The organism is Vibrio sp. S17_S38 (genome assembly GCF_014694375.1).
GTDB lineage: Bacteria > Pseudomonadota > Gammaproteobacteria > Enterobacterales > Vibrionaceae > Vibrio.
Map to the genome: position 1 here is coordinate 1 of NZ_JAAUWW010000021.1, position 55,374 is coordinate 55,374.

At 39.4% G+C, this 55,374-nt stretch carries 57 protein-coding genes and 1 pseudogene; 21 read left to right on the forward strand and 37 right to left on the reverse strand.

Features of this window, described 5'->3' with window-relative positions; all coding sequences use genetic code 11:
- Positions 1-118: 118 nt before the first annotated feature.
- Positions 119-364, forward strand: a complete 246-nt coding sequence (locus HC725_RS14455) for a GNAT family N-acetyltransferase (protein WP_342365956.1) — start codon at positions 119-121, stop codon at positions 362-364.
- A gap of 65 nt (positions 365-429) precedes the next feature.
- Here the strand turns inward: HC725_RS14455 and HC725_RS14460 are convergent, their stop codons facing one another.
- Positions 430-1,236: a glycosyl hydrolase 2 galactose-binding domain-containing protein gene (locus HC725_RS14460; protein ID WP_190332578.1), complete on the reverse strand. Its 807-nt coding sequence runs from the start codon at positions 1,234-1,236 to the stop codon at positions 430-432.
- Positions 1,237-1,347: 111 nt separating this feature from the next.
- On the reverse strand, positions 1,348-1,782 hold the full coding sequence (gene rraB, locus HC725_RS14465) for a ribonuclease E inhibitor RraB (RefSeq protein WP_238928525.1): 435 nt from the start codon (positions 1,780-1,782) through the stop codon (positions 1,348-1,350).
- Between the two features lie 154 nt (positions 1,783-1,936).
- On the opposite strand from rraB, the gene argF reads away from it, so the two are divergent.
- The 6 genes from argF to HC725_RS14495 all read left to right on the forward strand — a co-directional run bounded on the left by argF (position 1,937) and on the right by HC725_RS14495 (position 7,414).
- Positions 1,937-2,941 carry an ornithine carbamoyltransferase gene (gene argF / locus HC725_RS14470; RefSeq protein WP_190332579.1) on the forward strand — a complete coding sequence of 335 codons (1,005 nt, stop codon included), beginning with the start codon at positions 1,937-1,939 and terminating at the stop codon, positions 2,939-2,941.
- Between the two features lie 293 nt (positions 2,942-3,234).
- The gene (pyrB, locus tag HC725_RS14475) at positions 3,235-4,164 is read left to right on the forward strand and encodes an aspartate carbamoyltransferase (RefSeq protein WP_190332580.1); all 930 of its coding nucleotides are present in this window, start codon (positions 3,235-3,237) and stop codon (positions 4,162-4,164) included.
- Positions 4,165-4,176: 12 nt separating this feature from the next.
- Positions 4,177-4,638 (forward strand): aspartate carbamoyltransferase regulatory subunit, encoded by a 462-nt coding sequence (pyrI, locus tag HC725_RS14480; RefSeq protein WP_190332581.1) that lies wholly within the window; start codon positions 4,177-4,179, stop codon positions 4,636-4,638.
- A 63-nt stretch (positions 4,639-4,701) separates the two neighbouring features.
- Positions 4,702-5,091, forward strand: coding sequence for a RidA family protein (locus HC725_RS14485; protein WP_190332582.1), 390 nt, complete (start codon positions 4,702-4,704; stop codon positions 5,089-5,091).
- A 152-nt stretch (positions 5,092-5,243) separates the two neighbouring features.
- Positions 5,244-5,726: a hypothetical protein gene (locus tag HC725_RS14490; protein WP_190332583.1), complete on the forward strand. Its 483-nt coding sequence runs from the start codon at positions 5,244-5,246 to the stop codon at positions 5,724-5,726.
- Positions 5,726-7,414 carry a GGDEF domain-containing protein gene (locus HC725_RS14495; RefSeq protein WP_190332584.1) on the forward strand — a complete coding sequence of 563 codons (1,689 nt, stop codon included), beginning with the start codon at positions 5,726-5,728 and terminating at the stop codon, positions 7,412-7,414. The genes HC725_RS14490 and HC725_RS14495 overlap by 1 nt, the downstream gene beginning before the upstream one ends.
- Positions 7,415-7,528: 114 nt before the next feature.
- On the opposite strand, the gene HC725_RS14500 is transcribed toward HC725_RS14495, so the two are convergent.
- The 3 genes from HC725_RS14500 to HC725_RS14510 form a co-directional block, all read right to left on the reverse strand.
- A complete protein-coding gene (locus HC725_RS14500; protein WP_190332585.1) occupies positions 7,529-9,058 on the reverse strand; it encodes a DHA2 family efflux MFS transporter permease subunit in 1,530 nt (509 codons plus the stop codon).
- Positions 9,059-9,069: 11 nt separating this feature from the next.
- The gene (locus HC725_RS14505) at positions 9,070-10,272 is read right to left on the reverse strand and encodes an efflux RND transporter periplasmic adaptor subunit (RefSeq protein WP_190332586.1); all 1,203 of its coding nucleotides are present in this window, start codon (positions 10,270-10,272) and stop codon (positions 9,070-9,072) included.
- Positions 10,273-10,345: 73 nt separating this feature from the next.
- Positions 10,346-10,783: a MarR family transcriptional regulator gene (locus tag HC725_RS14510; RefSeq protein WP_190332587.1), complete on the reverse strand. Its 438-nt coding sequence runs from the start codon at positions 10,781-10,783 to the stop codon at positions 10,346-10,348.
- Between the two features lie 203 nt (positions 10,784-10,986).
- On the opposite strand from HC725_RS14510, the gene corA reads away from it, so the two are divergent.
- The gene (gene corA / locus HC725_RS14515; protein ID WP_190332588.1) at positions 10,987-11,943 is read left to right on the forward strand and encodes a magnesium/cobalt transporter CorA; all 957 of its coding nucleotides are present in this window, start codon (positions 10,987-10,989) and stop codon (positions 11,941-11,943) included.
- A gap of 55 nt (positions 11,944-11,998) precedes the next feature.
- On the opposite strand, the gene HC725_RS14520 is transcribed toward corA, so the two are convergent.
- The 8 genes from HC725_RS14520 to mlaF all read right to left on the reverse strand — a co-directional run bounded on the left by HC725_RS14520 (position 11,999) and on the right by mlaF (position 17,715).
- Positions 11,999-12,724 (reverse strand): 1-acylglycerol-3-phosphate O-acyltransferase, encoded by a 726-nt coding sequence (locus HC725_RS14520; protein WP_190332589.1) that lies wholly within the window; start codon positions 12,722-12,724, stop codon positions 11,999-12,001.
- A gap of 168 nt (positions 12,725-12,892) precedes the next feature.
- The gene (murA, locus tag HC725_RS14525) at positions 12,893-14,161 is read right to left on the reverse strand and encodes a UDP-N-acetylglucosamine 1-carboxyvinyltransferase (RefSeq protein ID WP_190332590.1); all 1,269 of its coding nucleotides are present in this window, start codon (positions 14,159-14,161) and stop codon (positions 12,893-12,895) included.
- A 39-nt stretch (positions 14,162-14,200) separates the two neighbouring features.
- Positions 14,201-14,455 (reverse strand): BolA family iron metabolism protein IbaG, encoded by a 255-nt coding sequence (gene ibaG / locus HC725_RS14530; protein ID WP_190332591.1) that lies wholly within the window; start codon positions 14,453-14,455, stop codon positions 14,201-14,203.
- A 54-nt stretch (positions 14,456-14,509) separates the two neighbouring features.
- Complete coding sequence (locus HC725_RS14535; protein WP_190332592.1) at positions 14,510-14,815, reverse strand: STAS domain-containing protein; 306 nt, start codon at positions 14,813-14,815, stop codon at positions 14,510-14,512.
- A complete protein-coding gene (mlaC, locus tag HC725_RS14540) occupies positions 14,815-15,459 on the reverse strand; it encodes a phospholipid-binding protein MlaC (RefSeq protein ID WP_190332593.1) in 645 nt (214 codons plus the stop codon). Before mlaC ends, HC725_RS14535 begins: the two co-directional genes overlap by 1 nt.
- Before the next feature lie 89 nt (positions 15,460-15,548).
- Entirely contained in the window at positions 15,549-16,052 is a 504-nt protein-coding gene (mlaD, locus tag HC725_RS14545) for an outer membrane lipid asymmetry maintenance protein MlaD (protein ID WP_190332594.1), read from the reverse strand.
- 69 nt (positions 16,053-16,121) lie between these two features.
- Positions 16,122-16,889, reverse strand: a complete 768-nt coding sequence (gene mlaE / locus HC725_RS14550; RefSeq protein WP_446751375.1) for a lipid asymmetry maintenance ABC transporter permease subunit MlaE — start codon at positions 16,887-16,889, stop codon at positions 16,122-16,124.
- A 25-nt stretch (positions 16,890-16,914) separates the two neighbouring features.
- Positions 16,915-17,715 carry a phospholipid ABC transporter ATP-binding protein MlaF gene (mlaF, locus tag HC725_RS14555; protein WP_190332596.1) on the reverse strand — a complete coding sequence of 267 codons (801 nt, stop codon included), beginning with the start codon at positions 17,713-17,715 and terminating at the stop codon, positions 16,915-16,917.
- Positions 17,716-18,035: 320 nt separating this feature from the next.
- Between mlaF and HC725_RS14560 the strand changes: the two genes are divergently transcribed.
- From HC725_RS14560 to mgtE, 12 genes are all read left to right on the forward strand, one after another.
- Positions 18,036-19,001, forward strand: coding sequence for a calcium/sodium antiporter (locus HC725_RS14560; protein WP_190332597.1), 966 nt, complete (start codon positions 18,036-18,038; stop codon positions 18,999-19,001).
- Between the two features lie 183 nt (positions 19,002-19,184).
- Positions 19,185-20,156 (forward strand): KpsF/GutQ family sugar-phosphate isomerase, encoded by a 972-nt coding sequence (locus HC725_RS14565; protein WP_190332598.1) that lies wholly within the window; start codon positions 19,185-19,187, stop codon positions 20,154-20,156.
- Positions 20,156-20,713: a 3-deoxy-manno-octulosonate-8-phosphatase KdsC gene (gene kdsC / locus HC725_RS14570; protein WP_190332599.1), complete on the forward strand. Its 558-nt coding sequence runs from the start codon at positions 20,156-20,158 to the stop codon at positions 20,711-20,713. The genes HC725_RS14565 and kdsC overlap by 1 nt, the downstream gene beginning before the upstream one ends.
- Entirely contained in the window at positions 20,710-21,273 is a 564-nt protein-coding gene (gene lptC, locus HC725_RS14575; RefSeq protein ID WP_190332600.1) for an LPS export ABC transporter periplasmic protein LptC, read from the forward strand. The genes kdsC and lptC overlap by 4 nt, the downstream gene beginning before the upstream one ends.
- Complete coding sequence (gene lptA, locus HC725_RS14580; RefSeq protein WP_190332601.1) at positions 21,254-21,751, forward strand: lipopolysaccharide transport periplasmic protein LptA; 498 nt, start codon at positions 21,254-21,256, stop codon at positions 21,749-21,751. Before lptC ends, lptA begins: the two co-directional genes overlap by 20 nt.
- A 1-nt stretch (position 21,752) precedes the next feature.
- Positions 21,753-22,478: an LPS export ABC transporter ATP-binding protein gene (lptB, locus tag HC725_RS14585; RefSeq protein ID WP_190332602.1), complete on the forward strand. Its 726-nt coding sequence runs from the start codon at positions 21,753-21,755 to the stop codon at positions 22,476-22,478.
- A 221-nt stretch (positions 22,479-22,699) separates the two neighbouring features.
- Positions 22,700-24,154, forward strand: coding sequence for an RNA polymerase factor sigma-54 (locus tag HC725_RS14590; protein WP_190332603.1), 1,455 nt, complete (start codon positions 22,700-22,702; stop codon positions 24,152-24,154).
- 25 nt (positions 24,155-24,179) lie between these two features.
- Positions 24,180-24,467 (forward strand): ribosome hibernation promoting factor, encoded by a 288-nt coding sequence (hpf, locus tag HC725_RS14595; RefSeq protein ID WP_190332604.1) that lies wholly within the window; start codon positions 24,180-24,182, stop codon positions 24,465-24,467.
- Positions 24,468-24,469: 2 nt separating this feature from the next.
- Positions 24,470-24,916, forward strand: coding sequence for a PTS IIA-like nitrogen regulatory protein PtsN (ptsN, locus tag HC725_RS14600; protein WP_190332605.1), 447 nt, complete (start codon positions 24,470-24,472; stop codon positions 24,914-24,916).
- A 23-nt stretch (positions 24,917-24,939) separates the two neighbouring features.
- Entirely contained in the window at positions 24,940-25,812 is an 873-nt protein-coding gene (rapZ, locus tag HC725_RS14605; protein WP_190332630.1) for an RNase adapter RapZ, read from the forward strand.
- Positions 25,809-26,144: an HPr family phosphocarrier protein gene (locus HC725_RS14610; RefSeq protein ID WP_190332606.1), complete on the forward strand. Its 336-nt coding sequence runs from the start codon at positions 25,809-25,811 to the stop codon at positions 26,142-26,144. The genes rapZ and HC725_RS14610 overlap by 4 nt, the downstream gene beginning before the upstream one ends.
- Positions 26,145-26,295: 151 nt before the next feature.
- Positions 26,296-27,666, forward strand: a complete 1,371-nt coding sequence (gene mgtE, locus HC725_RS14615; protein ID WP_190332607.1) for a magnesium transporter — start codon at positions 26,296-26,298, stop codon at positions 27,664-27,666.
- Positions 27,667-27,791: 125 nt separating this feature from the next.
- Here the strand turns inward: mgtE and pmbA are convergent, their stop codons facing one another.
- Complete coding sequence (gene pmbA / locus HC725_RS14620) at positions 27,792-29,135, reverse strand: metalloprotease PmbA (RefSeq protein WP_190332608.1); 1,344 nt, start codon at positions 29,133-29,135, stop codon at positions 27,792-27,794.
- 116 nt (positions 29,136-29,251) lie between these two features.
- Between pmbA and yjgA the strand changes: the two genes are divergently transcribed.
- Entirely contained in the window at positions 29,252-29,800 is a 549-nt protein-coding gene (gene yjgA, locus HC725_RS14625; protein ID WP_190332609.1) for a ribosome biogenesis factor YjgA, read from the forward strand.
- A 118-nt stretch (positions 29,801-29,918) separates the two neighbouring features.
- Here the strand turns inward: yjgA and tldD are convergent, their stop codons facing one another.
- The 23 genes and pseudogenes from tldD to HC725_RS14735 form a co-directional block, all read right to left on the reverse strand.
- Positions 29,919-31,364 (reverse strand): metalloprotease TldD, encoded by a 1,446-nt coding sequence (tldD, locus tag HC725_RS14630; protein WP_190332610.1) that lies wholly within the window; start codon positions 31,362-31,364, stop codon positions 29,919-29,921.
- A 10-nt stretch (positions 31,365-31,374) separates the two neighbouring features.
- On the reverse strand, positions 31,375-32,196 hold the full coding sequence (locus tag HC725_RS14635) for a carbon-nitrogen hydrolase family protein (RefSeq protein ID WP_190332611.1): 822 nt from the start codon (positions 32,194-32,196) through the stop codon (positions 31,375-31,377).
- A 192-nt stretch (positions 32,197-32,388) separates the two neighbouring features.
- Entirely contained in the window at positions 32,389-36,282 is a 3,894-nt protein-coding gene (locus HC725_RS14640) for a YhdP family protein (RefSeq protein ID WP_190332612.1), read from the reverse strand.
- Positions 36,283-36,295: 13 nt separating this feature from the next.
- The gene (gene rng, locus HC725_RS14645) at positions 36,296-37,774 is read right to left on the reverse strand and encodes a ribonuclease G (RefSeq protein ID WP_190332613.1); all 1,479 of its coding nucleotides are present in this window, start codon (positions 37,772-37,774) and stop codon (positions 36,296-36,298) included.
- A gap of 16 nt (positions 37,775-37,790) precedes the next feature.
- Positions 37,791-38,369 (reverse strand): Maf family protein, encoded by a 579-nt coding sequence (locus HC725_RS14650; protein WP_190332614.1) that lies wholly within the window; start codon positions 38,367-38,369, stop codon positions 37,791-37,793.
- A 154-nt stretch (positions 38,370-38,523) separates the two neighbouring features.
- Positions 38,524-39,012: a rod shape-determining protein MreD gene (gene mreD, locus HC725_RS14655; RefSeq protein ID WP_190332615.1), complete on the reverse strand. Its 489-nt coding sequence runs from the start codon at positions 39,010-39,012 to the stop codon at positions 38,524-38,526.
- On the reverse strand, positions 39,002-39,883 hold the full coding sequence (gene mreC, locus HC725_RS14660) for a rod shape-determining protein MreC (RefSeq protein ID WP_190332616.1): 882 nt from the start codon (positions 39,881-39,883) through the stop codon (positions 39,002-39,004). The genes mreD and mreC overlap by 11 nt, the downstream gene beginning before the upstream one ends.
- 33 nt (positions 39,884-39,916) lie before the next feature.
- Positions 39,917-40,960 (reverse strand): rod shape-determining protein, encoded by a 1,044-nt coding sequence (locus HC725_RS14665; RefSeq protein ID WP_190332617.1) that lies wholly within the window; start codon positions 40,958-40,960, stop codon positions 39,917-39,919.
- A gap of 184 nt (positions 40,961-41,144) precedes the next feature.
- A complete protein-coding gene (locus HC725_RS14670) occupies positions 41,145-44,393 on the reverse strand; it encodes a DUF6701 domain-containing protein (protein ID WP_190332618.1) in 3,249 nt (1,082 codons plus the stop codon).
- Complete coding sequence (locus tag HC725_RS14675; protein ID WP_190332619.1) at positions 44,393-44,917, reverse strand: MSHA biogenesis protein MshP; 525 nt, start codon at positions 44,915-44,917, stop codon at positions 44,393-44,395. Before HC725_RS14675 ends, HC725_RS14670 begins: the two co-directional genes overlap by 1 nt.
- Positions 44,918-44,932: 15 nt before the next feature.
- A complete protein-coding gene (locus HC725_RS14680) occupies positions 44,933-45,709 on the reverse strand; it encodes a PulJ/GspJ family protein (protein ID WP_194687977.1) in 777 nt (258 codons plus the stop codon).
- Positions 45,709-46,350 (reverse strand): type IV pilus modification PilV family protein, encoded by a 642-nt coding sequence (locus HC725_RS14685; protein ID WP_190332620.1) that lies wholly within the window; start codon positions 46,348-46,350, stop codon positions 45,709-45,711. Before HC725_RS14685 ends, HC725_RS14680 begins: the two co-directional genes overlap by 1 nt.
- Positions 46,340-46,822: a pilus assembly FimT family protein gene (locus tag HC725_RS14690; RefSeq protein WP_190332621.1), complete on the reverse strand. Its 483-nt coding sequence runs from the start codon at positions 46,820-46,822 to the stop codon at positions 46,340-46,342. Before HC725_RS14690 ends, HC725_RS14685 begins: the two co-directional genes overlap by 11 nt.
- A gap of 31 nt (positions 46,823-46,853) precedes the next feature.
- Positions 46,854-47,114, reverse strand: coding sequence for a hypothetical protein (locus tag HC725_RS14695; RefSeq protein ID WP_190332622.1), 261 nt, complete (start codon positions 47,112-47,114; stop codon positions 46,854-46,856).
- 47 nt (positions 47,115-47,161) lie between these two features.
- Positions 47,162-47,884: pseudogene (locus tag HC725_RS14700) on the reverse strand (ExeA family protein); the annotation flags it as partial.
- 2 nt (positions 47,885-47,886) lie between these two features.
- A complete protein-coding gene (gene mshL, locus HC725_RS14705; RefSeq protein WP_190332623.1) occupies positions 47,887-49,530 on the reverse strand; it encodes a pilus (MSHA type) biogenesis protein MshL in 1,644 nt (547 codons plus the stop codon).
- Positions 49,531-49,545: 15 nt separating this feature from the next.
- Entirely contained in the window at positions 49,546-49,863 is a 318-nt protein-coding gene (locus HC725_RS14710) for an MSHA biogenesis protein MshK (protein WP_190332624.1), read from the reverse strand.
- Positions 49,856-50,233, reverse strand: a complete 378-nt coding sequence (pilO, locus tag HC725_RS16745) for a type 4a pilus biogenesis protein PilO (RefSeq protein WP_238928526.1) — start codon at positions 50,231-50,233, stop codon at positions 49,856-49,858. Before pilO ends, HC725_RS14710 begins: the two co-directional genes overlap by 8 nt.
- Positions 50,234-50,340: 107 nt before the next feature.
- Positions 50,341-50,490 carry a hypothetical protein gene (locus tag HC725_RS16750; protein ID WP_238928528.1) on the reverse strand — a complete coding sequence of 50 codons (150 nt, stop codon included), beginning with the start codon at positions 50,488-50,490 and terminating at the stop codon, positions 50,341-50,343.
- Positions 50,487-50,978 carry a hypothetical protein gene (locus tag HC725_RS14720; protein ID WP_190332625.1) on the reverse strand — a complete coding sequence of 164 codons (492 nt, stop codon included), beginning with the start codon at positions 50,976-50,978 and terminating at the stop codon, positions 50,487-50,489. The genes HC725_RS16750 and HC725_RS14720 overlap by 4 nt, the downstream gene beginning before the upstream one ends.
- Positions 50,979-50,996: 18 nt before the next feature.
- Positions 50,997-51,941, reverse strand: coding sequence for a hypothetical protein (locus HC725_RS14725; protein WP_190332626.1), 945 nt, complete (start codon positions 51,939-51,941; stop codon positions 50,997-50,999).
- A gap of 33 nt (positions 51,942-51,974) precedes the next feature.
- Positions 51,975-53,996, reverse strand: a complete 2,022-nt coding sequence (csrD, locus tag HC725_RS14730; RefSeq protein ID WP_190332627.1) for an RNase E specificity factor CsrD — start codon at positions 53,994-53,996, stop codon at positions 51,975-51,977.
- 386 nt (positions 53,997-54,382) lie between these two features.
- Complete coding sequence (locus HC725_RS14735) at positions 54,383-55,282, reverse strand: ATP-dependent DNA helicase (RefSeq protein ID WP_342365955.1); 900 nt, start codon at positions 55,280-55,282, stop codon at positions 54,383-54,385.
- Positions 55,283-55,374 lie beyond the last annotated feature (92 nt).

Consider the following 55,374-nt stretch of genomic DNA (forward strand, 5'->3'; position numbering starts at 1 on the left):
GTTAACATAATCACCATCCAGTTTTGTTAAAACTGAATGATACCAAGTGGATCAATTTTCAATTGGTGTTAGTGGATCATTTTTGCACTGGTGGTGACACTTAGCTGGGAAACCAGAAATATGCGAGTTGCAAAAAATGTACATATTGCCACAAGCACGTAAGCAAGGCTTTGCTCGAAAGCTAATCGAAATATGTTTTCAAGAAGCGAAAGTGCTGGGATTTGAACAATGCTATTTAGAATCTACCGCCGAACTTAAAGCAGCATTGGCCTTATATGAAAAGTTGGGCTTTGAGCATTTAGAAAGTGCATGGGGAAATACAGGGCATGGCGATTGTGAAGTGGTAATGGCTAAAGCTCTATAAAGATCAAATGGGTATGATACTAAGTTGTGCCTCACTTCCCTACGCTCATTTTAAATCTTTACAGGTTAAAGTGGATAATGACTGACACATTGCTGTTCCGATAACGCAATGTCGAACGGGAAATGATACCCATCTAAATGGACAAAAAGCTGAGTAGATCCTGATAGCACAGACCGACCATCATTTGATAACAATGCTTGCTTTGGCGCATCTATCTGGAAAATGGCTGTGACATGATCGCTGCGTATATCGAGCGGAACTGTATATGTCATACCGTTGTATTTGATATCTGCCGAGACCAAGCCGGATTTAAGTGTTTGATAATAAACATCAACCTTCAACTCACAGCCTCCATGATGCCAGATCTGCTCGGTCGTAACATGGTGTAAGCGTACACTGCGAATTAAACGTAAAAATGGCGTCCGTTTAATGCCGATTGCTTGATCGGTTAACTCGACTTGCTGATGATCCAAATGACAAACCGCATCTTGCTCATCAATCAACCAATCCTCTTCTTGTTGATCTAAGAACAGAATTTCAATCCGATTTCTACCAAGATTAAGATACTCTTTGATGTCTTTTTGGTAGCGATATTGGCTACCATCACAGTCATAAACTGCTACTCCACCAACTCGAACTTCTGCATAATGATTAATACCTTCAATCACTAAATCAATGGCAGCTAAACCCAACATTGATTCATCAACCTCAATATCATGCATCAAATGCCACTCTTGGGTAGCAATATCACTTTCAGATAAAGATCGAGGTAAAACTGATTTCAATGCCGATGGAAACTCAATATCCGCTTGCGGGATAGTTAAATCAGTTAACGGTGAAAGCTGCCAAAAGCCAGTAAGAGGTTGATGCATAATCGTCCATGTATCTCATAATAGCTGAGACTATTCAATTAATACTACATTAAAAATAGCATAAAAAAGCCAGCGACAAGGCTGGCTGATTGAGCATCTTATAAAGAAATGTTATTCGGCGTCGTAGTCGTCATTTTCTTCATCATAGATTGCATCTTCACCTTCGTAAAAAGTGCCCCATCCATCATAAATAATGTCATATTTTTCAGCTAAATCAACTAACTTTGCAACTTGCTCATCAATCAAAAGAGGATCTAAAGCCGACTGCATAATAGCATCACAGCACAATACTTTCTGTCCATCTTCGTCTTCAGTTTCTTCTGCTTCTAAAACCTCAAAGCCCATTTTAAAAGCTTCAATAACGGCTTCTTGTAACACTTCAAGATCTTCTGCAAACAGATGATGTTCGATATCGTATAAAGCATCCGGATCACTGCCATCTTCAATCAATGCTGCAATAATGTCGCGAGTTTCTTCTTTTTGAAATTCAATCAGCTCTTCAACTGATAAGTAATCATCTTGCATAGATTGATCATTGTTAGACATGACAGTGCTCCAATATGGGCTAAATTCAGAAAGCGTATTTTGCCATGAAACACCATTGGAAGGTATGTAAAAATACAATCAAATAAAAATTCACTTTAACAGCATTTTTATGTATAAATACTCTTTGCTTCATTTATTGAATAGGGACGTCATTATGGCTTTCAATCTTCGCAATCGTAATTTTCTTAAACTATTAGACTTCACTCCCAAAGAGATCCAATTTTTGTTGGATCTTTCTGCTGACTTAAAAAAAGCCAAATACGCAGGGAGTGAGCGAAAAACATTAGTCGGAAAAAATATTGCTTTGATCTTTGAAAAGTCATCAACTCGTACTCGCTGCGCATTTGAAGTGGCTGCTTTTGATCAAGGAGCACAAGTCTCTTACTTAGGTCCATCTGGCTCACAGATTGGTCATAAAGAATCAATGAAAGATACCGCACGCGTATTGGGACGTATGTATGACGGTATTGAGTATCGTGGTTATGGACAAGTCATTGTCGAAGAGTTAGGCCAACATGCTGGTGTTCCGGTTTGGAATGGCCTGACCGATGAATTCCACCCAACTCAAATTCTAGCTGACTTCTTAACTATGCAAGAATTTAGTCGTGGTAAACAATTACATGAATTATCTTTTGCTTACCTTGGAGATGCCCGCAATAACATGGGTAACTCACTGATGGTCGGTGCGGCAAAAATGGGGATGGATATTCGCCTTGTTGCTCCAAAGGCATTTTGGCCAGAAGAAGCACTCGTGGCTCAATGCCAAGCCGTTGCCAAACAAACCGGAGCCAAAATCACCTTAACCGAAGATGTTACAAGTGGCGTAAAAGACTGTGATTTCCTTTATACCGACGTGTGGGTATCAATGGGTGAAGCGGCGCAAGCATGGGATGAACGAGTCGCATTAATGAAGCCATATCAAATCAATACCGATGTAATCAACGCAACCGGTAACCCTTTAGTTAAATTTATGCACTGCTTACCCGCCTTTCATAACGATGAAACTACGGTTGGAAAAGAAGTTGCAGATAAATATGATATGAAAGGCTTAGAAGTCACCGAAGAAGTATTCGAATCTCGCCACTCAATTGTTTTTGATCAAGCAGAAAACCGTATGCATACGATTAAAGCAATTATGATCGCGACTTTAGGCAATTAATTCAGGCTTCGTTTAGCGCATAAAATGGTTCGTATTTGAGCAATATCAAGCCAATGTGTATTTAAGTAGCAAACGCTTGCGCTAAAAAAGATAGTGCGTATAATTTTCCTCAATCAATGAAAGGGAAGATAAAATGCCGCAGCAAGGTAAAATTACCGTGTTATGTTACGAGCTCACTAGCTTGTATGGCTTGATTATTCGATCTTTCCACTCATAAAAAACCTCCTTCTATCGGAGGTTTTTTTGTATCTGTATAATATGTATTTATGGTTGATATTCGTTAAGGAACCCACATGGCAAACTCGCTCTATCAAAAACACATCATTTCCATTCCTGAGCTTTCACGTGAGGAAATGGAGTTAATCATTCAAACGGCTGCGAAAATCAAAGCAGAACCTCAACCAGAATTGATTAAAGGAAAAGTGGTCGCGAGTTGTTTTTTTGAACCATCGACCCGAACGCGTCTCTCTTTTGAAACGGCGATTCAACGTATCGGCGGCAGTGTGATTGGTTTTGATAATGCGGGTAACACTTCACATGCTAACAAAGGTGAAACACTCGCCGATTCGATTCAGATTATTTCATCATATGTTGACGCCTTTGTGATGCGTCATCCACAAGAAGGCGCGGCACGTTTAGCCTCTGAGTTTTCAAATGGCACTCCTATCATCAATGCGGGTGATGGTTCAAACCAACATCCAACCCAAACCCTGCTCGATCTGTACACTATTTATGAAACTCAAGGAACGCTCGATGGTATTAATATCGCGTTCGTTGGTGACCTTAAATATGGTCGTACCGTGCATTCATTGACTCAAGCATTAGCTAAATTCAATAACGTCCGCTTCTACTTTATTGCGCCAGAAGCGTTAGCTATGCCAGATTATATTTGCGAAGAGTTGGACGATGCTGGTATTACGTATAGCTTACACAACGAAGTTGAAAGCGTAATGGACAAGCTAGATATTTTATATATGACGCGAGTGCAAAAAGAACGCTTTGATGAATCTGAATATGCACATATTAAATCCGCTTTTGTCTTAACCGCAGCTTCATTAAAAAATGCCAAAGATAATATGAAGGTACTGCATCCACTTCCTCGTGTTGATGAAATTACCGTGGATGTCGATAAAACCCCTCACGCTTATTACTTCCAACAAGCGGAAAATGGTGTGTATGCACGTACCGCTCTGTTAGCTCTTGTTCTTAATTCAGAATTATAAAAGGAGATCATCATGTCTAAACAAAACCAACTTCAAGTTGAAGCAATTAAAAACGGTACTGTGATTGATCATATTCCAGCCCATGTAGGCGTTAAAGTACTGCGTCTTTTTAATATGCATAATTCTAATGAACGAGTGACGATTGGCTTAAATCTCCCTTCATCAGCATTAGGGGCAAAAGATTTATTGAAGATTGAAAATACATTCATTAACGAAGAACAAGCTCAAAAACTGGCTTTGTACGCACCTAAAGCCACAGTTAATCAGATTGAAAATTACTCCGTTGTAAAGAAACTTGAACTCACATTGCCTAAGCAAGTGGTCGATGTATTTAGTTGCGCCAACAGTAATTGCATCACTCATAACGAACCGGTATCAAGCAGTTTTAGCGTGACAGAAAAAAATGATGTGATTCGTTTGAAATGTAAATATTGTGAAAAAAGCTTCTCACGCGACATCATGACAGAAAGGTAGTTTAATCGTACACACTGATTGGTTATGATGAATACCTAACTCAATATAAAAATGGATATGATAATGACAAAAGTTCTACATACAGACGCAGCCCCTGCGGCAATTGGTCCTTATGTTCAAGGCGTTGATCTTGGCAATATGGTCATGACTTCTGGTCAAATCCCAGTGAATCCTGTGACAGGTGAAGTACCAAGTGATATTAAAGCTCAGGCTCGCCAATCTCTTGATAACGTAAAAGCAGTCATTGAATCTTCCGGCTTAACCGTTACCGATATCGTAAAGATGACTGTATTCGTTAAAGATTTAAATGATTTTGTTGCAGTGAACGAAGTGTATGGTGCTTTCTTTGATGAGCATAAGGTCGCTAATTACCCTGCTCGCTCATGCGTTGAAGTGGCACGCCTACCAAAAGATGTTGGCATTGAAATTGAAGCCATTGCGGTTCGAAACTAATAACAAAAAACGCTTTTACTAGCCAGTGAATAAAAATGAAGCAGAGTTAATGCTAATACTCTGTTTCTTTTTTAACCCATCCATTAATAGTAACTATTGTCCGAGTAATGTTAGAATAAAAACATTACGATTAAACATACTTGGCAATATTTATGAATCCATCAATGAAAAGCTATTATTATCTGATAATAGGATTGATAACTATTCTTTTGTCTTTCTATTCTCAAGCGGAAGTATTACTCACTTTAGAGTCTAGTTCTGGGTATCGTAAAATACTAAGTCGTGAAGAACTAGAAGCGCTACCTCAAGAAAGCTTTACTACCTCAACACCTTGGACAAAGAACCCCCATACTTATCAAGGCCCCAGACTTAGCTTAGTAACAAGTAATTTCCCTCAGCCATTTCAATCGATTAAAGTTTATGGCATCAATGGTTATGCCTATGATATTAAAGAGAAAGAGTTAAAAAAATACCCTTTTATTTTGGCCATGAAACAAGATGGAAAAAGAATGGCTTTACGTAACAAAGGCCCTCTTTGGGTACTATTACCTTTTAATCAATATCCCAAAGTAGATTCTATAGATGAAATGTTGAATAAATTTGTTTGGCAAGTAAATAGAATTAAGGCCCAGTAATGATCCGATTACACTTATCTAAACAGCATATTATTAATATTATTTTCCTTGCCCTCCTTACGCTATTTACTGCTAGTTTTCTATGGAGTGTTTATTTACAAAAAGAAAATGAAGATAATATTGATACGTTTTATCGTTCAACTAATTGGTATTCAAATCGGATATTATATCAATCTGAAACCTTTCTATATCAAGCACGTTTATACCAACTTAATGGTGTAAAGCTATCCGAACTATCTCAAAGCTATGACTTACTTTGGAACCGATTAGAGATCTTTTTAGAATCTGACGAAACCGAAATGTTAAGGGCTAACCACCCAGACGTAGAGCAAGGTGTTGCCAATTTATTTAGTACCATTAAAACAATGGATCAAGATCTCATTAATCCAGAGCAACTACATCAGGCCGCATTCCAACAAAAAATACTACAAACAAAAGCTGACTTATTGGTTTTAAATTATGCGTTAAGCCAAGTATTAAGTGGAACCATTAGCAAAGGAATTAGGACCAATAACGATCTTATTCAATTTTGGCAACTCATGATGTTCATCATTAGCTTATTACTAGCCACTGCGTTATTGAGGACAACACAGCGATCTTCTAATCTTGCAAAACATGATCCTCTGACCAAACTAGGAAACCGTCGATCTCTAGATCAATATCTACAACAGAAGTTAAATAAAAACCACCCCATTTCTGTGGTGGCGATAGATTTAAAACGCTTTAAGCTTATTAATGATGAGATAGGTTATCATGTTGGTGACCGAGTGCTCATTTCATTTGCAGAAAAACTCTCTCAGTATAAAGACGCTGTCGCTTTTCGCTTAGGTGGGGATGAGTTTGTTTTAGTCAGCCCATATTCAGGCGATCCTGAAATGCTTAGATCATGGGGGCAAGAAATAAAACAACAATTAAGTTTTGATTTCCAATCCCGTGAATATAGCTTCCCTATCTCGATGCGTTTAGGTATTGCTTTTAGTGACGTACAAGATCAACTAAATGCAGACGAATTACTAGATCAAGCAATACAGGCCCTAGATGAAACAAAGCAGCTAACAGCCAGTGATTGTGTGTTATATCCAGAAACCATACCGCGTACCAAGGATAACCTGATGAGATTACAACAAATTACTCATTGGTTAGAAGATGACAACAAGCTTTCTCCACTAAATATTAATCTTGAACCTCTTTATCGTCAGCCAGACAATCAGCCAGAGGTCATGTTATTGAGTTTAACTTGGAGGCAAGATGAGTCCATTTGTTCACTCGATTGGTTAGCAGAACAACGACTCTACCTGCAAGTTCTGCCTAAAGTTTTAGAGCAAAGCTGCCAACAAACCTCATTGCCTATTTTACTTAAACTAAAAACCTCACATCAAATAGAACAGTTGCTACAAACAAAAGTATACGATTTACAGCAACAACAGAAAGTATTATTTGGCTTACCAAGTCTAATTGGTGTGACGAGTCATCAAATAAACTTGTTACAGCAGCATAAAATAAAAATAGCACTTGAACGGATAAACAGTGGCGAAGAACCAAACTATAAAGCATTAGAGCAAATATGTTATTGGTCCCCCAAAGGGCTACCCGATTCTAAGCAGAAAAAAGAGGCTTTATTTCAGCTAGCGAATGCTTTTAATCAAGTCACTTTATTACCTTTTCAGTTAGCCGGGCTATCAAAATAAAGGCGCGGATTTCATCTTTAATAAAAAAGGCACTAATTAGTGTATAAAATTACTCCATAAAGCTAATTAGCGCCTTTTTCTCCGACCATAAGATCAATAAATATCGCTTATCATTTAATGTCCTGCAGATGGTGCTGCGGGACCTGATTTTATAAATGGCCCTTTAGCAAACCACACGAACACAATCAGAATTAAGAACAGCCAACCTAGCATGTAAAAATAATCAATGGTTGAGTTCATAAATGATTGCGTGGTAATAATATGATCAACCGCTGCAAAATTAGCTTGAGTCTGCCCTCCCATATGATTTAAATATTCCACAGAGGCGGGTTCATAATTACTCACATGTTCCGTTAAGGTTGCATGATGAAAATCGGCTCGGCGATGCCATATCCAAGTCGTTAACGATGATGCAAAACTCCCACCGAGCACACGTAAGAATGTCGTTAAACCTGAGGCTTCTGCAATATCTTGTCCATGCATATTAGACAAGAAAATTGTCGTCAATGGCATAAACATAAATGCTATACCGATTCCCATATACAGCTGTACCAAAGCGATGGTTTCAAAATCAACAAAAGTATTAAAACCTGCACGCATAAAGCATGATGTACCGATAATCACGAAGGATATTGTGGCTAATACTCGCATATCGGCTTTATGAGCATACTTTCCAACAAAAGGGGTTAATAAGAACGGTAAGATCCCCATTGGAGCGGAGGCAAGTCCTGCCCAAATCGAGGTGTACCCCATATAAATTTGTAACCACTGTGGCAAAATAATATTTATGGCAAAGAATGCGGCATAACTTAGTACTAACGCTAAAGTCCCAAAGGTATAATTTCTATCTTTAAATAAATAAAGATTGACGATAGGGTGCTTTTCGGTCAATTCCCAAATAACAAATGAGATAAGCGCAATCACAGAGATAATGGTCATCACTACAATTTTAGTCGAAGCAAACCAATCCGCATCATTACCTAAATCAAGCACAACTTGAAGCAAACCGACTCCGACCACCAGCAAAGCGATCCCCATAAAATCAATTGGCATTTTAGTGGTGATATCAGCACGATCTTTTAGCTGTTGCCATACCACAGTGCAACAAAATATCCCAATGGGAATGTTAATAAAAAAGATCCAAGGCCATGAATAATTATCCGTGATCCAACCACCCGTAATAGGCCCTACTATAGGTGCAACTACCGTTACCATTGAAATTAAAGCTAATGCAGTTCCCCGCTTAACCGATGGAAATATAGCGAGCAATAACGTCTGGCACATAGGAAACATTGGACCGGCAAAGAAGCCTTGCAATGCACGAAACACAATCAGCTCTGGCATACTTGTCGCTAAGCCACATAATAGTGACGTTAAAGTAAACAGAGCAACTGATACTATAAATAAACGCAATTGCCCAATACGACGAGAAAACCACCCCGTCAACGGCAACGCAATCGCATTACATACGGCAAATGAAGTAATAACCCAAGTACTCTGTTCCGAACTAACACCAAGGTTACCTGCAATGGTTGGCAAGGCAACGTTAGCAATAGTACTATCAAGCACTTGCATAAACGTCGCAAGCGCTAACGCAATGACAGCCAATACTAAACTTGGCGGTGTATAGGTTTGATCATTCATAAGATCCCCTATTACTTAGCTAGTTGTTCTTGAGTCTCTGCCTCTGAAAAACCAATATTATCGTGTAAAATTTTGGTCACCAGTTTATCTACTTGTGATAGCGCATCTTTATACACATCAGTGCTATAGCGTGCTTCTTTCTTTGGTTCAACCGCGAGTAACTTACCATCAGTATCTTTAATACTAATAGTCGCAAGCATTGATAGGCCAATTCGTAGTGGATATTTATCTTGGTTTTCATCATCTAAACGGATTTTAACTGGCAAACGTTGAACGATCTTAATCCAGTTACCACTGGCATTTTGAGCTGGCAAAAGTGAAAATGCACTACCGGTACCAATCCCTAAACTTTCCACTTCACCTTTATATTTAACGTCATCCCCATACAAGTCAGCGGTTAAGACAACAGGCTGACCAATACGCATATCTTTCATCTGGCTTTCTTTAAAGTTCGCATCAACCCACACTTGATGAAGAGGAACAATCGCCATTAATGAGGTTCCTGGCTGAACTCTGCTTCCCAACTGAACGGAACGTTTTGCGACATAGCCACTGACTGGTGCCACAATTTGACTACGAATATTGGCCAAGTAACTTTGACGTAATTCAGCTATTGCCCCCTTAATACCAGGGTGCGTTTCAAGCACGGTATTATCCACCAACGCTAATGTCATTTTTAGTGCTTCTTGTGACGCTTCTAAATCACTGCGAGTAGATTCAACTGCATCTTTATAATGGTTCAAGTCTTCTTTCGAAATAGCACCTTTTTTGACTAAATTTTTACGACGATTGTAGTCATTAATAGCCTGACGATATTGCACCTTACTCGCTTCAACTTTGGCTTTAAAATTATCAACGGTAACGTACATACTGCGAACTTCACGTACTTTTGAGCCCAATTTAGCTTCTGCAGCTTGCAGTGCAATTTGAGTATCGTTCGAATCCAGCTCAACTAATACTTGGCCTTTTTTAACAAAATCACCTTCATCAGGCCCAACGGTTGTTACTGTGCCAGCAATTTCAGGAGAAAGTGTGACTAGATTTCCATTCACATAAGCATCATCCGTTTCTTCATAGAACTTCAAATAGCTTACATAGTAAAAATACCCACCGACTGCTAGTACGATCAAAATAATAAAAAAGATGACAAAAGAAGCCTTACGCTTACTTTTAGGTTTTTCTGCAACATTATTGTTTTTGTCTTGTGTGTCCATGATTCAACCATTAAAAAAGAAAGTAATAAAAAAGATGATTATTTAATGTAACCAATTGATTAAATATATAATTCTACGATGTCAGCATTCTCGTTAATAAACCCAGCAATTGATCAATCTCCTCAGAATTGAGGTCCCCAGTTAATTTAGGTCCAACATGAGTCGCAATAATTTCAAGGCATTGTTCAAGTATCTCAACACCAAGAGTGGTAAGACTTAACAATACTCCACGCTTATCATTTGGATTAGGTTGCTTTTCAATTAACGACTTTTTGACTAAACGTTCAACCATTCGGGTCATTGAGCCACAATCAATTGACAATGCTTTGCTAATTTCTACTGGGGAATAAATACCTTCAACTTCAATAACAGCCAACACTTTAAATTGAGCTGGTGTAATATCAATCGGCGATAAGTGCGCACTAAGAAGCCGATCTTTATGTTGATTAACTAAATGGATCATCCTGCCAATGGGTACTGCACCTACATAGGCACTATTCATATTATTCATACCTCATCAATATGCTTGCCTAGGCAATAAAATAGAACGAGATATTACTGCCTAGGCAAGTACATTGTCAATGGATATTTCAAAATGTAACAGTCGTATAAATAATCCAAGCTATTCATTATAGACTTAATTAAAATGCTTCCACGATAAAGCATGGTTGTATTCGCTATGCTGTAAAGCTATTTAGCTAGGAGTTCTACTCGATGCGATTCTTTCAAATAGATCATGGTTTCATTCGTGAAATCTCAACCGATAATAATACCGAGCACTTACCACTAATCGAGCAAGCTGATTGGATTGATGTGAGAGAGCCTAGTAATGAAGAACGGAAACTACTGTCTAAATCACTAGGAATTGAATTGCCAAATAGTGGTGATGTTGGAGAAATAGAAGCCTCTTCAAGATATTTTGTCGATAATGAAGGGATGCATATTCACTCATTATTTATTTCACCAACAGAAGGTCGGCATACGACAGTCAACATCGCTTTTATTTTGCAAGAAGATAGGCTTGTGACCATCAGAGAAGGAAGTATTGCTGATTTTAGATTATTGCGTTTACGTGCTCGTAAAGGTCAAGTGAGCTGTGAGAATGTACAATCATTATTCATTACCATTCTTGAGCAAAAAATTGAAAACCATGCCGATACTTTAGAAGACATCCACTTTCAGTTAGAAAAAGTGAGTCATACCGTACTCGAAGATCTAGAAGCTAACTTAGAAGAATGCATTAGTCGCTTAGCAAAGTTGGAAGATAGTAATGGTAAAATTCGATTATGTCTGATGGATACTCAGCGCATTATCTCATTTCTATTACGTAATCTAGAGTCGACACCAGAACAACTAGAAAGGTTACGAGAAATTGGGCGAGATATTGAGACTCTTATGTCCCATGCAACATTCTTATTTGAGAAAATCAATTTTTTAATGGATTCAACTCAAGGCTTCATTAACATCGAACAAAATAAAATCATTAAAATATTTTCAATAGCTGCTGTGGTATTTTTACCACCAACAGTAATTGCCAGTATTTATGGGATGAACTTTACCGTTATGCCAGAATTAGAGTGGGTGTATGGATATCCATTTGCACTATCTCTGATGGTGGCTTCTGGTTTTGCGCCTTATCTCTACTTCAAACGGAAAGGATGGTTAAAATAGTCATAAAAAAAGCCAATGTAACACCTTACATTGGCTCTTCATTGCTTTGACTCGTCTAGCTTTTATTTAACTCAAGCACTTCTGCATCAAGTTGAGCTAACTTATCTTTCATTTGATTACGGCATTCTTTCAGTAATAAGCGAACATTCTCTTTACTGTAGCCATCGGTATCAATTGGTGGCAGCATTTCGACAATGACATGACCATTGTTCCAACGATTTAATTTTACCTTATCCGTACTACTACAGATGATAGGAACAATAGGAACTTGTGCTGCAATTGCAGCATGAAAAGCGCCAGTTTTAAAAGGTAACAAACCTCGTCCACGAGAACGAGTCCCTTCTGGAAACATCCAAACCGATACTTTATTTTTCTTTATTTGCTCCGCTATCTGCCCAATCGTTCCGGCCGCCTTGGTTCGATTCGCTCGGTCAATTAAAATATTGCCCGTCAGCCAATAAAGCTGACCAAATAGAGGCAACCACACTAAGCTTTTTTTCCCCACCGTCACTGCATTTGGGGTTAACGCAGCTGAAATTGTAAATAAGTCCCAATTATTTTGATGATTACCTAGATAAATATGCTGGCCTCTTTCATTCGCATTTTCAGGCACTCTTAATTCTAATGTAATACCAAACACTTTCGACATACGAGCAAACATACGTCCAAAGGTATACACGTGGCGAGGGTTTCGTGGACTAAGTAAACAATACCCACAACCGAATATAAACATCAATACAGCAAAAATCGCCACAGCAATAATACGCAGTAAAGCAATCATTTGAGTTCTCCAATCACATTTATTTTAGGCATCTAAAATCAGATATAAAATAATAAAAAAGCTGAAATCTTAAGACTTCAGCTTCCTAATGTAGGGTATCTTACCCGAAAGACACTCTTTACCCAAAATAATTGGATATTGAGGGCTTTATATTATTTAGATTTAATATCACAGCGATTGTTCTTTAAAACGCTCAATATTAGCACCCAATTTGTTGAGCTTATTTTCAATACGATCATAACCACGATCAATATGATAAATACGATCAACGATAGTTTCGCCTTTCGCGATGCAACCTGCAATCACTAAGCTAGCTGATGCACGTAAATCAGTTGCCATTACTTGCGCGCCCGTTAGATGATCCGTATCGCCACAAATAACCGTATTTCCTTCTATCTCTGCTTTTGCTCCCATACGCATCAATTCGGGTACATGCATAAAGCGATTTTCAAAGATAGTTTCAGTGATCACACCGCCACCTTTCGCCATCATATTCAATAGCGTAAATTGGGCTTGCATATCAGTAGGAAAACCTGGATGCGGAGCAGTACGAATAGTGACAGCTTTCAATTCACGACCAGTCATATCTAAGCTGATCCAATCTTCACCAGATTCAACTTTTGCGCCAGCTTCTTCCAATTTAGCCAATACAGCTTCAAGTAATGATGCTTTAGTATTTAGGCACTTCACTTTACCGCCAGAAACAGCAGCAGCAACTAAAAAAGTTCCGGTTTCAATGCGGTCAGCTACAACGGTATGTTTACCACCGACCAAGCGCTCAACACCTTCAATGGTAATTGAACCTGAACCAGCACCAGTAATTTTGGCACCAAGTGCATTTAGAAATGCTGCGGTATCTTCAATTTCCGGTTCACGTGCAGCATTTTCAAGTACCGTTGTACCTTCAGCTAGCGTTGCAGCGCACATAACCGTAATGGTCGCACCAACAGACACTTTATCCATTACAACGTGAGCACCTTTTAAACGACCATCAACTTCGGCTTTTACATAACCATCTTCAAGTGTGATGGTTGCGCCTAATTGCTCTAAACCATGAATATGGAGATCAACAGGGCGAGCACCAATGGCACAGCCTCCAGGTAGAGAAACTTGACCTTTTCCAAAACGAGCGACTAACGGACCTAATGCCCAAATAGAAGCACGCATGGTTTTTACTAAATCATAAGGTGCGCAGTATTCGTTAATTGGGCCTGCGTTCACTAAGATGGTTTCATCTTCTCGTGATACTTCAGCTCCAAGACGCTTTAATAATTCCATACTGGTATCAATATCACGTAACGCTGGAACGTTACTGACCTCAACCGAGCCTTCAGATAAAATAGAAGCAAACAAAATAGGTAATGCTGCATTCTTTGCGCCAGAAATAGTCACTTCGCCTTGCAACGGGCCGGAGCCATGTACTCTAAACTTTTCCATTAAAAACCTTGATTTCTTTATCTATATGACAGCAACAGATTACAGCGACATTAATTTTTTATCGCGTGCCCATTCTTCTGGTGTATATGCTTTGATTGAGACAGCATGAATATCATTTCTTTGGATATATTCCATCAGCGGAGCGTAAATTAATTGCTGTTTCTTCACTCGGCTCATGCTTTCAAACGCTGAGTCAACCGCAACCACTTCATAATGGCTACCTTCACCTTTTACATGAATTTCTTGCAATGCTAAAGCATCATCTAAAATTTGTTTAACTTGATTAATATCCACTGTGTCCCCTACAGCACTACACCCTTATATTTTGGGTAGACGAGTACTCATAATTTATCGAATATGAAAAGAAAATAAGCCGTCTATATTACTCAACTCAAATAAAGTTTTCAGTTGTTCGGGCATAAAAGTCAGTATTATATGGCAATTTTGAAGTTTTGCATGCTGTATTAAATGAATAAGCATGACCATACCAGCCGAATCGACCCTTCCAATCTGTTTTAAGCATACTTCAAAAGTTGGATTTTTCACCTGCCAAGCTTGTAGCTGTGACCAAAGCGAGGGCACGGTATCTCGAGTAAGTATTCCAGTTATAGATGCAGAATCATCAGAATCAAATTGCCACTGTGGGTGTATCATTACTTTTTAGTCTCAAAGGTAATATCTTTTTGCGCTAACTCTGCAAGCTCTTTCGTGACCGACGGGATCCCATCTTGACGAATTTTAGTGTTCCATTCAGATTGTTTGCTAGACAGTAAACTTATCCCTTCAGCAACCATATCGTAAGCCTTCCATTCACCCGAATTCTTGTTTTTAAGTAACGTAAAATCGAGTTTAATGCTTGGACGTGATGGATCAATAATCTCAACTCTAACATTGATAATACGACGGTCGCTTTCAATCGACTGCTCTTTTTCAAACTGAATTTTTTGATTGCTATATTGAGTGAGTACTTGAGCATAAGAAGTAATTAGATACGCTCTAAATTCATTGATAAACGCTTCTACATCTTTCTTATCAGCACCACGTAAATTAGGCCCAAGTAACTTTAATGCGGCGTATTGATAATTAACATAAGGCATCATTTCTTCATCCACAATCGTTTTTAATTGATTGGGATTTTTACGAATATCAGCTTGCTCTGCTTTTAAGCGAGAAAATGTTTGATCCGCTACTTGATGCATCATCTGATACGGGTTGGTTGCATCGACCTCTTTAGCCTGCAGTCCTATACTCACTAGCAACAAAGTGATCAATGCTAATGTTTGCTTTATCCAATTCATATATATTCCTTTGGTCACTAATATGACCTAATCACTATTTTCTAAACCACTATTTATTTAAACGTACTGTTATTATTGATTTTCGATAATCAATTAGTATCATTCGTTTTTTCATCTTTTGAATCTGAACCCTTAACGCTATACAGCATTTGTCCGATCAAATCCTCTAACACTAATGCCGATTTAGTATCCTCAATAAAATCTCCGTTATCGAGCATCGCAACGTCATCCATTACAAATCCAGGCACTAGGCTAATATATTGCTCTCCAATCAAACCCGATGTTAGAATTTTAGCGCTCGAGGTTTCAGGGTATTGGCCAAATTTACGTCCAATGGTCATGGTAACAACTGGGATATATTTCTTGGTATCTAAGCTGATATCGCTTACTTGACCTATGACTACTCCACCGACTTTGACTGGAGATCGTACTTTCAAGTTACCTATGTTATCAAAGTCAGCTTTCAATATGTAGCTGTCGGTTGGACCGATACTCGTCACGTTGGCCACTTTAAACATCACGATTAAAATAGCTAAAATTCCAGCTAATACGAAACACCCAACCCACAATTCAATACTACGATTTTTTTGCATCGTTACTTTCCAAAGTTAAATTCTACATATCGCTATAATCAGGCTTCGCTAATCATTAATTTACTAGCATTAATTTCCGAACATCAATGCAGTAAGAATAAAGTCTAGCCCTAATACCGCTAAAGATGAATGTACGACCGTTCTGGTCGTAGCTCGGCTGATCCCTTCCGAGGTAGGCACGCAATCATATCCATTAAATAAAGCTATCCAAATAATAGTGATGGCAAAGACAAAACACTTAATTAGGCTATTGCCAACATCATGCCCTAAATTCACAGCAGATTGCATTGCAGACCAGTAACTGCCCGAATCAATCCCTTTCCATTCAACACCGACTAATTGACCGCCCCAAATACCAACCGCCATAAAAATCATCGCTAATAATGGCATCGAGATAACACCCGCCCAGAATCTCGGTGCGATCACTCGTCTTAAAGGATCTATTGCCATCATTTCAAGGCTGGATAATTGCTCTGTCGCTTTCATCAATCCAATTTCAGCCGTTAATGCAGAACCCGCACGGCCAGCAAAAAGCAGCGCAGTCACTACAGGCCCTAATTCACGTAATAACGATAACGCCACCATTTGGCCTAAATTACCTTCAGCGCCGTAATCCACTAAAATAACATAGCCTTGTAAACTCAAGACCATTCCGATAAACAGGCCAGATACAATGATGATAGCCAAAGACTGAACGCCAACGGCATAGAGTTGCTTAATCAATAATGGAAAGTTTTTTCTTGGTTGCGGCCGCCCAATTAAAGCGCCAAATAACATCAGTGATGCTCGCCCCCAAGATTCACAAGATTGCAGAGTGCTTGCACCCAAATTAGCGATCCAGTCAAATCGATGATTGTGTGGCTTATTCACAGTCGAACAGATCCTTTTCTAGTAATTGTGCAGGGAAATGAAACGGTACTGGGCCATCTTCTTTCCCTATTAAAAACTGTTGCACTCGATCGTCATCCATATTTTCAAGCTCTTTTGGCGTACCTTGCGCGATAACTTTACCGTTCGCTAGAAGATAAACATGATCGGCAATACTCATCACTTCAGGGACATCATGCGAGACAACGACAGAGGTAATACCTAATGCATGATTCAAACGTTTGATTAACTTGACCAAAACCCCCATCGTAATCGGATCTTGTCCGACAAAAGGTTCATCATACATAATGAGTTCAGGATCCAAAGCTATTGCTCTCGCTAATGCGGCTCGCCTTGCCATTCCACCAGACAGTTCACTCGGCATTAAATCCGCCGCACCACGTAACCCCACGGCTTCTAACTTGAGCAAAACCAAGCTGCGAATCAATTCACCTGAAAGTTCGGTGTGCTCTTGTAACGGAAAAGCCACATTATCGAACACCGTCATATCGGTAAATAATGCACCCGATTGAAATAACATACTCATTTTTTTACGTACACGATAAAGCTCAGAACGTGATAACTGAGGAATATTATCACCATCAAAATCAATATCCCCATGATCCGGCAAAACTTGCCCTGCGATCAATCTTAATAATGTGGTTTTACCAATGCCAGAAGGCCCCATTATCGCAGTGATTTTTCCTTTTGGGATCGACAAGCTAATATCATCAAAAATCACTCGCTGCTGGCGACGAAACGTTAACGATTTTATCGATATCAAATCACCTTCCATAAGGATCCTTTATATGTAATAACAAACAAAAAATATCGATGTATCATAGCCGATTAGTGATTGAGTTCAAAGTAATCTGAACACAGGTCTGTATGCCCACATTCCTAATCAAATAGATCCAATATTATATTTAAGGGTTAATGCTATTATTTACGACAAATTATTAATAAATATGTACAAACTCTTCCATTTTCTAACCCAAACCGTCAAAATCCGTACCTCTTGTCTAAATCACTAGATACCATCTTAAAGTATACGTTTACTAGATGGCTGGTATTTTTAGGCTATTGATATTCATTACTTAATAAGCAGGAACACTCATGTTAATCGCGGTTGGATTACTTATTGTTGGTTTAGCATTACTTGTCTGGAGTGCTGATAAATTGGTCTATGGATCAGCGGCGGTTGCTAAAAATATGGGCATATCCCCATTAGTTATCGGCATGACCATTCTTGCAATGGGATCTTCAGCGCCAGAAATGATGGTCTCAGCAACCGCGGCTTTAGATGGAAAAACGGATACTGCAATCGGTAATGTCATTGGTTCAAACATCGCGAACATTGCCTTAATTCTCGGTATTGCCGCCCTAATTAAACCGCTATCTATAGGTTCTACAATTTTACGCCGTGAATTGCCATTGATGATGATCGTTACGGTTATTGCAGGATTTTTACTTTGGGATAATTATTTTGGGTTTTCTGAAGGTATCATCCTAATGGTACTTTTTGTTGGCTTCATCTTAATGATGCTAAAGATCAGTAAAGAAGAAAAAAATAATAACGACGTTCTGCTTGAGCAACAAGAATCTGAAATCCCGGATGGTGTCGATAACAAAAAAGCTATTTTCTGGGTAATTGTTGGTTTAATTCTTTTATTAATATCGTCTAAATTAGTGGTTGATAATGCCGTTATCATCGCCAAGTTTTTTGGTATGAGTGATCTTATTATTGGTTTAACCATCATTGCCATCGGAACAAGTTTACCTGAACTTGCTGCATCGATTGCGGGAGTCATGAAAGGTGAAGATGACATGGCGGTTGGTAATGTTATCGGTTCCAACATTTTTAATATTCTTGCTGTGATGGGATTACCTGGGCTAATTAACCCATCCATGATTAGCGAACATATTATGGGGCGTGATTTTTGGGTCATGCTCGGAATATCCGCTCTATTGGTACTGATGGCTCTTGGAAAATCACGCCGCATCAGCAGAATTGAAGGTGGCATATTATTTGTGTGCTTTTTAGCTTATCAGGGCTATCTGTTTTACAATGTAAGTGCATAACTCAGACTCGATTTATCCAACATACTTGAAGTATCACCCTCAAGTAACAAAGCCTGAAACAACAAGGCTTAAAATGACAAAAAACACAAACATCAGCCGTTATTTTTATCTTATTATAAAAACGGCTGATTTCATTTTATTTCAGGCTTGTTCCTGCTATTGGTTATTCTAGGATCATTATTTATGTCGACATCATTTGATTACTGCGCTGCTGCTAACGAAGTTCTTGCGATTGAAATAGCGGGATTAACTCAATTAACACAATACTTCGACCACAACTTTACCCAAGCTTGTGAGCTTATTTTAAATAATAGCGGCAAAGTCGTGGTTATGGGGATGGGGAAATCGGGTCACATTGGTAAAAAACTCGCAGCAACACTTGCCAGTACAGGGACTTCCGCATTTTTTGTTCATCCGGGCGAAGCTAGCCATGGTGACTTGGGTATGATCAGCTCAAATGACATCGTACTCGCCATATCAAACTCAGGTGAGTCATCAGAAATCCTTTCACTTTATCCTGTTCTACTGCGCCGAAATATCGCCATCATAAGTATGACAGGAAAACCTGAATCAAACATGGCAAAACTGGCCGATCTTCATTTACAAATAACAGTACCAGAAGAGGCTTGCCCACTCGATTTAGCACCAACCTCAAGTACAACCGCCACTTTAGTTATGGGAGATGCACTTGCGATCGCTCTAATGAAAGCTCGTGGTTTTACTTCTGAAGATTTTGCACTATCGCATCCAGGCGGAGCGTTAGGTCGTAAATTACTATTGAAATTGTCGGATATTATGCATGCAGGCGATACGTTACCGACCGTGCCTAAAGACGCACTTATTCGAGATGCATTACTTGAAGTCTCTCAAAAAGGCTTAGGTATGACCGCGATAGTAGAATCCGATATGACCTTACTTGGCATATTTACCGATGGCGATTTACGTCGTCTACTTGACCAGCGTATTGATATTCATACCACCACTATTGATCAGGTAATGAATGCAAAGCCAACCGTCGCTAATCCTAATTTATTAGCAGTAGAAGGCTTAAACATTATGCAAGAGAAAAGCATTAATGGATTAATGCTATGCCAAAATGGTAAATTAGTCGGAGCATTAAACATGCACGACCTATTAAAAGCCGGAGTAATGTAATGAATTCAACAACCTTAACCCCATATGGACAAGCTCCTGATGAAATAATGGCTATTGCTAAACAAATCAAATTGCTGATTTGTGACGTCGATGGTGTCTTTTCTGATGGCTTAGTTTATATGGGAAATCAAGGTGAAGAATTCAAAACATTCCATACACGCGATGGTTACGGCGTAAAGTCATTAATGCAAACTGGCATCCATATCGCGATTATTACGGGTAGACAATCTCAAATTGTTGAAAACCGCATGCAAGCACTTGGCATTAAGCTGATTTATCAAGGGCAAGATAACAAATTGCTAGCTTATCAAGATATTATGGAGAAGCTTGACGTTACACCAAGTCAGGTAGGTTATATTGGTGATGACCTCATTGATTGGCCCGTGATGGAAAAAGTTGCACTAAAAGTCTGCGTAGCTGATGGACATCCTTTATTACTACAACGAGCCAATTATGTAACCCATATTCGAGGTGGACATGGTGCGGTACGTGAAGTCTGCGACCTTATCTTACAAGCAAGAAATGAGCTAGAAACCTACCAAGGACAAAGTATATGAGTTTTGCTCGGCTGATGTATTTTTTACTGTTTTTAATCGCTTGTGGTTCTGGCTATTATTTGTATGAAAAATCCACGGACAAGTCCCATCAAATTGTATTAGATAAAGAGCATCCAATGTTTACCGGCATTGATTTAAACTCGGTAAAATACACCATTGAAGGGCTCCGAGATTATAATATTTATGCAGTTTCGCTTGAAAACTACGCTCAAACAGGCGATACCGTATTTGATAAGCCCGTCCTAACCATTTATCAGCAAGGTAATATCGTAGAATGGGTGGTAAACTCAGACACTGCTGTATTAGACAAAGATCATCTACTCACGTTGACGGGGAATGTTGTAGCGACAAACCATCTGCCCGATCCTAGTTTTAATACTTTAAATACCGATAAGATGCTGATTCATCTAAAAAGCAAAGATTTTTCTACCGATAAAAAAGTCATTATGGTAGGCCCACAATTTACCAATAGTGGCAATGCATTAGAAGGTAACTTCAGTACCAATGTTGCCACACTATTTAATCAAGTACAGGGTAAGTATGAAACTCTCACACCTTAGTCTATTTATATGCTTATTAGCACCAACGGCCTCTTGGGCGCTCACTAGTGACCAGAAACAACCGATTTATATCAATTCTGATAGTCAGCATCTTGATATGAAAACCAATAAGGTTACTTTTACTGGTAATGTTAAATTGACCCAAGGCAGTATTCATTTAACGGCTGATAAACTGATTGTCATCCGTAATGCTAAAACTCAACAACTACAAGAAATGCAAGGCTACGGTAAACCGGCCCATTTTTCGCAAAAAAGCGATGAAGGTAAATTATTAAAAGGGCAAGCCAACACCTTAGTTTATAACGTTCATACTGATAAATTAATCATGACGACTAATGCTGAATTGCATCAAGATGATAGCGTAATTAAAGGTAAGATTATTACTTATCAAATTGGCACTCAAAACCTAGAAGCCAACAGTGGTGACGGGCAACGAGTCTCGACGGTTTTGCAACCAGAACAATTGGATAAAAAATAATATGGCAATACTAAAAGCAGAAAAACTAGCTAAAACCTATGGCAGCCGAAAAGTGGTCAGCGATGTGGGTTTAGAAGTGGAATCTGGCCAAATAGTTGGCTTATTAGGCCCAAATGGTGCGGGTAAAACAACGTCCTTTTATATGATTGTTGGCTTGGTGTCTCGTGACGAAGGCATGATCAGCATTGATGGTGAAGACATTAGCATTTTACCTATGCATCAACGATCTCGTATGGGGATTGGCTATCTGCCACAAGAGGCATCTATTTTTCGCAAATTATCGGTAGAAGATAATATATTTGCAGTCCTGCAAACTCGTGATGAATTAACCCGAGAAGAAAAACAAGATAGACTTGAAGAATTGTTAAATGAATTTAGCATTCAACATATTCGTAAAAGTGCGGGAATGGCACTATCTGGTGGTGAACGTCGTCGAGTAGAAATTGCCCGAGCTCTTGCCGCTAATCCTAAATTTATTTTATTAGATGAACCATTCGCAGGCGTTGACCCTATTTCGGTTATTGATATAAAAAAAATCATTCAGCACTTACGTGACCGTGGTTTAGGTGTACTCATAACTGATCATAATGTACGAGAAACGTTAGACGTTTGTGAGCATGCTTACATCGTTAGCCAGGGTCACCTAATTGCGAATGGTACACCAGAAGAAGTGCTCAATAATGAGCAGGTGAAAAAAGTATATTTGGGTGAAGATTTCCGTTTATAACCTAAATGAACATACTGAAATAACAACCTATGTATCAAATTGAACAGGCTAAGGAATAGCATCAGTTGATTCATAGATAGATCAAGAAAATTGCTCAATAGAGACAAATTAGTCTAACAAAAAAGAAGCCAAGCAAACTCATCGATTCACGTATTGCTTAACACTGAACACCACTTAAAAATACAGAATAGGGATATTCTTATTAAGGCGCTGGATATTGTATGAAGTCTTCATTACAGCTTAAATTTGGTCAAAGTCTCACCATGACACCACAATTGCAACAGGCGATCCGTCTCTTACAATTGTCAACACTCGATCTCCAACAAGAAATTCAAGAAGCCTTAGACTCAAATCCACTACTTGAAGTAGAAGAAGCGGTTGAAGAGCGAAATGATGAAGATAATGATCCATCCTCGGAAAGTGAATACACCTCAACGCAAGATAAAGAACTCACAGACAGTTCAGAGCATATAGAGCAATCTAATATTAGTGACGATCTTGCTATTGATGCAAGCTGGGAAGATGTTTACAGCTCCAATACCGGCAGCACTGGTATAAGCGTCGAATCTGAACTGCCAATCTATCAAGGTGAAACCACTCAAACATTACAAGATTACCTCGCTTGGCAGCTTGAACTCACTCCATTCTCAGATACTGACAGAACCATTGCTCACGCGATTCTTGATGGATTAGATGAGTATGGCTATCTCACCGAATCACTTGACGATATCCAACAAAGTTTAGGCAACATTGAGATTGAAATCGATGAAATAATAGCGGTTTTAAAACGCATTCAGCAATTTGATCCTCTTGGTGTCGCATCGCGTAATTTGCAAGAATGTTTATTGTTACAACTCAAAATTTACCCAGAAGAGACTCCATGGTTAAATGAAGCACGAATGATTCTTGAGCAGCATATTGATCTGTTAGGTAATCGTGATTACAAACTAATCAGTCGAAAGACAAAGCTAAAAGAAGAAGAATTAGCGCAAATATTACAGTTAATTCAACAACTCGATCCTCGTCCTGGCAATAGTATTACTACGGATGATACAGAATATGTGATTCCCGATGTTTCAGTATTTAAAGAAAAAGGGAAATGGTCCGTTTCGATCAATCCAGACAGTGTTCCGCGCTTAAAGGTTAATCAGCAATACGCAGCAATGGGAAAAGGCAATAGTGCGGATAGCCAATATATTCGCTCCCATGTTCAAGAAGCAAAGTGGTTAATCAAAAGCTTAGAAAGCAGAAATGAGACTTTACTCAAAGTGGCAAGATGTATAGTTGAGCATCAGCAGAACTTCTTTGAATATGGTGAAGAAGCCATGAAACCAATGGTTCTGAATGATATTGCTCTCGACGTAGATATGCATGAATCTACAATTTCTCGAGTTACAACACAAAAATATATGCATACTCCAAGAGGTATCTTCGAATTAAAGTACTTCTTTTCAAGTCATGTGAGTACCGATGTAGGTGGTGAATGTTCATCAACGGCAATTCGAGCATTAATCAAAAAATTAGTTGCCGAAGAAGACAGCAAAAAACCGCTAAGTGATAATAAAATTGCTACACTTTTAGTAGCACAAGGTATTCAAGTTGCACGTAGAACCGTCGCTAAATACCGAGAGTCATTAAACATTGCACCTTCTAGTCAACGAAAGCGCCTGCTGTAATTCGGCACATGAAAAGGAAAAGTCTATGCAAATAAATATTACGGGGCACCATGTAGAACTTACCGATGCTTTGAATGAATATGTGAACACTAAATTCCAAAAGCTAGAACGATTCTTTGAACATATCAACAGTACCCACGTTGTATTGCGGGTTGAAAAGTTACAACAAATAGCGGAAGCGACCTTACACGTCAATAATGGAGAAATCCACGCATCCTCGCAAAACGAAAATATGTATGCTTCAATAGACGATCTAATTGATAAACTGACTCGTCAGTTGAGTAAACACAAAGAGAAACTAAGTAGCCATTAACTATGCAATTAAATGAAGTACTTTCTCTGGACTGCACCAAAAGCGCAGTCCAGTGTACCAGCAAAAAACGCGCCTTAGAGATCATCAGTGAGCTTGCAGCTATGCACAGTGGTTTAGATTCAACCCAGCTGTTTGAATGTATGCTCAATCGTGAAAAAGTAGGCACTACCGGTATTGGGAATGGTATTGCAATTCCTCACGGACGCATCCTAGACAGTGATAAAGCGATTGCCATTTTACTCCAATGTGAACAACCAATTGACTTTAGTTCGATAGATAACCGTCCCGTTGATATTCTTTTTGCTTTATTAGTACCAGATGCTCAATGTAAAACACACTTGAAAACATTGGCATTAATGGCTGAAAAGCTTAACGATAAAGCTACATTGAAGCAGCTCCGAAGTGCTACATCTGATCAAGACTTGTATGACATTATGACTCAAGGCTAACCATGACAACCCCATTAAATAATATGCGTATTATCATTGTCAGTGGTCAATCTGGTGCAGGGAAAAGTGTTGCCCTACGAGTATTAGAAGACTTAGGGTACTACTGTGTCGATAACTTACCGGTCAATTTACTTGATGACTTTGTCGCATCAGTCCAGTCGACTCAAAAAAACGGTAGCCAACAAAATGTTGCCGTCAGTATTGATATTCGCAACCTGCCACAAGATCCCACTCTCGTATCAACAACCTTACAGCAGCTTAAGCAAACTCATGATGTAAATGTACTATTTCTTGATGCAGATGAAAGCACGTTGCTTAAGCGATACAGTGAAACAAGACGAATCCATCCTTTATCAATGATGGGTGAAAAACGATCTTTAGAGCAAGCGATTGAATTAGAAAAAAACCTACTACTTAATTTAAAAGAAGAAGCTGACCTTGTATTAGACAGCAGCAACCTTTCTCTACATGAGCTCAGCGAAACGGTGAGAATTCGAGTACAAGGCCGAGAATCTAAAGATCTGGTCATGGTATTTGAGTCTTTTGGCTTTAAGTATGGTTTACCCAATGATGCCGATTATGTCTTTGATGTACGATTCTTACCTAATCCACATTGGATACCAGAGTTACGGCCTTTAACAGGGCTTGATCAACCTATTATTGATTTCCTCGACACTCAATCTGCAGTGATAGAACTCCATAACAGTATCGAACAATTTATTAGCCAGTGGCTGCCTTTATTAGAGAAAAACAATCGCAGCTATTTAACCGTTGCTATTGGCTGTACAGGTGGGAAACATCGCTCAGTCTATATAACTCAAAAACTAGCCGAGCACTTCAAAGCACTGGGTCATCAAGTTCAAATTCGCCATGCATCACTTGAGAAGAATAAATGAATCAGCCCAATGAAAGTAATAGTACCGAAAACTCGTCCGTTATAAATCAAGATAAAAAAGAACATTGCAGCCAAACCGTATTAATTCAAAATCGATTAGGTTTACATGCTCGCGCGGCAATCAAGCTTGTCGAATTAGCGCAAAGTTTTGATGCACAAGTAACAATCAGCAATGGCGACAAAGAAGTGATTGCCGATGGTGTTATGGGCTTATTATTGCTCGAATCGTCTCAAGGCCAACATGTCACCATTCAAGCGAAAGGTACACAAGCATCGCAAGCGCTTACTGCTGTATGTGCATTAATTGAACAAAAATTCGACGAAGAAGAATAATCACCTCTAATAATACCTATTTGTTATTAATTTTTTAGCCTAACGGCAGGAAAGAAATGACAATTTATCCATAATTACGCTAAGATTCAGCGCACAAGTAACCGACTATCTGGTTACTCATCCCCCACTATTTTTCGTTCTGGAGGCGAGTATGGCTGAACAATTAGAGTTTGAACTCACCCATCAAACCCTCCAAGAAGTCAGTGAAGCGATCGAAGAAGGTCGTTTTGTCCATGTCCGCCGTCAACTTCAGGACATGGAACCAGAAGATATAGCTCATCTTCTTGAAGCTTCCCCACATAAAAGCCGTGACGTGTTATGGCAACTTACCGATCCTGAAGATTATGGTGAGATCCTAGACGAACTATCGGAAGACATCAAAGACAACATCGTATCCAAAATGGCGCCAGAAAAGCTGGCTGAAGCCACAGAAGGCATGGATACCGATGATGTCGCTTACGTTCTACGTAGTTTACCCGATGATGTCTCTCGCGAAGTCCTTGACCAAATGGACATTGCGGATCGTCAACGTGTGGAAACCGCATTATCCTATTCAGAGGATTCTGCTGGTGCTCTAATGAACACCGATGTTATTACGATTCGTAGTGACGTCGATGTCGATGTGGTTCTACGCTATTTGCGCATGAAAGGCGATTTGCCAGAAAATACCGATGCTTTGTACGTCATTGATAGTGATAATAAACTTACTGGCCATTTATCATTAACCAGCCTTATTACCGCCCAAACCGATACATCCATTGTCGCTTTAATGGAAGATGCCGATGAAGCTATTTCCGTTGAAACCAGCGCCACTGATATTGCGAGCTTATTTGAACGTCGTAATTGGGTTTCGGCACCAGTAGTCAATGCTGAAGGTCACCTTGTTGGTCGTATCACCATCGATGATGTGGTTGATATTATTCGTGAAGACGCCGAACACTCAATGATGAGTATGGCAGGTCTTGATGATGATGAAGATACCTTTGCCCCTGTTGTTAAATCGGTACGTCGTCGTAGCGTTTGGTTAGGAGCGAATGTTTTAGCTGCTTTAGCTGCCGCTTCTGTATCCAACATGTTTGAAGGCACACTCGCTCAAATGGCTTCCGTTGCGGTATTAATGACTATCGTACCGTCAATGGGTGGTGTCGCGGGCAATCAAACTGTTGCTCTGGTTATTCGCGGCTTAGCACTTGGGCACATTGGTAGCACTAACCAACGGTCCTTATTATTCAAAGAAGCTTCCATAGGCTTACTCAACGGTATCCTTTGGGCGTTAATTATTGGTGCTATTGTTGTTTTCTGGAAAGGAAGCTTAGTCTTAGGCTTAATCATGTCAGCGGCAATGCTAGCCAATTTATTGGCCGCAGGTATTGCAGGGGTGAGTATTCCGATTTTACTGAAAAGAATGAATATCGATCCAGCTCTCGCAGGAGGAATGGCACTAACAACCGTAACGGATATGGTTGGTTTATCGGCATTCTTAGGGTTAGCCAGCTTGATGATTAAGCTAAACTTGATATAAAAAAGAACCAAGACTCTGGCTCCTAAAACTGAATAGATTAAAGCAAAAGCACTCTCGCTTTTGCTTTATCGCTTTTCGGAGCCAGAGTGCAATGCCTCCTCGCGACTCGAATCCGTGTTATGCCTTTACTCTCCCGCCACTTTCATCGATTCAATTAAAATAGAACCCGTTTGAATTTGTGAGCGCGTTTCAATATCCCGACCAACTGCCACAATATTAGTAAACATATCTTTTAAGTTACCAGCTATTGTGATCTCAGAAACTGGGAATTGGATCTCACCATTTTCTACCCAAAACCCCGCAGCACCACGAGAGTAATCACCCGTCACTGTATTAACGCCCTGTCCCATCAACTCAGTCACGACAAGACCAGTGCCTAACATTTTTAACATACCAACGAAATCTGGACCATTAGTTTTCACAAACCAGTTATGGATACCACCAGCGTGACCAGTAGGGGTCATATTCATTTTACGCGCCGCATAACTGGTTAATAGATAGGTTGATAATACCCCATCAGTAATGATCTGTTTGTCTTGAGTAAACACACCCTCATTATCAAATGCACTTGAAGCCAAACCACGAAGTACATGTGGTTTCTCTTCAACGTTGAACCAATCAGGTAAAATTTTCTCACCGAGCTTATCAAGTAAAAATGACGATTTACGATATAAGTTGCCACCACTGATTGCCATCACCAAGTGGCCTAATAAACCAGTCGCGACATCCGCTTGGAACAAGACTGGGAATTGACCGGTTTTAACGCGCTTAGCATCTAATCGACTAACAGTTTTTTGCGCAGCTTCTAAGCCAACTTGTTCTGGTGTCCATAATTCATCTTTATGACGTGCCATGGTGTAGCTATAATCGCGCTCCATCTCACCATTTTTACCAGCCCCAATCACGCTACAACTTAAACTATGTCGACTCGATGCATGACTAGCGATTAATCCGTGGCTATTACCATAAACTCGAATACCATAATGACTATCGTAACTCGCACCATCGCTTTGCTTAATCTTGTCACTATAAGCCAACGCGGCTTGTTCAGCACGGATCGCAAGCTCTGAAGCATAATCTGGATTTGGTTCATCTGGGTGAAATAAATCCAAATCAGGAATATGTTTCACCATTAACTCTTTTGGCGCAGGTCCTGCGTAAGGGTCTTTTGAGGTATAACGCGCAATGTCTAATGCGGCCTCTACTGCTTTTTGAATTGCAGCATCACTTAAATCTGACGTCGAAGCACTTCCCTTACATTGACCTCGGTACACTGTAATACCCAATGCTCCATCACTATTGAATTCGACATTTTCTACTTCGCAGTCATGACTAGAAACACTGATTCCCGTAGTTTTAGTAATTGCGACTTCTGCCGCATCTGCACTCACTTTTGCCATCTCTAAAGCTTTTGATACGGCAATTTCTAATTCAATTTTTTGTTGAGCAATCTGCTGCTTTGCGTCCATAACCACTCTTATTCATCTTTTTTGAAAATAATTACGCATAGAATAACAAGCTTTTCACTTTATCCCCAAAATTCTTGCTAAAATACCCAGTAAGTTCACCAAATAAGTAGAAAATTATGGCTCGTAAGAATCAAAAAGCGCCTTGGGAAGAAGAAGAGGAAATCATCTGGGTCAGTAAAACCGAGATGAAAGAAGATATGAGTGCCTTGCAAGCACTGGGTGAAGAGTTGGTTGGGCTGAAATCATCGTCGTTGGACAAATTTCCAATCAGCGATGATCTACGTCAAGCTATCGATAATGCCCAACGTTTTAAGAACGAAGCAAAACGTCGCCAGTTACAATACATTGGCAAGCTAATGCGTCAAATTGATCCAGCTCCAATTCAAGCGGAGCTAGATAGATTACGCAATAAACATTCTCAAGCCACCGCTGAGTTACATAAACTTGAGCAAACGCGCGATCGTATTGTCACCGATGTGGATTCCGCGATTGAAAACGTCATGGACTTATATCCAGATGCAGATCGTCAACGTTTACGCCAACTCGCTCGCCAAGCTCAAAAAGAAAAGGCCAGTAATAAGCCGCCAAAAGCTTCACGTGAGATCTTCCAGATATTGAAAGAACTTAAAGAAGCAGCTGAATCGGATGAATCAGAAGAAAGTTAAACCAAGGTACTAGATAACCTGAACTCTGGATAATTTAAGCTAAACAAGCGATCCTAGGATCGCTTGTTTTATTTATAGAGTTATCATTGTTAACCATAGACAAAGGGAAACTGTTCGCTTACTGCGTTCCGCCTACCGTAATAGCATTCAGCTTCAGTGTAGGTTGACCAACCCCCACAGGAAGGCTTTGCCCTGCCTTACCACACACACCTACACCTTTATCTATCGCCAAATCATTACCAACCATAGACACTTGTTGCATGGCTTCAATACCTGAACCCACTAAAGTAGCCCCTTTTACTGGGCGAGTAATTTTACCATCTTCAATTAAATAAGCTTCTGATGCAGAAAATACAAACTTGCCAGAAGTGATATCTACCTGCCCACCACCAAAGTTTGGCGCATATAAGCCCTTCTTAATGGTTGATATAATTTCTTCTGGTGTGTGCTCGCCTGGCAACATATATGTATTGGTCATACGTGGCATAGGTAAATGCGCATAAGATTCACGACGACCATTGCCCGTTGGCGCAACGCCCATCAAGCCAGCATTGTGCTTATCTTGCATGTATCCTTTTAGTATGCCATTTTCAATTAGAGTATTGTATTGCCCCGGCACACCTTCATCATCAATATTGAGCGAACCGCGTAAATCTTTTAGTGTGCCATCATCAACGATAGTACACAGATCAGATGTTACCTTTTGACCCAATTTTCCAGAAAATACTGACGACTCCTTGCGGTTAAAGTCGCCTTCTAAACCATGTCCAACCGCTTCATGCAATAATACGCCCGGCCACCCTGCACCCAATACGATTGGCATGGTGCCAGCTGGTGCTTCATCGGCATCTAGATTGACTAATGCTTGACGAATAGCTTCATCAGCAAAATGCAATGCGACGGTTTTATCCCCATCTTGCTGTAAGAAAGCTTGATAACCATAGCGACCACCGCCCCCCGCACTGCCACGTTCACGTTTATCTCCACGTTGAACTAATACACTGACAGATAAGCGTACTAGTGGACGCACATCTCCAGCATAAGTGCCATCCGTTGCTGCGACTAATATTTGGTCATATTCGCCACTGATACTGACAGATACTTCTTGAACTAATGGCTCTTTACTACGAATGTAGGCATCAATCTCTTTTAGCAAATTAATTTTGTTCTGTTTATCTAAACTTTCTAATGGATTGACCGCTTGGTAGGTTTGAGGAGTAGCAGATTTAGTAAACGCTTTCACCTTGGCATTTTGACCTTGTTGAGCAATACCTCGAGCCGCAATCGCACTTTGAGTTAATCCATTAAGATCAATTTGATCTGAATAAGCAAAACCAGTTTTTTCACCCGCAATAGCACGAATGCCCACGCCACGGTCAATATTAAATGAGCCGTCTTTAATAATACTATCTTCTAGTATCAAAGATTCATGCCAGCTCGATTGAAAGTACACATCTGCATAATCAATCTGGCGAGTGGCAATGCTTTCTAACGTCTTTTGAATATCACTTTCTGTTAGGCCTGTGGGTGCAAGTAATGCTTGTTCTACCGTATTTAGTGTCATAAGTGCTCTATTATTTAGTAATCAGATGACCGTCGAATCGAGTATGCTGCATAACTGGCATTCGAGATCGAATATCTTCATTTAATTTAGTATCAATGTTAGCGATTAAGTGCCCAGCTGTCTCGGATAAACTTGCTACAATATTTCCCCACGGATCAACCACCATGGAATGTCCCCACGTTTCTCGTCCGCAAGGATGAACACCAGTTTGCCCAGCAGCTACGATCCAACATTGTGTTTCAATGGCTCTGGCACGTAATAGTACCTCCCAATGAGCTTGCCCTGTCGGTTTCGTGAATGCCGCTGGCACAACGATTACCTGAGCACCTTGTTGCCTTAATTGTGAAAATAATGCAGGAAAGCGTAGATCATAACAGATAGATAAACCAAGATTAGCAAACGGAGTTTGGGCAACGACAACTCGATTACCAGCAGAAAAAGTCTCTGATTCTCGATAATGCTGATGGGCATCGGAGACATCCACATCAAACAAATGCAATTTATCGTAATCCGCGTATAAGCTTCCACACGATGAAAACACCAAACAAGTCGCTTTAACTTGGTTTCCGTCTTTAATAGGGAATGAGCCTACCACTAACCACATTTGGTATTGCTTCGCCAGTTGAGCTAATTGAGCCTGAATCGGACCACCATTCAATGGTTCGGCAACCTTGGAATAGTCCTCTTTGTTACCAAACACCAATGCATTTTCAGGTACCACTGTCCAAGCCACTTGTTGTTGGTATAACTGCTTGATTTCAGTTTCGATCGTTTTTAAATTAACATCCGGATCCGATCCTGATGTCATTTGAATGATTCCGACTTTTGCCATCTTCTATCCTTATATCGCCGACTTGAAGCGACCACTTGATGTTTACAAAAAGCGTTTGGCTAAGATTGATCCATCAATTGCTTTGTCACGTTTTAAATAGCTGTTACGTTAAACAGCTTCTCACGTAAAATATCTTCCCACATTAATTAAATAGCTTGGCACGTTAAACATTTGATAACGTGCCATCTCTCATTATTTCTTATCTTCATTGAGCTTATATTCCCCTTTACTACGAGAGATCTCTTTCACGTTCGGTGCATCTAAAGGGCCTTTCACTTCATATTGAACTTTAGTAAATACATCGACAACCGGAGATAACACCTTAGTCAGGGCAAAGACTGCCAAAGCCGCTTGTGGTGTTACCGCAAACGCAGCCACAATTGGAATACTGGAGGTTAAATCTGGATAAAAGGTAACTTCAGCATCAACTAAACGAGTATTAAGGTCTGCGGTTCCACGCAATTTCATATCACCTGCCGAGCCATCCATTTCTAGATCATTGGTAACAAACACACCTTTATTCATTTTTCCTGTGCCTTTAATGGAATCGAACGTCATCCCATCGTCAAATACACCAGTAAAGTCGAGCTTCATTTTACGAATAATAGAATCAAGGCTGAACAGCCCCAATAAGCGTGCAGCGCCATTTACATCCGTGATAACACCATCTCTAAACTCACTAGACAAATTACCTTGTAAAGTATCTGTTTTCATCGACCACGGCGCACCATCCCAACTGGTATCACTCTCAATTTTAAATGATGCTTTTTGCACGCCAGAGCTAATACCAAAGCGAGCCATCACTTCCGAATTATTTTTTCCGGTTAAATTAAGTTTGAAATCAGAATGACTTTTATCACCCGCTAATAACCACCAGCCACTAGCTTGCAAGTGATTAGAACCTGTTTTTAAATCCAGCTTTCGCCACACTAGCTTATCTTTATCATGATACAACTGCATATCAACGGTGCCGACCTTATAGCCTTGTAGCCACAGATCGTTAATTTTAAGGTTAAGGTTTGGCATAGATTCATGAAATTTACGATCAAAAGAACTAATCAAGGGTTCATCTTTCTTCAAATCACTGATGAGTGTCTTTTTCTCTGATTCTTCCCATTGTGGGACAAAAATATGAGCGCTGCTTAGATCAACAGTGAGCTCTTTTTTATTGCGGAAGTTTGCAGTTCCAACCGCCTCACTACTTTGAACCTTCATCTGCCAATTATTGGTAGTATGTACCGCTGAAAAGTTAATTTTATGCCAATCAAGCCCAGCAAGTTTTAAGGTTTTAGTATTAACATTCACATTTTCAGGCATAGGTAATACAGGGAAACTGAACTCTTTGGACGATTCAGCACCTTCCGGTTTAGCGACTGGTTTATCAGGGGATTGAAGTTCAACCTGATGATCACCATCCATCAAAAAGTCCATCCAACTGTCTGCATCAAATTTGGCTTGATTGATTGAGAAATAATAGCCACCAATAGGGCTAACTTTAAATTCCCCACTACCAATAATCAGGTTACTTGCCTCAATGACGGCCGTCGGTTTACTAATATCAATATCGGCTTGGTACTTAACTGTTGGCAGAGTTAATCTTGCGGACACACGTTCTTGATTACCCGCGGCTTGTAAGCGCACCTTACCTTTTAATCCTAGCCCTTTACCAAGAGGGGCGGGATAACTACTAGAAATGTATTCAATATCTGCTTGGCTATCAATTTGATATGTAAAGCCAACATCATTGAGATTCAAGTTTAGATTTAAATTCCATGGCGCGGAGCCTTTCAATGGTTTCAACCAAGGAGAAGGAATAGCTTTTTGTAAGCGAGTTAAACTCGTTTCTCCTAACACATCGACATCAACACCATAGCCTGCGCCTTTATTTTGCCCACTAAAATCCAATGAGATAGGCTGGTCGAGCAAGTTAGCTTTAATGCCTTTCGATTTCACAACATCATTATCAAAATTGATTCTTCCAGTTGCATTGCTCAATTCAATTGGAGGACTTTGTACGGCAATGGGGTTATTAGCTAAATCTGCATAACCCCAAGCTCTTGCTTTATCTCCATTAAAAGGAATATTGAGCTTAAAAGTCGAATTTACAGGACCATCAACTTGAACCGCAGACAAAGCTGCACCGACTGAGTCAACTAAAGGTGTCGCCATCATATAATCACGGACATCTTTACCATCTGCTTTTGCTTTCGCCGTGATTTCTATATGTCCATCTGGAGCTAAGCTTGGTATTTTGCCACTAATATGTTGTGCTTGAACCCCCATCAACTTCGCTGAATCAGATTCCAAATACATGGCATCGTTTTCAAACAATAGATCAAGTTGCATATCTGTTATGGTTGGCCAAGCCGTATCAAAACTAAATTTCGCATCTTTTAAGCCAACTTTAACTTGAAATACACCATCATGATTATGATATGGGAATGAACTTAACGGGCCGTACCAAATTAGCTTCGCTGTTTTTGCCGTACCGCCTTGAATCGCAGTTGATAGGTAATTAGTCAGGTCATGTCCAAGAGCAAGCGTGGGTAAATAACGCCAAGTTTCCCCAGCATTGACGACATCGACTTCAGCATAAAAAGAAAGAAAAGCAGATTTATCTTTAGGGAATTCTAAGCTAAATGCTCCCAATGCATGTAAATCAGGGGTCGTCACTTCAACTTTATCAGCCCATAATTTCCAACCATCATCGTCGCCTTGCCACACCAAATTCACTTTGCTGTCTTGAATACGTAAAGGTGCTTGAAAAACCTCACCATAAGGAAGTTCATCATTTTTTAAGCTGGTTTTAATCGAGGCTATATTTTTATTGCCACTGATTTTGGCTGATAATTTATGAACAGCAGGAAGCAACTCCCACTGTTTCATGCTTCCATCAGTCAATATGGCTGAATACGTTAAATCTTGTTGCTTGCGAGGAACATCAACACGGATGTCACTCAATATTCCGGAGGGTTGCAACTTACTCACTAATTTATTAGCTTCTTTTTGAGAAGACAACAAGCTAATGAAAGGGGTAACTTTATCCAGTTCTAATTGAGAAACATTAAGCGCTAATGTTTCTGGTTGCCAATCAAATGAAAATTGTGGCGTAATCCATGGCTTCCCATCAGTTTGCATCTCAAATTGCTGGCCTTGTACCAGCCAACCTTTATCAATAGGTTTTAACTTAACCACACCACGGTTGATGAGTAACTCATGCTTATCTTCTTTTTCGCCCCACAACAAACGAGACGATTGTAGTTCCATCAAAGCATCTGTTGGTTTACCTTGCTTTAAGGTCAACCAAGTATTAACACTGACTCGCCCCGAATGAATAGTAGTCGAACTTTTCAGATAATCGGTCATCCATGGCGTAATACGAATATTTTGCGCCGATAAGAAAAAATTCCCATCCAGATAACGTAAATTGCCTTGCTCTGTAAAATTGGCGATCACTGAAACTTTATTCAAGTTAACCCCAGCAATGCTTAACACCCCTTCAGCTTTATGATAGGCACCTTGGTTCTGCCATCGAAGTCTATCAATATCTAATTGGCGCACTTCTCCATTTAATGCCAAATAGGTAACAGACGAATCTAATACTGAAAAAGAACCCAGTTGTTTTAAAAACAAGGTTTGAAGATGATTAAATAACTCAGGCCTATCTTCTTTTAAGTTGGTATCTTTATTATCTTTATTTGGAATCAAAGGCCAGCGACTAACATCCGCTTGCAGACCTTGAATCGTCACGCGGTCGAGTTTTGGCTGCCAATGAATGAGTGAGGAAAACAAATCTAGCTCTAAGTCAGTACGACCTATAGTGACAATCGGCACTTGCTCGTCAGGCAGAACCACTTGAACATTTTTAAGAGCTAAAGAGGGCGTGATATTTGTCCAATACCCTTTAATATTACCCACATTAACTTGAACACCAGTTGCGTTAAAAATCTCAGATTCAATGTTTCCGCGATATTGATTGAGATTGGGTAAAAAAAGACGCAAAACGGTGACAAGAATAGCCACAAGAACTGCACCAGTTAAAATTAACCATAATAAAGAACGCCAAAGGCGTGTGGCAAAAGTCACCGCTTACTCCACATTACATCATGACAACATCAAATTGCTCTTGCACATACAAAGGCTCAATTTGAATTTTGACTTGTTTACCAATAAAAACTTCTAGCTCTGCTAATGCATGAGACTCATCACCTTGCAACGTTTCGGCTACGGCAGGTGACGCATACACTACAAAATTATCTGCATCATAAGCACGATTGACACGAGTGATTTCGCGTAATATTTCAAAACATACCGTTTCGACTGTTTTGACCGTTCCACGCCCTTTACATGTTGGACAGCCACCACATAAAACGTGTTCAATACTTTCTCTTGTTCTTTTTCGAGTCATCTCAATTAAACCTAGCTGAGTAAAACCATTAATGTTGGTTTTTACCCGATCGTTAGCCAATGCTAGCTCTAAAGATTGAATGACTCGGCGGCGGTGTTCTTCTTCCATCATATCTATAAAATCAATGATGATGATACCGCCTAAATTGCGTAATCTGAGTTGACGAGCAATGGCTTGAGTCGCTTCTACGTTGGTGTTAAAAATAGTCTCTTCTAAATTACGACGCCCGACAAAAGCCCCTGTATTAATATCAACGGTCGTCATGGCTTCTGTCTGATCGATGATCAAATACCCACCCGATTTAAGCTCAACTTTTCGGTCTAACGATCGTTGGATCTCATTTTCAGCATCAAACATATCAAAAATAGGTTTGGCTCCAGAATACAGCTCTAAGCGCTCTGTAAGCTCTGGTACAAATTCAGAAGTAAACTCTTTCAAGGTTTCAAAGGCTAAACGTGAATCCACTTGCACACGGGAAATTTCGGTTCCAACAAAGTCACGTAAAATTCGTGGTGCAAGGCCAAGTTCGCCATACAACATTGTTTTCGTTTTATATTTGCCACGTCGTTCAGAAATTTTAGTCCACAAACGTTTCAAAAAAGCGGCATCTTGAGCCAACTCACCACTATCAGCAGCTTCTGCAGCAGTACGAATAATAAAGCCACCATTATCATCACAATAAGGTAATACTATTTTCTTTAGACGATCACGCTCGGCTTCATCATCGATACGTTGCGAGACACCAACATGAGCAGCACCTGGCATAAAGACAAGATAGCGCGATGGAAGCGTAATATCGGTCGTTAAACGTGCTCCTTTCGTTCCTAGTGGATCTTTGACGACTTGGACAACAATATCTTGCCCTTGACGTACCAACTCTGAAATATCACGAACTTGAAATTGTTTTTTTTCATTTTCTGAAACACATTCAGTATGAGGAACAATATCGGAAGCATGTAAAAATGCCGCCTTATCTAAACCTATATCGATAAAAGCGGCTTGCATTCCTGGTAATACACGGCTGACTTTGCCTTTATAAATATTACCGACAATACCGCGACGAGCTTCACGCTCAATATGAACTTCTTGTAAAATTCCAGCTTCGATCATGGCGACACGAGTTTCACTTGGAGTGACATTAATTAATAGCTCTGCACTTGTTGCACTCATAGGAGCCTCATAATTCTTATAAAAAATCGGTTAACAACAAATCCGTTTCCATTAATGGCAATCCCATCACTGCATGGTAACTGCCTTCAATACGGGAGACAAAACGGCCACCAACCCCCTGAATACCGTAGCTACCCGCTTTATCGCAAGGCTCACCACTCTGCCAGTAAGCTTCTATTTCTGATTCAGATAAAACCTTGAACCAAACATCAGTAACCACAGTTGTTGTTTTAAATTCGGTATGATCGGCAACAGTCACAGAGGTCATCACTTGATGTTTTCCTCCTGAAAGTTGCAGCAACATATTCTTACTATCATTGTAGTCAACGGGCTTTTCTAATACTCGTGTCCCTATCACAACGATGGTATCTGCACCTAATACAGGTAAAGATAAATGAGGAAATGTTGATTTAGCTAGTACTAACCCAGCTTGTGCTTTCTCACGAGATAAACGCTCCACATAATCTTGTGGTAATTCACCTTTATTTTGCTGCTCTTCAATATTGGGAATAATAATATCAAACTGATAACCCAGCTGGGTCAGTAACTCTTTACGACGAGGAGAGCCAGAGGCAAGAAAAAATGAAGAAGACATAAAAAGCCTCAGTAGAAAAAATGAAAAGCAAGAACCTAGATGCACAGATGACAGTACTGAGTTACGAAAGCCGAAAAACTAGAGACAAAAATATTCTAACCTTTGTTTCGCTTTTCGATCCTCGAGAGACGCATATCTAAATCTCGAATCGCTATTAACGCATGTGCCAATGGCGACGAAAGCGCCTTAACAGCAAGAATATCCACGGCCATAGAATACAGTTGATTATTCCACCCCATAGATAATGAGGATTAAACTCTATATCTTTTATTAAAAACTCACCAAAAAATTCAATAAACTTAGCCAAAACGGTCAATAAACCTATGATCACGGCTTGCTGCCATAAAGCCATATTTCTAAGTATTTGGAAGTTGAGAGCCACAATATAAGCAATAATAGACATCACTAAACCATGTATGCCCAACGTTGAACCTATTACCAAATCCCATATCAAGCCAACAACTAAAGCCGAACCAACATTAACACGGTGAGGTAATGCTAGAATCCAATAACACGTAATTAAAATGATCCAATTAGGGCGTAGTACTTCCAAAGGTCCAGGCCAAGGAACCGCTTGTAAAATCAGAGCAATAAAAAGTGTTGCCCAAATAATAACCTTGCTACGAAAAATATTATTGCGCATCACCGGCCACCTGCTCTAGTTGTAAAATCGCTTGTGCTTGCTTTTGGCGACCTTGATCTGGCCACACTAAAAGTAAATAACGCAGCCGATCAAATTCAACGACAGGTTTAGCCGTAATTTGAGCAAAAGGACGACGATTATCATTTTTCACACTGGTTACATAACCAACAGGATAACCTTCAGGATAACGACCACCAAGACCAGAAGACACCAATAGATCGCCAGTTTGAATGTCAGTACTGGTTGGAACATGCTCCAATTGAATAGAATCTATATCTCCACTTCCGCTTGCAATAATCCGAATATCATTTCTCAGAACTTGAACTGGAATAGAGCTATTACTATCTGTCAGCAATAATACACGACTGTTATGTGCGGAAACATTAACGACTTGGCCTACAATGCCCTTTTCATTAATAACAGGTTGCCCTTCATAAACACCATCACTTCTGCCTTTATTCACAACAACTTGATGAGTATAAGGAGAAGAGTCAACCGCCATAACTTCGGTAACGATTTTCTTTTCATCACGAATATAAGGAGAGCCCAATAGCTGACGTAGTCGATTATTTTCTTCTTGGTATTGCTTTAATAATAATAAATCACCTTTTAAGCCTAAGACTTCGTTTTTCAAAGCGTTATTATTATTAACCAAGGTTTTAAGGCTATTAAAACGTTCATACATTCCATCAAACATGCTACGAGGTAAATTGGCAGCATATTGCAAAGGTGAGACGGTACTATTGAGTAAATACCGAACATTTGAGAATGTATCTAAACGACTATCAGCCAGCATTAAGCCGGCTGATATCACGAGAGCGAAAAACAATCGCAACTGTAAGGAAGGACCACGACCAAAAATCAATTTCATACAAACTAACCGTTATCTCGAACAGTAAGAAAATTATTCGTCACTGAACAGATCACCGCCATGCATATCAATCATTTCTAGTGCTTTACCACCACCAAGAGCAACACAGGTTAATGGCTCATCGGCAACGACTACTGGAATTCCAGTTTCTTCCGTTAATAAACGATCGATATCTTTAAGTAATGCGCCACCACCAGTTAACACAATACCATTTTCAGAAATATCTGAAGCTAGCTCAGGTGGACATTGCTCTAGGGCAACCATCACAGCAGAAACGATGCCAGAAAGAGGCTCTTGTAATGCTTCTAAAATCTCATTGGAATTTAATGTAAAGCTACGTGGAACACCTTCAGCAAGGTTACGACCACGAACTTCCATTTCAAGCACTTCATCACCAGGATAACCTGAGCCAATTTCATGCTTAATTTTTTCTGCGGTTGCTTCACCAATTAAGCTGCCGTAGTTACGACGAACATAGTTAATAATGGCTTCATCAAAGCGATCACCACCAATACGAACAGACGATGAATACACCACACCATTCAAAGAAATAACTGCAACTTCAGTTGTACCACCACCAATATCAACGACCATAGAACCCGTTGGCTCTGAAACGCGAAGACCAGCACCAATTGCTGCTGCCATTGGTTCATCGATAAGGTAAACCTCACGAGCACCGGCTCCTAATGCAGACTCACGAATAGCACGACGCTCAACTTGGGTCGAGCCACAAGGAACACAGACTAAGACGCGCGGGCTTGGTTTTAATACACTGTTATCATGCACTTGCTTAATGAAGTGCTGCAACATTTTTTCAGTCACATAAAAGTCAGCAATTACACCATCTTTCATTGGACGAATAGCTGAAATATTACCCGGTGTACGACCTAACATTAGTTTGGCTTCATGACCAACAGCTGCAACGGTTTTTGTCGTGCCATTGCGATCTTGACGAATCGCAACCACTGAAGGTTCATCAAGAACAATGCCTTGACCTTTAACATAAATGAGAGTGTTAGCAGTACCTAGATCAATAGAAAGATCATTTGAAAACATACCACGAAGTTTCTTAAACATATTCTTCGTTATCCTAAGAGCAATAGACAGAAATAAAATTGTGCTAAATGTACCAATGCCTAGCACTGTCGGCAAGCAATAACCACCAACCACCTAAGAATAGTGTGTATTCTTACAGAAAGTTAACTCAAGCAAGAGTTTATTTTTATATTACTTCGTTAATCTTTGCTAATCAGTACTAAAATCAATTAGCAGTCAAGTTCGGCTCACCGCGATAAATGATACGATCATTTCCTCGATAAGCCCCAAAAATCACCACGGTTGATGGATCTTCATCCCCTAAGTTTCGCCAGTTAAATTGGAGCCAAGGTTGGCCAATATCATGGGGATTACTCCAACCTGTCATCGTTACATTGAAATCAGGGTCATCTTCTGGTCTAGCACTATTACCATAACCACCAGAGTCATTACCTTGCCTTAAGAACAAGCGTACCGTTTCACGTTGACTGTTAGTTTGCTCAGCCTTAATAACACTGGATTTGCCATTGTTCACTATCGTTTCTGGCCCTGTCAACTTGGCTGAACTACTGGCAATATCACTCATGACATAATAAACGTTCGGTGTGAACTTGCTGCCACTATCATTAGGATTAGTAATAAAGCCACTCCCATCCCAATACTCAACTCGTAATGGCACGCTAATTGGGCCTCCAATCGGACCACTAACACTATCTAATGTCATACGGCCATAGCGGAAATCGGGTTGTTCAAAAAATGACACCCCCACTTTATCTAAACCATTGTCAGCCGTAAAAATACTGGTATCAACAAAATCATCATCAAAGTTAATATTGTCATTATTTGTATATGGTGTTTTATTTAAAGTATTAACAGAGATACCAAACACAGAATTATCGTTATTGTAGGGTCCATCAGGTGAGCTAGTATAAGGTGAGCTATTAATAAGATCTTTCAAAAATGTGAAATCGGTAACTGAGAATTCATATGTTGCTTTATCCCAATGATAATCAGTGGGAGCAGATCCAAAAATAAATCTATTATCTAAGCTATCACCATCAACCATCGAACCAAATATGTTTTCTCTTTTTATTCCTTCAATGGTAAAAGAGGCTAAAAACTTCTGTGAAAAATAACCATAATTTTCAGTGTCGCTATCAGTGGCATTTTTAGCTTTAACCCTATAACCCACTTTTATTGGTTGATTCATATACGCGAAGCCGTTATGGCCGGCGGCATAATTCCATTGATTATCATTCTCAAGCTTAAAGTGGTGTGGATAGAAACGCCCGACTTCACGATAGTTGTGATTAATTTCCATACCTAAATACTCAGGAGTATTATCAACACTAATATTAAGGCTGCCTACCTCTTGCCAACTTAAATCATCATAAAGAAAGTAATCACCCTGCGCTTTTTCTGTATTTAAACGATTTAAACTCGACAAAGATTCTAACTTAATTACAGACCTACCTTCCTCTGGGGTTTCTAATTTACCGTCAAGAACAACAGTCCACGCAAGGGCACCAGGCACAAAGAAATTAGACGTCGGATCGTTATTACAGTATTCATCTGGAGATGTCATTTTTCCAATATCTTTAACCGTAATAGGATCCGGATCTCCAGCTTTCCAAACAATAGGCTTAACTTGTAATGAAAATGCTTCACCAGCTGGAATGAATTTTTCACCCACATCGGAGTTCCCAGTTGCATCATAAGCGTTGCCGTATTTATCTTTAGGCTTGCAAATAGCGAATGTCCAAGGGCGAACATCGACATTAACTAAACCTTGCAGTGTACTAAAACTATCTGAATCCGTGCCATCTCCGCCGTCTGTTCCGTCACCATCAGGGGTAATATCGCATCCATCGTAATCAGCAGGACACACAAATTTAGGATCGGCCAGCATAAAGTTCAATGAACCGGACTCAGCGTATTTTAAGTAAGCAGAAGATTTAGCGTCCACATTAAAATTTAACTTAACAGAATTATTGCTATAGCTGCCATTTTCGCTATCACTCACCTGTAAACCGCCATCTTGAGCGCCTTGTGCAGTGGTAGGCTTGGTAAGGTTAATGTTAGATACTGTGAGCTCCTTATCACCACTATACCCTTTCACTGATGTAACTTTATCGTCCTTACAAGCCAATACTTGCACACTAAATTGAGTGGGGTGACCTGCCACCGCTTTTACTTGTTCAACATCAAACTTGTAAGGCCCAAATAATATATTTCCTGAGTCGGTTGCACTTGAATCATCCGTTAATTTAGCACTGATACTGTACTCTTTAATAGTGTCAGCCTTTACCGGAACCGTAACTACACCATTTGTAGGTTTATAGACATAATTACTATTTTTACTGCCAACTGTTGGGTCTAATGGTATTAAACCAGATGGATAGCTTGCTGTAATAGTTCCGTTATAATCGGTAGCGACAGTGCCATCTTCGTTATAAACGGTATAAGTGATTTTAGGCGCTTGGCAAAGCAAAGCAAACTGGTTGTCTGGGCTGACATCTATTCTATAAGTATTATCAGCTGGCACCGAACACGCACCTTCACCGCCAATCACTCTGGACCCAGAAACATTCATCTCTAATTGATTCGTTGTGATACCACCATAAACAATGGCTTTATTTGTGAATGTCACTGACTTGGCTAATATATAGGCATATAAATCCGAGTCAGTTATCCTAAATGTCAAATCTGCAGTTGGCCCATATATAATCAAATCTTTAGCATCATCAATATCATTCATCACAATGTTATTGGTTTGATTATAAGTAGTAACGATATTTATTCGGACCTTCTTTTGATATACAAGACTCGCTCCTGCGCCATTTAAGACAAATGAATCAAATGTATACGCAGAGTTACCTAAGAATAATGTTTGAACAGCGCCATCTGTATAATAACTTTGAACAGAAACACCGTACTCACCAGCTTTAGGTTTAAAGATCACATTAAGGGATAAATTCCCATAACTGGATACCTTCAATGACTTTAAATTATCACTAATATAAATTAATACTTTATTTCCATTTTCAACATATTGGCATGCTGAACTTGAGCCACAAACAGTAGTGTAGTTATATTGATCAAGAGTTAAGCTTTCGGTTCCCCAAACTGGATTTAAGTTTGCAGGCACAGGTGCTAAAGGAGGCGGAGTCTGACCACTTCTTAATGCACAGTCACTATTACCTTCCGATGTTACACAACTATCATTCGTCAGTTGATATAAGCTATTAGTATCACGCGTTTTATTAAAAGGCACTTGAAGTACGCCATTAGATAAATATTTATTTTGGTATCCTTCCGACCACCCTTCTAAAAATATATCAGGACTCAATAAGTTAATTTCGCCATCATTCCCCCAGCTTTGCACAGGTTCAGTGAAGTACTGACAATAATCAATATCAGCCTTTGAATAAAAAGAGATGAGTAATAGCAAAATAAGACAAAAACGACTACGCATCACTTAACTCCCTTCACCACAACATCTTGCGCGCGTTCAACTTGGAATAGACTCTGATTATCCCCACACTGAGCCATCGCATGAACCTTAAAGAAACTGTATTTTTTATCATTACCGCTATCTTCCGCAGATAAAATATGTGGAGAGCAGGCTAATACTTTAATGGCGCAATTCTTATATTCCGTTTCATTAGAAAAAAGTGCCGCCATGGCCTTGTTAACTGAGTTGTTCAGATCAGCAGTAAGCTGCAGGTTATTACAACGTTGTTCCAATGCAGACCAATCGCTACTACTTTTACCTAAAGGAAATAACTGTGTCAGCGCCCATTCATTAGCAGAGTGAGCCATAAACCAAGCTCTAGTGCCCATAATTTCTCGGCTCTGTGTATCTTGATTCGACCATTCTAAACGCGCCATAGTGCCAGCGAGTAAGCCCATCACGACAATCACAAAAATAACCACAATCAAAACACTGCCAGATTGCGTTCTCTTGAATGAAGGCATGCTATTTATCATTTGATTCATTCTCATCCCCTTCATTTATGGCACATTCAGTACTTGAATATCACTATCATAATTTGTCACTTCATCATTTTGCTTGAAGTACAGGCGGATATGAACGAGCCCACTTCGGGCAAGAGAATCAGACGATAAATCATTGGTATTGCCACTCGCAAAAGATGAACGATCGGTTAAGTTTTCTCCGACTTGAATTGGATTGCCACTATCATTAAATTCACGAGTTAATTGAGAACCATCAATACAGTACTTCACCTTATTAGAATAAATATAAAGACGATTACCAACTGAATTAACCACTGTCCCTTGGTTAAATTCGACTGAATCCACCGTTGTAGAAAAGATGTGTTTATCATAACTAACATTCTTAAGTTCAATACTGTTACTGCTATTAATGTCAAAGTCGCCTTGAGTACTCGGATTAATGACAAGTTTTTTTCCATTCAATTTAGTAGGGTCTGTAATACCACCACTCACCACAACAAATTTAAAAGTCGACTCATCCGTAGTGGGTAATACTGCATATGCTCCAGCATAATCGATGGGATAAAAAGAAATGCATTTATCTGTTTTTTCAAAGCTATTAGGTACAGCATGACGAATTTCGCGAGTTAATTTTTCGACCACAAATCTAGCTTGATTTTGTAATTGCTGGCGATCTACAGTATCAGCATAACCTTTAGTGCCAAGCTCAACAAAACCTGCAATCCCCATGATCATAATCGCCATGACTACAATGGTGATGATCAGCTCAATTAAGGTAAATCCAGCTTGCTTAATTTGTGGGAATTTCATCATTAGTAATTCCCTCGATAGGCTACTAATGTGAATTTTTCATAATGTTGAGCGGAAATAATTAAGGTGATCTTTTTCATGATGTGAGTATTGTCGGGTTGATTTGGCGTTAGTTCAGCACTATTTGCATTTTCAACATTCACAATCACTTTAAAATTGGGATAACATTCCTGACTACTGCCTTCTTTACAATCATCATTCACAATATTGGTTAATGCATAAGATTTACTAGGAAAATCAGATGAGCATTCCGACTGTGCTGAGTTTGAATACCAGCAGCCAATATAGTCATCAACATCATCAAAAGCGCTAACATCCGGACCTTCATTTGATCCGGTTGCACCAAGGCATGATTCTGCATTTGAGGTAATATCAGTATTAGCCGTAGTGTCATCACAACGAATCAAGCCACCACTAGGATCGCTTTTTTCATCAAAGCCACGTGACAAAATTGTGTTCATCATACTTTGGCCTAAAGCAGAGGCTCGAACTATATATTGCGGGCGGCCTGAATCTTCAACTCGAGGAAAGAATATTGAAAATAATATCGTCATCGCAATTGCCATCACTACCATAGCAACAATACTTTCGATTAAGGTAAAACCTTGCTTTAGATATCGGGCAGAAAAACGGTTAGCAACCATAAACAAACCCTTCCGTATTGATGCATACTTTGGTGCTTTCATTGGTGATTGAAGAAATCGTTATCTCATAATCTTGATTCTGCATTGGCTTACCAAGCAAATAAGGTCGTCCAAGCAAATCAAATTCAATAAATACATTAGATGGCGAAAACTGCATCTCTTGTCCATCGACTTCAACTTTACTACTCAGATCAGAGATACCACTACAAGACATTTTTGAGCCTAAGCAGTTGCTGGTAATACTCAAGATATAATTATCATTAGTTGAACCATTTTGAGTATTAGATTGCATACGTGCCAATTGAATTTGGCGGATAACTGAGATAGCTTGCGCTTGAGCTGCATAAGGCGAGAAAGAGGATGGACCTTGAAAGCGTGTAGCGGCGTATACAGAAAGGATCGCTAATATAATGATCACAACCATTAATTCAATTAAAGTAAACCCACGTTGAATATGAAAACGTTTGGGCATGGTAAACACCTTAATTAATTAAATAAATAGTTTAATTAATGCCAAAAATCGAGTCATCATCAACCGCAGGTGATGATTCGTCGGGAGAAACACAATTATCAGCATTACCTTTCACTTCAACGGTAGCTGGTTGATTAGCTGAAATGGCTTCTTGATAAATAACAACGCAAGACAAATAATCATACCCAAAGGCGATACCACCAACATGAGTAATGCCTGTATTCGTCGGATTTATTGTCCAATCGTTATCAACGCCATCGACAAATGTGGTTAAGGATGCTGATGTAGCCAAGGGATAACCAAACTTAACCGAAGCGGAAACACCATCGACTAAAATCGAACCACTTTCTTATGACATACCTGATTAATCATTCTCGGAATGCCTTGTGTGGCTTTCCATATCGATTTTTTTAACGACAATGAAAAAACCTCACCACTACCACCACTCTTCATCAATCGATGGTCAATATAAGCCACCGTTTCAGATAAGCTTAATGGTCGTAATTTTGCACTAAACGTTATACGTTGCCTAAATTGGCGCAGACTATGTTGAGATAATCTTGCATCCAATTCGGGTTGCCCCAAAATAACAATTTGTAATAACTTTCGATGTTCCGTTTCTAAATTGCCAAACAAACGTAAGGTTTCAATCGCTTCATCACTCAAGGCTTGAGCTTCATCAATCAGCGCTACCACACTTTGTCCCGCTTGATGAATATCCAATAACTTTATATGAATCGCATCAACCAAACTGCCAGAATCCAAAGTATTGGGTATCGATAACTCATGTGCCACTGCTTGTTTTAATTCTAGGGCACTTAAAATTGGATTCGGTAGATAGATTAAATGTAGGCGATCATTTAAGTGATTGATCAACATACGGCAAACCAAAGTCTTCCCGGTGCCAACTTCACCCGTCACTTTAATAATTCCTTCCCCCATATCAACAGCACTTAACACGGTTTGAATTGCCTCAAAATGAGGTTCAAGACCATGAAAAAGCGCCGTTGTCGGCGTCAGGTTAAAAGGGGCCTGATGAAAGCCAAAATAAGAGTGGTATATCATTATTTAGAGTCTGGGAACCACTCTTGCAATAGGTCTCTTGATTTCTCAACTTCTTGAGACCAAGTATTCACGCCCACTACAGTTGGTTTAAGCAAAATAACTAACTCAGTTTTTTGCGTTATCTGATTAGTATTACGGAATAACCAACCAAGCCCCGGAATATCACCTAATAATGGGACCTTTGTTGTCTGCTCAAGTGTGCTGGTTTTCATCAAACCGCCAATCACAACCACATCGCCATCTTTTGCTCGCACAACTGAATCAGATTCACGAATAGAACTTCTTGCTAAGGGTAGATTCAGCACTTGATCATTGCCGAGATCAATCTCTTGGTTATCAGTCTCCACTTCAATAACCGCAGGATGAACATGTAGCATGACATTACCTTTATCATCAATCTGTGGTGTCACATCAAGTGAAATACCAGAGAAAAATGGTGTTAAGTCAACATTTTGGCTGGCAATACTATTATCACCACCAGAAATTTCACCATCAACACCAGTGACAAAATAACGATCTTGTCCGACTTTAATTACCGCTTTTTGGTTATTGGCAGCGGTTACTCGAGGGCTAGATAGTACATTGAGATCGCCTTGAGTCGCCATGAAATTCATAACAGCACTAAAGTTACCATCAGACACCACCACATTGGTGCCTCCCCCCAATAAATCACCAATCGTATTTAAGCCAGGGATGCTCCCACCGCCTGAAGTTCCACCTGAAATAGTCGTACCACCAATCGAACCACCTAAATTAGACCAATTAATACCTTGCTGATAGCCATCACTTAATGTGACTTCCATGATTTTCGCTTCAAGGATCACTTGTCGGTGCATGCGCTTGGCTGAAATACCTAAGAATTTATGAATTTCACGTAATTCATTTGGATAAGCACGAACCGTAATTACACTGGCTTGAGGTGAAACGATCACACTACGACCTCCATCATTGCCCACCATTGCTTTTACCGCTTTTTGCAGCTGAGGCCAAAAATCACTTTCGCTGGTGGTTTCAATACGAGTACCTCCTGTCGAGTTCGTCTCACTTGAAGAACTGCCGTTTCCATTATTACTATTACTTCCGCTATTACTGCTGCTATTACTGCTGCTGTTATTGTTATCGTCGTATTCAGATGTCACAGACCCTGTTGTGATCGTAGTTAATGACAAGCCCTTACGTTTAAATTGCAAATAATCCACAGGAATGGTTTCAGTCCGCAAACCTGCTGGGTAAATTTGAATAACCTTACCGCTCTTGGCAATATCGTAACCATAAATATCACGCACCGAATTCAATACCTCATCTAAAGTGACATCAGAAAGGTTTAAGGTAATTTTACCCGACACATCAGGGTGAATAATCGTGCTGTAATCTGTTCCTTGAACTAAGCTTGCAAAAAATGCTTTTGCATCCACATTTTGAGCTTGAACTCGAAAACGCTTTACCGGCTTAGACTTTCCTTTAACACCCTCAATATCAGGCATTAAATCCGCTTGAACGGAATCGGGCAGATCATCAATCGAGCTACTATTATTATCATTCACGGCTTCATTTAAGGCTTGCTTGATTTCAACCGGATCTCGATGTCCCATCGAACATCCCATTAATGAGACCATCATGATACTTATAATGATTTTGCGCATATTAACTTTGCAACCTTAATGTTTAATAACTTGTGTAAAGAGTTCTAAATGCCATGTTTTAGAGCCGCGAGTTAACGTCACTTTTTTTTCATCAATATTGTTTATACGATAACCATTAATAGACTCACCAGAGCTTATAACTTTATCATTCAAAATAGCGATGCACGGGCTATCTTTTTGACAAATAATGCTTTGTAAAACAGGTACATTATATTGAACACGTTTAGGCTTTTCTGATGCAGATAGCCAACCTAATGGGGCGGTAGGATCTTGCGCACCAGATGCACAATGAGACGTCATAACAAGAAGTGCTAACAATAAGGATCTAGCCACCTATAAACTCCTGTTTTGCACCAAGCGTGTATACGACTAACACTAATTCAGCCGTTGGATAGTCGCTCACATTATAGTCAAAACTTCGCCAGTAATATTTCATCGGCATTTGCTCTAGCTGCGACAAATATTTTTGAATATCAAAATATTTTCCCGTGATTACTATTTTAACTGGGTGAATATAATAGCCAATATCCGCAGATGAATCACTCAATGTTATTGGCTCACTTGGCTGAGATTCGAGTGAAATCAATTTGAGATTATGAGTTTGATCCAGCACACTTTGAAGTAAACTCGCCATAGCAGTTGGAGTCACTAAACTATCCACTACTCCCTCTAAGCGTAATGATAAATTTTCGCTTTGCTTCATTAAAAGGCCGTATTGTTTATCAACTTCTATATCAGGGTTAGTGTTCAATTTTTTATTAATCTGAGTAATTTGACCATATAATTGGCCTATAGATCCTTTTAATGAGTTTAATCTCGATGTTTAATCGAAGCGGGTTCAAGTAAGAAGGCAAAAAATAGGAATAGAATCACAACCCAACTTGCGCCAGCGATCATCCACTTCTCTCGAGAAGAAAGCTGCGTATATTTCTCGTTCAGATCTGACCATTGCTGTTTCATTTTTGATTCCCTGATTTCGAACGTAAAGAGAAAATGACATTATCTTTATCGTCTCGACCGATAGATAAATGCTCAAACGTTCGACCGACTAAACTCAATTCATCTTTAAATTGCCCAACCCAGCTAGGAACCACTTCAGGGTTTCGAGCATAACCTTGAACATTAAGCTTATTATCATCAATTTGGATGCTATTTAGCGATATATCGTTCCGATTCAAATTCGCTAAACTAGACATGACACCTGAGTAGCCTTCTAGTTTTTCATCATCAAAGCTGTTAATCACATTTAGAGAATCTTGTTTCGTTTTCACATCTTCTTTTAAACGGGAAATAGCCGCAATTTTTGCTGGAGAAGGTTTGTGTGCTATTAATTTTTGATCGAGTGATTTTTTTTCCGTTAACAGCGTCGTAGATTCATGATTAAGCTTAGATACTTCGTTACTTAAGCTATTATTTTGATAACTGTAAACACCATAAATAATCATCATAATAAAAGAAATCAATGCCTAACTAGAGACAATAAGGTTTAAATCGAACCATTCTTTTTGCGGTTGTAAATGAGCGGGATAAAGATTGATACCTTGCAAACCATGCTTATAAGCCTCAACCGCCAAGATACCACCGCTTTGATTGCCTCCATGGCGAAGTCTCAGTGGTTCAACATTGATATTCAAACGGTCCTGTAACTCTTTTTGCAACTCTTCAACGTCTTCATCATCACAGCACAGCATCAATTTATTAATTTGAACTTGCTTCAATTGGGACGACAAATAATCCATTGATCGTTGCAGTTCTAATGCTAAATCATCTTGTAGAAGAGAACTTGAAAAATTCCCCGTAATCGGAGGTACGACACCTCGAATAGTACGGTGGAAAACAGAAACCCCATCAACAAAAGCGCCAATTTTAAATTCGCTATTACTATTGCGGTGAAGCAGCATAAAAGGAGATGAATGAGAATTAACTGCCCAAACTTGATCTTCTGGCAATATTTGCAGTAATTCAATATTACGCTGGATGAGTTCAGATTGAATCTCATCCAACAGCTTTTTAGTAATGACATAAGCTTGTATTTTAGTACTGTGCGGAAGTTCCACACCATCAGAAATAATATCGGCAATACGACCTGTGATAAGATCTTTTAATAAAAAAGGTAAAGCAACTGACCATTCATTTTTAGGTATGGCTGGTTTATCTATTTGATAACTATGATAAAGGTGTGAACCTAGCGTTACACTAGCTTGCAGGTTGTTATAACCTTCGTTATCTAAAGCAACGCCTAATTGAGTCTGCCAATTTTTATCCTCTAACTTTAAGACAATGGCTGGCTCGATCGCTGATTCTTCGGTGATTTTTGACAAATAAATACCATCACTGAATATAACAATACTCAGTGATGACTTACCTGGCTTCTTCGAAGTAAACCTTTGTAGAAATGAGGTCATACTCATGATGTTGTTACTTTCCTCTATTATTACTAACCGTTATCGCCAACGATTCCTTCGGCCTGGTTTAATCGATTTAGTTAATGTTTCATTTTTTGTTAGTTCTAATGATGACAGTTCTAGTGGTAATAGCTGAGATTCAGGTTCAAAAAATCGACCTTGAGCCCCACTTAAGCCTAAACTATCGAGTACTTTCCACTCTTTTTCATCTTCAACGCCAACTGCCAAAATCTTGATATCGTTATCGACACATGAACCCAATAAGCTTCGAATAAATAATTGATTCTCACTGCGTAAGTGAATCTGTTTAATTAAACTTCGATGTAATTTTAAATACGTAATAGGTAAATCTTTCGTATAATGAGTGCTCACAATTGTTCGGCCAACTTGATTAACAATTACCTTACAGCCTAAACCAGCAAGCATTTTTACAACTGGTCGCATACAGTCCAAATTATTAACCAAACTGCCTTCTACAAACTCAAAAGATAGCCTATGTCTTACATTTTTTGGTAATTGTAATAATTCATAACGAAGCCAGTTTGTGTAAGCCCTCTTTTTAAATGGTTCTACAAAGAGATTAATTGAATAATTGGTGCTAGTGTCGCTTTCTTTGAGATGAGTAAAAATAACATTAATGCTCGTTTGATCTAATTTTTTCTCGTACCCAACTTGTTCAATGGCGGTTAAAAATCTAGAAGCTTTAACAACCGCACCAGATTCATCTCTTATTCTTGTAAATAGCTCATAATGCTCGATGTCTTGGCGGCTTTCATTAATTAAATAGCAAGGTTGCTGAAAAATAATAATACCTTCATATGTCAAAGCTACATCAAATAAATTTCTCCAACGAACCCCTCCTCGATATTCAAGAGATGTACTCATTTTCTTTTTATATCGAGCCCAACCATTGAGTTCATCAAGACGAGCCGTTTTTAATGCAGTTTCTGCTTCATCGATAATTCGTCCACGGCGCTCTCCTTGAGAAAAGGCACTTAAGCCAATATGACACCAATTATTTATATCCCCTCCCTCTGGTGGAGTGAGTTTTTTTAATTGATTAATGCACTGAGCAGCCATCGTTGAAATTTCTTTTTCAGATTGATGAGGTATCATTAAAGCAAATTGGGAATCATAATATCGAGAAAAAACCGAATTAGGGTATTTTTGAATCAGATTTGATAAGACTTGGCCAACTTCAATTAAGAAGGCGTCAGCTTGTCCTTTACCAGCCTCCTCAGCGATATCTTCCCAGTCATTAAGTGAGACGACTAATACACCACCTGTCACCCCTGTTTCTTGTAAAGCAGATTCTAATTTGCTGTCAAATAATACTCGGTTAGCAGCCCCTGTTAACTGATCTAGAAAGGTATGTGTACGGATGAAAGTATCAAAACGGCTCCTTTCTTGACGAGCATCTTGTAATTCATCAATCAATCTATCTAAAGCTTCACTTGCGGTATAAGGCCATTCTCTTTCATCCCCTTTCGCAAATTTTTCAACCTGTCCAGCAAGTATCATTCGTCCACGTTCTTCAAGCAATTCAGAGCCATACAGTTGCTCTTTTAACCACTTCAAACCTTGAATCAAACAAAAAACAACCAGAGCAACGGCTAAAGTTAATGAGGAAAAAGCTTGAAAAGAATAATTATTATTGGTGTAAAGAGGCATGATTTTAAATGACGCAACATAGCCAGTATTTTGATCTAAAGGGATAGCTTTTTGATAAAGAAGTGAAGCATCTTGAGCGGGTTGTTTTAGCGCAGTATCGGTAAATAAATAAATCACACCAGCTGAAGAGGTTAATTTAAATTCAGCAACATTATTAGTTTGTAACAATTTAGGTAACCAATGACGCATAGAATCAAAATCTTGTGAAGAAGACAATTCCTGATCAACCACCTGGGTAAGACGTTTTAAATTTTGGTCTATATAATCATTACCCATTTTCTGGAAGGTAAAAACACCGCCAACAAATAAAATAAACATAGCGGCAAGCACAATGATGGTAACAAAGGAGACTAAACGAGTGCTTATCTTTAATGTTGGAGTATATCTCATTTAACTATTCCATTTAATTCGTTACTAGCATCCTGCTATACCCGTCTTACTTTGGTATGTATGAACTTATGGTATATATGAGCTTAATATTATTACTTAAACGATAATAAAACATATATTACTTTATATAAATATAACAAAAGCCGCAAAATTGCGGCTTTTTATAGTATAAATATTTATTAAGCTGGGCGATAAAACTTAACAAAAACTTTTCTTTAATACCGACTATAAAGGTTAACTAAGACAAATAAAACCAAAACAGGGTCAGTACAATTAAAATTTCCATATTAATCAAAAATATAGAGATACTGACCCCATTTGAAAAATCAACCTTTCACGAGCCAAACGTGTAAAAACATCCGCATTTTTACTTAATTCAGCTCTATTTAAGCATTTTTCAACATTTCTGACAAAGCTGTTTTGCGTGTATCCAAAGCACTGCGCTTGTTTATCCCATACTGAAAGTCATACTCCTTACCAATGATATGTACCTTACTTTCGGCTCGTGTTATGGCTGTATAAAGCCAACTTCGATCAAGCAACAAGCTTCGCTCCAGCAGCACGATTACATTCTCAGCTTGCGAGCCTTGCAACTTATGTAGCGTTAGTGCGTAAGCCAGCTCTATGTATTCGAATAGCTGCCAATCGACCTTTAAAGATCTTTTGCTTCCATCCTCGCCAATATCCTCTAGCTCAATGACACATGCATACTCTTCGGTTGCTTCAGCGTTTGTTATCACGCCCAAAGTGCCATTTTGAACATCGTATTTATAGTTTGTCAGGGTTATAACTATTGGGTCGCCTTCTCTGAACTCATAGTTTCCTTTAGTGATCGGCATATTTGTTAGATCAAGTAACCGACCATTAGGGTTCACCTCTGCTTGTAACTTGAGGTTAGCATTTCTTACGGTGGCATTCGTCGATGCTACAATCATCGCCCTGTCGTATTTCAAATACACCGACACAGCGTCCTGAAGCAGGTCATCACTTGATTCATGGAACGTAATATCAGACGTCGTTAAAGAAGATGGCTTATTGCCATTGCGTATGTCATTCGAATACGCAGGAATAGAACTAATAGCGCCTTGTCGCTTAACCACATCTAGTTCGACATGATTGATTACCCCACTCTTAATAACATCATGCAAAATTAACCCTGCATTGATCGGAGGTAACTGATTAGGATCTCCCACGAGTACGATCCTTGACTTGTCGGAGAACAAAGTAACCAAACGCCACATAGTGTAAGCGTCTAGCATCGACGCTTCGTCAATCAGTGTCACCACCAGTGCAAAAATGATCCACTAACACCAATTGAAAATTGATCCACTTGGTATCATTCAGTTTTAACAAAACTGGATGGTGATTATGTTAACCA

Excerpts from the sequence above, each read along its gene's own strand:
- HC725_RS14650 (WP_190332614.1), bottom strand. The coding sequence starts at position 38,369 with ATGTCTTCTTCATTTTTTCTTGCCTCTGGCTCTCCTCGTCGTAAAGAG.
- HC725_RS14460 (WP_190332578.1), bottom strand. The coding sequence starts at position 1,236 with ATGCATCAACCTCTTACTGGCTTTTGGCAGCTTTCACCGTTAACTGAT.
- mlaF (WP_190332596.1), bottom strand. The coding sequence starts at position 17,715 with ATGGAAGGTGATTTGATATCGATAAAATCGTTAACGTTTCGTCGCCAG.
- lptA (WP_190332601.1), top strand. The coding sequence starts at position 21,254 with ATGAAACTCTCACACCTTAGTCTATTTATATGCTTATTAGCACCAACG.
- HC725_RS14485 (WP_190332582.1), top strand. The coding sequence starts at position 4,702 with ATGACAAAAGTTCTACATACAGACGCAGCCCCTGCGGCAATTGGTCCT.
- HC725_RS14670 (WP_190332618.1), bottom strand. The coding sequence starts at position 44,393 with ATGCGTAGTCGTTTTTGTCTTATTTTGCTATTACTCATCTCTTTTTAT.
- lptB (WP_190332602.1), top strand. The coding sequence starts at position 21,753 with ATGGCAATACTAAAAGCAGAAAAACTAGCTAAAACCTATGGCAGCCGA.
- rapZ (WP_190332630.1), top strand. The coding sequence starts at position 24,940 with ATGCGTATTATCATTGTCAGTGGTCAATCTGGTGCAGGGAAAAGTGTT.
- HC725_RS14675 (WP_190332619.1), bottom strand. The coding sequence starts at position 44,917 with ATGAATCAAATGATAAATAGCATGCCTTCATTCAAGAGAACGCAATCT.
- mshL (WP_190332623.1), bottom strand. The coding sequence starts at position 49,530 with ATGCGCAAAATCATTATAAGTATCATGATGGTCTCATTAATGGGATGT.
- HC725_RS16750 (WP_238928528.1), bottom strand. The coding sequence starts at position 50,490 with ATGAAACAGCAATGGTCAGATCTGAACGAGAAATATACGCAGCTTTCT.
- HC725_RS14490 (WP_190332583.1), top strand. The coding sequence starts at position 5,244 with ATGAATCCATCAATGAAAAGCTATTATTATCTGATAATAGGATTGATA.
- pilO (WP_238928526.1), bottom strand. The coding sequence starts at position 50,233 with ATGAAGCAAAGCGAAAATTTATCATTACGCTTAGAGGGAGTAGTGGAT.
- HC725_RS14720 (WP_190332625.1), bottom strand. The coding sequence starts at position 50,978 with ATGATGATTATTTATGGTGTTTACAGTTATCAAAATAATAGCTTAAGT.
- HC725_RS14665 (WP_190332617.1), bottom strand. The coding sequence starts at position 40,960 with ATGTTTAAGAAACTTCGTGGTATGTTTTCAAATGATCTTTCTATTGAT.
- HC725_RS14690 (WP_190332621.1), bottom strand. The coding sequence starts at position 46,822 with ATGCCCAAACGTTTTCATATTCAACGTGGGTTTACTTTAATTGAATTA.
- pmbA (WP_190332608.1), bottom strand. The coding sequence starts at position 29,135 with ATGGACGCAAAGCAGCAGATTGCTCAACAAAAAATTGAATTAGAAATT.
- HC725_RS14510 (WP_190332587.1), bottom strand. The coding sequence starts at position 10,783 with ATGAATAATATGAATAGTGCCTATGTAGGTGCAGTACCCATTGGCAGG.
- HC725_RS14565 (WP_190332598.1), top strand. The coding sequence starts at position 19,185 with ATGTCGACATCATTTGATTACTGCGCTGCTGCTAACGAAGTTCTTGCG.
- rraB (WP_238928525.1), bottom strand. The coding sequence starts at position 1,782 with ATGTCTAACAATGATCAATCTATGCAAGATGATTACTTATCAGTTGAA.
- HC725_RS14505 (WP_190332586.1), bottom strand. The coding sequence starts at position 10,272 with ATGGACACACAAGACAAAAACAATAATGTTGCAGAAAAACCTAAAAGT.
- mlaD (WP_190332594.1), bottom strand. The coding sequence starts at position 16,052 with ATGCAAAAAAATCGTAGTATTGAATTGTGGGTTGGGTGTTTCGTATTA.
- pyrB (WP_190332580.1), top strand. The coding sequence starts at position 3,235 with ATGGCAAACTCGCTCTATCAAAAACACATCATTTCCATTCCTGAGCTT.
- rng (WP_190332613.1), bottom strand. The coding sequence starts at position 37,774 with ATGAGTGCAACAAGTGCAGAGCTATTAATTAATGTCACTCCAAGTGAA.
- mreC (WP_190332616.1), bottom strand. The coding sequence starts at position 39,883 with ATGAAATTGATTTTTGGTCGTGGTCCTTCCTTACAGTTGCGATTGTTT.
- HC725_RS14535 (WP_190332592.1), bottom strand. The coding sequence starts at position 14,815 with ATGATACACCCACAGTGGCAATTTGATTCTGATGATTCTGCATCTATA.
- HC725_RS14635 (WP_190332611.1), bottom strand. The coding sequence starts at position 32,196 with ATGGCAAAAGTCGGAATCATTCAAATGACATCAGGATCGGATCCGGAT.
- HC725_RS14495 (WP_190332584.1), top strand. The coding sequence starts at position 5,726 with ATGATCCGATTACACTTATCTAAACAGCATATTATTAATATTATTTTC.
- argF (WP_190332579.1), top strand. The coding sequence starts at position 1,937 with ATGGCTTTCAATCTTCGCAATCGTAATTTTCTTAAACTATTAGACTTC.
- HC725_RS14520 (WP_190332589.1), bottom strand. The coding sequence starts at position 12,724 with ATGATTGCTTTACTGCGTATTATTGCTGTGGCGATTTTTGCTGTATTG.
- HC725_RS14725 (WP_190332626.1), bottom strand. The coding sequence starts at position 51,941 with ATGAGTATGACCTCATTTCTACAAAGGTTTACTTCGAAGAAGCCAGGT.
- HC725_RS14610 (WP_190332606.1), top strand. The coding sequence starts at position 25,809 with ATGAATCAGCCCAATGAAAGTAATAGTACCGAAAACTCGTCCGTTATA.
- HC725_RS14590 (WP_190332603.1), top strand. The coding sequence starts at position 22,700 with ATGAAGTCTTCATTACAGCTTAAATTTGGTCAAAGTCTCACCATGACA.
- mreD (WP_190332615.1), bottom strand. The coding sequence starts at position 39,012 with ATGCGCAATAATATTTTTCGTAGCAAGGTTATTATTTGGGCAACACTT.
- corA (WP_190332588.1), top strand. The coding sequence starts at position 10,987 with ATGCGATTCTTTCAAATAGATCATGGTTTCATTCGTGAAATCTCAACC.
- HC725_RS14685 (WP_190332620.1), bottom strand. The coding sequence starts at position 46,350 with ATGGTTGCTAACCGTTTTTCTGCCCGATATCTAAAGCAAGGTTTTACC.
- kdsC (WP_190332599.1), top strand. The coding sequence starts at position 20,156 with ATGAATTCAACAACCTTAACCCCATATGGACAAGCTCCTGATGAAATA.
- HC725_RS14680 (WP_194687977.1), bottom strand. The coding sequence starts at position 45,709 with ATGATGAAATTCCCACAAATTAAGCAAGCTGGATTTACCTTAATTGAG.
- lptC (WP_190332600.1), top strand. The coding sequence starts at position 20,710 with ATGAGTTTTGCTCGGCTGATGTATTTTTTACTGTTTTTAATCGCTTGT.
- HC725_RS14500 (WP_190332585.1), bottom strand. The coding sequence starts at position 9,058 with ATGAATGATCAAACCTATACACCGCCAAGTTTAGTATTGGCTGTCATT.
- tldD (WP_190332610.1), bottom strand. The coding sequence starts at position 31,364 with ATGACACTAAATACGGTAGAACAAGCATTACTTGCACCCACAGGCCTA.
- ptsN (WP_190332605.1), top strand. The coding sequence starts at position 24,470 with ATGCAATTAAATGAAGTACTTTCTCTGGACTGCACCAAAAGCGCAGTC.
- murA (WP_190332590.1), bottom strand. The coding sequence starts at position 14,161 with ATGGAAAAGTTTAGAGTACATGGCTCCGGCCCGTTGCAAGGCGAAGTG.
- yjgA (WP_190332609.1), top strand. The coding sequence starts at position 29,252 with ATGGCTCGTAAGAATCAAAAAGCGCCTTGGGAAGAAGAAGAGGAAATC.
- HC725_RS14560 (WP_190332597.1), top strand. The coding sequence starts at position 18,036 with ATGTTAATCGCGGTTGGATTACTTATTGTTGGTTTAGCATTACTTGTC.
- mlaC (WP_190332593.1), bottom strand. The coding sequence starts at position 15,459 with ATGAATTGGATAAAGCAAACATTAGCATTGATCACTTTGTTGCTAGTG.
- hpf (WP_190332604.1), top strand. The coding sequence starts at position 24,180 with ATGCAAATAAATATTACGGGGCACCATGTAGAACTTACCGATGCTTTG.
- mgtE (WP_190332607.1), top strand. The coding sequence starts at position 26,296 with ATGGCTGAACAATTAGAGTTTGAACTCACCCATCAAACCCTCCAAGAA.
- pyrI (WP_190332581.1), top strand. The coding sequence starts at position 4,177 with ATGTCTAAACAAAACCAACTTCAAGTTGAAGCAATTAAAAACGGTACT.
- csrD (WP_190332627.1), bottom strand. The coding sequence starts at position 53,996 with ATGAGATATACTCCAACATTAAAGATAAGCACTCGTTTAGTCTCCTTT.